This window comes from Vibrio sp. St2 (assembly GCF_947311885.1).
GTDB classification, from domain to species: domain Bacteria; phylum Pseudomonadota; class Gammaproteobacteria; order Enterobacterales; family Vibrionaceae; genus Vibrio; species Vibrio coralliilyticus.
Genome location: NZ_CAMZNA010000002.1, coordinates 1 through 56,678 on the forward strand (window position 1 = coordinate 1; position 56,678 = coordinate 56,678).

Consider the following 56,678-nt stretch of genomic DNA (forward strand, 5'->3'; position numbering starts at 1 on the left):
AACTTAATGCCCGTTGGATTGATTCGGTGTAATTGCCAACCATAAAAGTACACGGGGTTGTTATAAACCGTTAACTCAGTCCCGACAAGGTTTAAGCCCACCACGTTCCCATCCGTGCTTATTTCAGGATAAATCGGCAGTTTAAGATTCCCTGAATGAGATAGCTCCACCCAATCAGACCAAACATTGTTTGAATTGCTTTTGTGAAAGATTCCAGGCTCATTTGTGCTACCGTAATTGACCGCAATCAACCCATAGCGATTATTGATAGCCCCCGTCACGATCACATCAAACCACTGACCTTCCAGACCAAACGGCACGTTTTTCGTCGATGAATCAGTGTGAACCCTGAACTGTCCCGCTTGCGTCAGCAAATGAAAATCATCACCAGAGAAAATCACCCCTTTACCTAGCCCGAACTGGTTAAAGGCTTGATGTGTCGTTAATGGTGTCATCCACTCATCGTCTTTTAAACCTGCCTTAGCTGATTCTACTGACGACTTTTTGTTCTTAGCTAAGTATTGTGGATGTGGATCTAATCCAGCTTGCTTATCCTGATCAACATGCTCTACCTGCCACTTTTTAAGTGCTTTCGTCCGATTACCTAACTGACGGTGAGGCGTATTGTCTACACCATGGGGACCACCTTTCACTGGGTCAGTCTCTTCCAACTGGTAGATTTCATCTTCCCAGATGTCTTGTTCTTCTAATGCAGCCATCTACGCCACCCCTCGCGTGTAAGAGCCATCTCGTGGCATCTTACCGTTATATAAAAACCGTGCCTGCTCAAAGTGCAGACCTTTTAATTCACACTCCAATGGAGCAACAATATTCAGCATTCTGGTGACCTGCTTTGATTGCTCAATAGTGATTGGCCGCTGCAAATAAACACGGTACCAACTTTCAGCATCTTCATAGCCATAATAGAAATGGCCATTTCGCGTTCGGCTGCCATCTCGCTTGTTGATATTGAGCCCTTCCTTCAAGATCACTTCTTGATAACCTGCGTTTTTCAGCACCAGACGAACGGAGGCTGGCGTACCTTTCAAGCTATGAACAAGGTAGGCGTCAACTAAAGTCTGCCGCTTAAACTCTTCGGGCCAACTTTCATCCCATTCATCCACATCAAAGGTAATCGCCAGAACATAAAGCAGCTCTACAGGACACTCTTTCGGGTTCCATAAGTACCGAATCGGTGAACTCATGTCCGACTTAGTCACTTGCTCTAGTGCTTTCTCGTAATCGGTAGAACCTGGAGGAAGTAGACTCATTGGGTCACCTCCTCTTTAACCTTGTTCACTGTTAAAACCGTACAATAAGGCGCGGAAAACTGGTCACAGACGATTGGCTCAAAGCCGTTTAGGTCCACATCATCCACGCCCTCCACTTTCAGTGCTTTGTACAGAGCTGCATGAGTCACCTTGCCACCAATCTTGTGTGCTGCATCCAACTCAACTTTGGTGTTCTTCAACGCTGTTTTCAGCACCGTGTCTTCGACATGGCCAGAAATAATGTACAGCTTTGGGTGAAGCTCAAACTCTTGAATGTTGGCTGCTACGCCATGAGGCGTGACACAAAGCGGTCTCACATCCTCTCTTTCAAAATGAGTCTGTACCGTACTTCTCGTTGCCTCTGACGGTGTGCCATTGCCTTCATGAGAAAGCAGCACAATCTTGACGTTACGCCCATCCATTCGGTGAGGCTTGGCATCCTTGATAAAAGGAGAGGCTGCGCGAGCATGATAGATATAGGACTTAGGAGCGCCTGCCGTAGATAAACCATGCCAGGACAACACACAGCGCCCTGCCAGTGAATCATCACTTTCCATGACAGGTTCAATCGGTGGATTAACCGTGTCATCCCCTTCTTGGATGGTCTCTCGCTTTAACCCAAAGAACGCCGCGGTACCTTCTAAATCCTGCTTTTTTGACCAGGGGATCATGACGGATAAAGCGGCATCATTAACACGTTGACGCTGAATAACCTCGTCATATGCAGACAGCTCTAAGTGCTTCATGGATGGGTCGGATTCAACTTCCGCATTCCAATCAGGGTAAAACTCTTTAAACTTGGCCTTCTTTTGTTGAAAGATAACCTCTACATCAAGCGTCTCTTTGACTTCTGGCGGTGGAAGGTTACGAAAATCATAAGTAGTCATAGGATCTGAATTCCTTCCAGTTTGATAGGTTCACCCGTGGGCAAATAATTCCCTTCCACATCCACCATGACCTGAGCCTTACCGTTTTCAAAAGTGTGGTAAGTCGCTACTCTGGTCACTTCAATGCGAGATTCCCAACGGTCAAGCGCTTCACCTGTTGCGGCAATCACATCGAGTCTTAAGTCTGGACTCCAGGGCGCATCAATCAGCCTTGGCAGTTTGCTGCCATAGGTTCTTCGAATAACCCGGGAGCCTATTGGTGTATTGAGAATGTCTGCAACGCTTTGCTTTAGATGGTCAAGCCCTGAGAGTGGCCTGCCTGTCATTCGATTTGTGCCACTTAGCATGGTTTACCCCATCTGTTTATCAGGTGCTGGGTCATTAGGGCTGTGTTTATGGCCGTTGTAGGTGGTTCGGATTGCCTGCATCGTGCCTGTTGCATCTGTCACGGTCGCGCCTGTGACTGTAGCCATGGAGGTGATGTTTGAGCTTACGGTCAATGCACCAGTTCGGTCTGTATCACCAAACTGAACCATGTCACCGTTATGGAGGTAATCACCGTTATGGACGATATCAATATTCAGCGTCAGCGTATCACCGTTAATCTCTGCAGTGCCGACTAAAAGATTAATGGCCAAGTGATGAAGGAGACGGTCATAACTAAAATTTGCACCATCATTAAACACAGATTTATGAATATTGGAGTTAACGTCTGCAGCTGGATTGGCCACGTTGTTTAAGCCCAGAACGGCAACGCCAAGACGGAGGTCACCACCAGGTGAGAACAACATACAGCTCTCTCCCACTTTCGGTGGGTTCCATTTGATCACATGCCCTGCGCGCTCTTCAAAATAACGAAGCCAGCACGTATGTACTGGCTTGCCATTGTCGTCTTTGTCATATTCGACCTTCACCCGTGGAGGGTTATATTTGACCGCGTGAATTCGCCCTTCCCGGATACAGTTCGCCAGCCGCCGCTGAATTTGGGAGACTTCGTAGAGAAGATCAACTGCCATCACTTAACCTCTGGCTCTGGATATACCTGCTCATAATCATCTGTGTGAGCACAGCCCACTTTGGGCTTGTAACCAACCATGCGCTTAGCGGTTGGGTCGAATATTTCAGCAAGAAGCGCGCCTTCAATAGCGCCTATTTCAACTTCATGCGTATAACGCACTGACCAAACGACATAATCATCAAGCTCAGGATTAAAAGCATCCTCTTCTGAGGAAGTCACTTGAGAGCCTTTCGTTTTCAAGCCAAATCTTTGATCATCTAGCTCATAGTTAAGCAGCATGGCAGCATTACGAATCTCTTTCTGAACAGCCGATCGACTCATGTCCATAACCAAAAGCACCTGACAATCTAACTCATAGGTTTTCTGGCCATTGGTTTTCTGGTTCTCTGCCTTAGACCAGTTCGGAATGCCAAAGAAAATGGCTGGAGTTTGAAAACCTGCCTCTAGCTCTGGGTAAGCCGCTACGGTTTTTATCCAGGTCAACTTTTCATTCGACTTAAACCAGCTCACCACGGCATCATGGTATTCATCTAAAGTGATACTTTGGCTCATGATTTCCAACCGTTCTTATTAAGACCCATACGAACACGACCTTTAATGTCGGCTTCGTAGTGGTGTAAAAAAATCTCAGGGACTTGGCTGAAGATATCGTCTTCAATCACCTCTGAAAGTTCATCCGAAATAGACACCCTAGCCTCTTTCACTGGGTAACTTTTCTTGGTCGTTCGAGTAAAGATAGAGCGGCGTCCATAACGCTTGGCCACAAAACCTTCTTTGTAGCGCTGAGCTTTCGCTGCACCTCTTGGGGTGAAGGTAGCGCCTTGTGGGCTTTTCTTTGTGCCTACTCTTTGCACTCGACCTTTAAGGTGACCAACGGGCATATCATTCAAACCAAACCACAGTTTTAGCTCATCAAGCTTTCTCTGCTTGCTGGGTGATTTGATTCGAAACTGTTGGAGTCTCTTTCGGATGAGCTTTGCATTTTTCACCTGCAGAGCATCTTTGTATTTTTTCGCGGTCAACTTTTTCAAGGTGACACTCGTGCGGCTTATGGCTCGGTTATAAGCCGCACGCATTTGAGCTTCCGTTGCTCCATGAATCATGCGGATGGCATCAAGCTCTTCAACATCAATATCGAAGATTAAGTTTTGACTTGGATTGCTCATCGTTGCGTTGTCCCAGGATTAACTTTGCCATCCCTGTGCCATCTTTCTCTGGTGGTTTCACCAACTTCCATTGCTGGCCATCTACAGAGATGATGCTTTTCGCCTTCAAATGAACCGTATCACTGGCTTTGCAGGTCACGGTTGGTGTGGTCGCATCGATATAACCACCACCAGAAACCTCGGCTAAGGCTGCTGGATTAGCGAAAATACCGTTAAATGTATGCGTCTCACCTTCGTGTTCATACGTAACTTGGTGGCTAAAATCTTGGGTATTAAAGAAGACATCAAAGTCATCGTTACCGATCACTCGTCTTCCTCTTCTTCTTCATCTTCTGGACCAAAGATTGCGTCTAAGTCATCACTTTCAGACTCGGGTTTCTTCAATTCAACCGTTGCCTTAGTAGACGAATCAACAAGAACACCTTGCTTGTTAGACAAGATGATCTTCGCATCTTTGCTATCAACTTCGACAATCGTTGGCTCGTGGTCAGTACCAGGGAAGACTGAGTTGCCTTGAATCATCACACCTGCAATGATTCTTACTTTTTTATTCGCCATGAATATTCTCCTAAGTAAAAAGGCCGCCTGAGCGACCTTTATTTGATTATGAACGTTGATTAAGCCGCTGGTACTTTACCGTAACCAAACGCCGCGCCGTGACGAACTGCCACATCTGCATCCTGGAATGCACGTAGAACGGTACCACCACTGGCCGCTTTGGTTGACTTGTCAATCATGAGGTCTAGAGCACCCCACATGCCTACTAATGCTTGGCTAAAGTCACCATGTAGAATTGCTTTCTGCTCAAGTTGAGTCGATACAACGCCCGGGTAACCATTCACTTGATTGCCTTCCCATAGATACTTAGCAGTGCCTGCAGACTTTTCAGTCACTTTTAAGGCACCACGCATCGAAGGGCGCATTGCGTAAGCCATGTTTGCAGAAAGCGCATTTGATTCAGCAACCGCTGTTTCAAAGTCCACAATAGTCTTCCAATCAAAACCACCTGCTGGCACTTGGATAGCATGAACCCCTGTTTGGTTCTTAATGCCCAGCGGCTCTGCGCCAGTACCCGTACCCAAGAAAACCGCACGGTCGATACCTAAGCCGATACCCTGAAGCAGCTCATCACGAATGATCATGTCAATATCTGGCGTAGACTGTTGAAGAATACGGCGGGTCATTGGAACCGCGCCAGCAATGGTTTTTGGTGACATCTTCACCATACCAAGGCCAATAGCAGAATCCGTTACGTCTTCGTCTTCATCAATCCAGTAGAAGGATGCGCCTGACATCATCTTAGGAATGTCTACATTACCCACAAGGCCCGTAGCAAAGCGAACACCTAACTGAGAAGCAATAGAGTGAGGGCGAAGCATATCAATGAATTGATTGCTCCAAAGCTCCGTTGCGACTAGCTCACCGCCCACACCATCGGCGGTAGACTGTTTATTACGTTGGCCAAGTTGAGAAAGCACTTCGTAGTTCACATAGAAACCACGAGCGTCCTTACCCATCTTATCAGCCAGGGCCATTGACACTTCACGCTCAAAGCCTGCATTTTTCCACTTACCAGACGCACTTGCTCGCACTGCACGTACTAGGCTGTAACTGCGAACGTCGCTTTCAGTTAAACCAAGGTCCATGTCAGTGCCGGTTGGTGTCACCTGTTTGGTGCGAACCGCGCTTAACACTTGCTCGCGAAAAGCGTCTGTTTGAGTTCCTTCACGGATGGCTATTTGTGCTTCTTTCTCTAGACCAAATTGCTGGCCCATCTCATGGATGTCTGCACAACGCTGCTGTTCATTCTTACGAATGCCTGCAGCATCTAGTGGTTTTGGTGATGGGGTATCGTGGCCACGTTCACCATTGTTTGCTGGCGGCGTAGCTGTATTCGTTTCGCCGGCTTTTTTAGGGGCTGCTGTATCACCCATATCAATTCCTCTTAACTGTACATTAAAGATTTTTGGTTCAATGGTGTCGTCCTTATTTCGGCCCATACCTACCGTTTGGTCTGCAGGAACAGACACGGAAGAGACCTCATAAGGTTGCCACTTGGTGACGCGGAACCAGTCACGTTCATTTTCATCACGCTTGATGTGAATAATCTCTTGAATGTCGTAACCGACACTCACATGAGTTCGGATGCCATCAATCATGTCTTGAAGAAGCTCTTCGCCTCGTTCGTTCTTAGATAAACGAACAACCGCGCGGCCCTTCTTCTTATCAATAAAGGCTTCCTTAATCGCCCCACGTTGATCTCGTGGGTTATGATCCATTAGGTATGCCCCGTTGTTATTCAGAAGTGATAAATCACACTCCCCTGGTTCATGGCCTAAAATTTCGTAACCAAACCAACGTTCAACGGGGTGTTCACTGGAAAAACTCAGCTCAATGGTGCGCTCTTCTTCATTAATGGCCTCACGCTTCAGCGTTAGGGTTCGCTCCATTGGCTTCAGCTCCAGCTGCAGTTTCTGGGCTGGATTGATCATTGGTTACCTCTTTCGGTTGGTTGGTTTTCTTTGGGCCATGAGCTTTCTCTTTGGCTTGTGCAAGCAGGGTTTCAAACTCAACGATGTCTGCTACAACGTCTTCAGGGTCATCTCCTCGGTCTCGGATGATCTGCATTGGTGAACGGGTTTTGTTCTTCAGACCTTCCGTATTCGCTTTTTCGTCTTTGAGTGGGTCTACCCAATCCCAACGACGACCTTGGAATTTATGCTTATTGAGACGGTCGTATTCACTGAAGGCTAATTTGGCAAGCTTGCCCATGAGCATGGACATTTTGAGTAAGCGCGGAGCAACCTGATCACAAAGAGATTGACGCATCCAACGCTGTTTCTTCTTCCAGCTGTCTCGGTCTTCAAGAACCGCATGACGAAGACTGGAGAAGTTAACGCCCTCCAAGTCATTGGCTAAAGTGTTGTAGTTCACATCAAGGCCACTGGCTGCGCCTCGTTTGCCTTCTTTCATGAACGCGCCAAAGTTTGAGCCTGGATGAGTAAAGTTAAGCTCTTTTAAGGTGTAACCATACGGAACAACCGTGGCTTCACCTGGCTCAACCTCTTCTTCAAAGTACGCCTCTTCAGAATCATCTGGGTCTAAGTTCTCAGCATCGGCTTCATAGGCGTATTTCTTAGATGCACCCAAGCGAGCACCAATCATCTCGGCTTCTCGGTAGCCGTAAAGATGATTCATTTCTAACAGGGCTGCATGTGCCCAAGGAACGCCACGAAGTTGGCCAACTCGGAAAGGCAAATAACCCAGCATGATTTCTTCTGCAGGGATACGCTCATACCGCGTTTTACCGTTGTAATACGTTCTTTCGCCTGGATGGTTAGTAAGAACGTGATAAGCAATCGGCCTTTTCCAATTATCAATCTCCACACCCATCACGATCTCATGACCGTTTTTAAGCTGGCGGTTGTAATTCAAATCTAGGTGAGCACTATCAAGCAGCTGAACAGCAAAGCCCCAATCATTGGGGAAGCCTTCAACCATCCGAACTAATAGCTCACCATCTTCTGCCACAGAGCGGATATAAAGGCTTTGGATGTCTTGCCAGCTGTATTGGCCTGTCACATCACAGTTGCCTCGCTTGGCCCACTCTTCAAAGTTCTTTTCAATTAACTTTTGGGCTCGTTTATCCGGCTTGCCTGAGCGAAGTTCTGCCTTACTCTGGTACTTAAAACCTTCAGGACCAACGATGTGGGTGTCACACATACCAAGGAAACGCACCACATAACCATCATCATTACCGGCTTTACGTGAGGCTCGCTTGATTGAAAGCAGATCACGGCGAATTTCTTCATTGGTGCTCAGTGGACTGAATCCCAAACCGTAGTGGGCTGATTGATGTTTCGCTACTGAGTAACGCTTTGCCATCGTTATCTCCTAGGGCTTCGGAAGCGATGAACGATTTTACCGATCGACAATTTGCCGCCGTTCTTCTCTCGCTTTACCTTTTGGGCGTAAACCTTACGCAGTGAATGCAGCTCTTTGATTGGGATACGCTTAATAGAGCGCCCTTCAATGCTGTACTCTTCATGATCGGAAAGAGGACGGCCCTCTAACACTTTGTCGATAGACTCAAGCATTCGCTCAGCATGCGAACGTGGGTCATGCCCTGCTGTTAACTTTGAAAAGTCCGGGTCTATCACAACCCTGGTTATCTCAATTAATTGGTTATCATCACCCTTGGAAGCAAAAAGCCGACACTCATAAGTACCGGCTTTCCAATTCTCTGTTTCTTTCGCGGTTTTCGTGACACTAACGCTGCCACCTGCTGAGGCTGCTTCAATGTCTATGGGCTCGGGCATACCACGCAAACAGTAAGTAAACTGCCATGTACCATCTGCCAGTTCGTGCTCAAAGCTCCAACTTACGCTGGTACCGGCACTGATTTGGGTTGGTATTGTCATAATCGATACCGTTTAGCAAATCCAGCCTTACCACTTTTTCGGCGGCGGCTTTTCTTACGGGGTTTCTCTGTCTCATTAACTACTTTGACAGACTCAGTTTGTTCCTCTGGATTAGTCGTCGGGGCTTGCTCTGGCTCAGGTACGGGCTCTTTACTGCCTTTTTTTCTGTCCAGTCGAAGCATTCGAGCAGCCATATAGTTCATGCCTTCACAATCTAGAAAGTGGTTATCTTTGCTGATTCGATTCCATTTTCCTGTTTCATCATCAAACTCTTCGGCAACGATCTGCTTACAGTAGTCTTCTGAAACGTCAGCGGGGATTAACCAATCACCAACTGCACCGCGATTCCAACGAACACGATTATGAACCCAAGATTTTGCAATAGATGCATCAAAGTCCCATCGTTTATCACCTTGCTTTCGCACCTTACCTTTGGTGTCGACTTCAAGTTTGATCATGCGGTACGGCTTAGGGAGATGTTGAAAGCCCATCAATGCCCTTGCTCGTGAACGATGTCGGCGAATGAACGTTAAAACTTCATCTTGTCTATAACCGCAGTCAACGCCACACAAACGAATCTCAAGACCACCCCATTTTTGGTCCATCAGGTCATCAAGTTCACCCCATACTTCGGGTTTGTCTGTGTCACCCCACAATTCACCAAACTCTATAAGGCGAGAACTCATCCCGTCCATCCAGCCACGAATGATATAAACCAATCGGTTTTTCTGGACATCGACCGTACAGATCAAGGTATCTACACCTTCGGGAACTTCACCGACCGAATAGGTAGATCGCAGTGAATAAACCTCTTCCCACTCTGGTGCTTCACCTGCTGCAGCATAGATCTCACCAAACCCGGTGTTGTACACAGATAACAACTTGTTCGGGTCGCCACTGTTTAGTGCGATGAGTAGCTTTCTTGCTAGGTAGCCATAGCTTTTCTTACCTGAGAATGAACACAACCCACTAACCCAGATACTGAAATGGTTATTTCCATCAAGTGTTGGAATCATTGAGTGATAAGGGACAATCGTACTTTTCCCGTCTTGTTCAATAGCGACTTGACCGCACTCCGTTGGTGTCGCAGATTGACCAGGAGCCAACGCCACACCTTGCGAGTTCATGTGTTTGCGATGATGGTCAGAAATTTGAGAGCCACAATGCGGGCAAATTAATCTCGCTTCTCGAACAGCTTTGGCTGGCGTACATTCGTCTTCAGTTCCTTTACCTGGCCACCAAAGTAATTCACTCCTTGGTATGAAGTATTCATTACAATCAGGACAAGGCACTGACCACTCATGTCGCGTACCCTCTTGCCACTGTAACCAGATAGGGCTTGAAACTTTACCCTTTGGAGCAACCGCCCAGTGCGTTAGCCCCGTATTTGAATCAACAAATGTTGATACTTTCCCGTGCGTTGGCGTGCTCGTTAACCCGAGTTTAGAGTCAATGTAAGCATCACCACGCGCTTCAGCGATTTCTTCTAGCGAACCTTCTCCGGTTGAGTTCTCACCAGGTCTGTCTAACTCGTCCACTAATGTGATAACTGCAGAGTCAGAAGCAAGTTCTGTTGCCGAGCCTGCCCACGCAAAACGTAAAGACACACCCGCAATCATTTTCTTGTGCTTAGAACTTTTAGGATCAAGCTTGAGTCTTAACGAGTTGGCCTCACGGAACATATCCATGAATTTGGGCTCAACAACGTTGTTGATGTTCGACTCTGTTGGTCCTACGTAAATGATTGGCGCTGGTTCATCATCAAGGCGCCAACCAATAATATTCTGCATCGTCGCTGACTTGCCCATCTGCGTTCCCATAACGAAGGTAACGCGAGAGTAATCAGGCAATGCAAAAGCGATGCATACAGGAATCATGTAAGGGGTTGAGGTTGTATCGAACGGCCCAGGTATCGGTGAGCCTGGCGGCATTATTCGATTTTCATTAGCCCAATTCGCTGCATTCCTCATAGGCTTCGCTCGCACCATCGCCATCGTTTGCCGCAATATAGTCAGCAACGAACTCACTGATCCGGTCAGCGGTGGCAGTACGGATACGTCGGCCTTCTTTGTCGATGAAGTATTTGCACTTAGCTGGGTCATTGATTGTCGCCACCTCCGAAGCAATTCGAGCGCCTAACCCATTCAACTCATTTGCGAACAAGGTCCCTGTCGCATAAAGAAACTGAGCTAAGTCGTCTAGATCCATCACACGTTCTTCGGCTTTCTTCGCTTCGACATCAGCCTTGCGTCGTTTCGCTTGAGTCAGCAATAGGTCTTCACCGTCCTTAGTGCCGGCTTTCGGCCCGTCATGCTCTTCCATGATTTGACCAACTTGTTTTTTCACATCCCGGTCAATCATCCACTTGATAGCAATTTCAGTATCAATGGTGACGGCCTTTCCTCGGCCATTACTTTGAGCTGGCATTCCCTCTTTCATCATCTGACCAACCCATTTTGCAGAGCAGCCAAGAATGTTGGCGAACTCTGTTTTGTTCACCGTGGTCATCTTCACCCCCAAAGTTGATTTTCAAGCTAAGCGAATTTAGTCCTTACTTCTTGCCTTCGGAGAAAGGACCAACTTAGTCCTTTCTAAATGAGGCAGAAACGGCGAGTCTGGGGCCCATTAAAAAACGATTTCTCAGGAAGGACCCAAAAAGCTGGCAGCCTTTGTTATCACTCAGTTCATCGAAGTTTGAGAACCAAGACCGTACAGCAGACTTTAAAAGCCAATTTTTCGAGGTGATTTTTGGCCAAAAGAAAGGACCACTTTTTGGCGAAAACCCCGAAAATCGCTGATTTAGTCCTTTCTTTGTTTAGCCATCTAAAAGGCTAAAATGAGCAATCACCCCATGATTTAGCGATTGTTCTATAGGATAAATCGCAAATGAGTTAACAAAGCTTTATGTGATAAGGGCTGAGAGCATATGATCACATTTTAGGATCTTCCCTCTGTCTTCCCATGGAAAAATAAAAAGCCCTGCAGATCTAACCATGTGTGGTAGCTCTGCAAGGCCTTGAGTTTTAAGGATTCTGTTGTTGTATGAATGTATGCTTGGTCAAGTTCTGACATCTTATGGTTTAAGATCCTTTCGCCAACAAATTTATCTACGCCTAAGTCAGCTAAACGGCTGCGAGCTAACTTGCGACAATGATGACTCGTCCAATGATTATTACTCAGCTCTGAATAGATTCTATGAGCCGTATCCTTACAGATAGGTCTGCTCCCTTTTGGGCTGGGAAATAGATACTTCTGGTTGTTACGTAGCGTTACCCTGTAGCGTTTTAGCAATGTTTTTAGCTGCCAGGTAAGCGGTAAAACTAACGACTCTTTAGTTTTAGTATGCTTAGCTGGAATGCGCCAAACTCCTTCGTCCCAATCGATATGACTCCAGCGTGCTAAGCGCGTCTCTGTGATACGGGTACCATGTCCTAATTGCATTAAAACGAACACTTGTTTTTGAAGCGGTAAACGTTTCAATTGTTTAAACAACGAACTGACCATATCAGGCTGCAGCTTGCCCTCGTTTGGTTGTGGCTTCTTAGCAATAAAATCACTGAAGTACATAGAATGAATTGGGTTCACTTCGATGTGCTCTTCGCGAACGGCTTGATTAAACGCCGCCTTTAACACTGCAAAGTAGTTCTTAACTGTTCTTAGCTCATACTGAGATTGAAGCGGCCATAGAAGATCTTGTTTAATTTGATGCTTTCGCACCCCAATTAATGGCAACTCACCAACAGCTGGAAGCAAGTGTTTCCGAATAACCGACTTAACTGTCGATTTACGCTCAGTACTGATATGGCAACTTGAACTTACATGCTCTTCATACCAAATAAGGCAGTCTGCGAATGTCTTCCAGTCTGAAACCACCTCATCACACTGCGTCGCCATACGCGCGATCTTCTGCGGTAAAAACTCAAACAAAGCTTTAGCAGATAATCTAGGCCATACACCTAATCTTTCCCATTTGGCTTTTCCGTTGTGACCATTCTGTTTGCGTTTATCTATCAGCCACCAAGTCGCACTCTCACGACTTTTATGAAACCTAAGCTCTAGTGCGTATCTTTCATCTCGCAATCTGGTGACAACGTCACTATTTAGATGCTTTTTTATATTGGCATCTGATATTCGAATTCTTACTGTAGTCATAACATCAGCTTAATCTTGTCCCGTCTCTCCGAGTGTCACGCCCCTTTTTCGCATCAGGCTGACGTTACCTTTAATGTCACTGTACTGAGTGTTGCTTGCTTCTTTTCGATTCTTAACTTGCGCTAACATGGTAAGGATGCAGCGAGTACTGCCATGATCACGGCTAACAAGAAAGACAGCGAGAAACCAAACGCTAAAAGGTCGCCACTGTTAGCACTATGCGAATAGGTCTGCATTTATAGTATTTGCTTTTAGTGGCGGCAATAAAAAAGCACCCTTCTTGGGTGCCTTAGAAAAAGGTTTAAATTATTAATTGTCGTATCCGTAGAACTCACGGAGAGAATCAATCTTTTCTGCGCAGTTTTTCCACGCTTCATACCATATTGGGTCTCTTGCGACCGCTTCACCATAAGTTTCTGGAGCGGTTGAGTATGGCTGCTCACATTTGGTCAGATAGGCCGAAGGAGGTAAAACTTTACGCTCTTTGTATTCAGTAACAAACTCAGTTGTAGTACACCCGCTCACTACTACCAGGGATAAGAACATTAGCGCACTCTTCATGAACCAACTCCTTTTCTATCTTTATTACTTCTTTAACAATAATTTCTCGCCGGTCGGACTCAGAAGAGTCGATCTCATCAGCTGCAGTTTGTGCTTGGGTGATTTCTTGTTTCTGCTGCTCGATTGTTTTTCCTAACGATTCGTTTATCAACACCGCAGTATCAAGCTCAGACTGTAGTTCAGCCTTATCAGCTCGTAGCTTACGAATCGTGTCTTGAAGGCTGCCGATGTAAAGGCCACCAATCCCAAGTACAGCTATTAGAAAGCCAATTCCTAGCTTATTCATAACTTACCCTACCAACCGTTTAGACACGTATCCATTTCCATCAAACGGCGTTTTGCTACCCCTGAACATTGACTATCAGGGTCACGACAATCTTTTCCGTTAACATAGACCCAACGTTGCAGTTCTAAGCACGCTTTTTCATGTTTTCCTTGGTTAAACAGCTTAAGCATGGTTGAACGTTTGAAGTTACCAGCGCCAAGGTTAAACACGAAGCTGACAAGCACATCGAACTGAGCTTGTGTAATTTCAGCATTTAGATGTTTGTTGACGGTAGATTCTGCCAACTGAACGTCAGCAATGAAGTTTCGCGCAATCTGCTCGTTGTTCACGGTATCACCACGTTTAACGTTTGATGTGTGCCCTAGCCCAAGCGTCCAAACATTAGCACTGCATTGGTAAGCCTCAGTCCTGCACCCTTCAAGGTTTGCAATATGTTCTAGGCCACGTTGGCTTGTAGCTAGATCGGATGAAGTATTAAACACAATAGCTAGGATAGCGCCGACTGAACAAATAACTTTAGTCGATAAGTTTTTCATAAGCAGCTGCCTTGTGAGGGTTAGCTTTGAATTGCTCGTACGTCTTTTTCTTGTAATGACGGTTAGTGAAATACGTCAATATGACGAAAAACAAGCCGATAGCACTCATCCAGTCTTGGAATGTGAGTGCCCCAAGCCCTGCAAAGGTACCGGCACTGAAGTATGAGACGAAAGAACTGATTTTCTCTTGCATATAGCACCCACAAAAAAGCGCCTCACTTTAAAAATGTAAGGCGCTAAGTCTTGTTTGATTCCCTAAAACGAGAAAACCCCGCCAAGTGGGCGAGGTATTCTAATTTAAAAATATTGCCACATACTATATGTAATGTCAAACGACACTCAGATGTGTATAATTGCATAAATTCTAAGTACATTTCTTGGTTATCGGCTATGCTAAAAAATATATCTGGCTCAAATTACAAAGCGTTTGAAAGCTTCGACATTTCCATTTCACCAATTACAGTTTTACTCGGCTCTAATAGTTCAGGTAAAAGTTCAATTATTAACTTGTTACTCATGCTCTCTCAAACATTTGACTCCGATAAGGAATTAGATAGTCCTTTGCGTCTTAATGGTAAAAAGGTTGATTTAGGTGAGGCTATTAACATTCAACACAATAGAAATGCTAAATTGCCACTTGAACTTTGTTTGAATTTTGACAAAACAAGACAAATTGGTTATCTAGATCAGCTTATATCTAGAACTGTCTTCTCAATGATCGAGATTTTAGTCTATCATAGACCTGCTAGTTTTCTTACAGAGCAGTGTAATATCAGTTATGACAGCGAATTATTTACAGTATTAACTACTCTTCGGCCCTCGCATAGAATAAATAGAAAGTCATTAAAAATTATAAGAGATAACATCGAAACCATAAACAAAGCTCTGATTAAATTTACAGAAACCCTTGATTTATACGGCGACGCAGACAACGAAAGATATAGTAAAAAATCCATAGAAAACTACATTAGCTTCAACGAAAACATACTATTTCTTGAAAGCTCAGACATATCAATTCGTGAAGTTAAATATGAAATATTAAACGAAACAATAAATGAATCTTCAAATAAAGATGAAATAAAACATTTTATATCCAAAGCCACGCTTAAAAACAGAAATTCAAAAAATGTATTAGAAATAGATTTTAAATCAATGGAAATAAAATCCGATTTAATATCAAGCGATTATTTGGATAAAGATTTAAAAAATATATTTAAAGTTTTATCATCAACAACTTTAAACTTGTTAGACATAGAAGAAGATTATCTAAGATATATGCCTGCGAGAATGGAAACAACCAAGGCAAACTCTATTGTATCACTTATACTCAGGTTGTTTAATCAAACGGTCAATGAGAGTTTTAATGATAACGAAATTCTACACGTAACTCCACTAAGAGCTCAGCCCAAAAGATATTATTTACTCGAGAACTCTATAGACCACAAACATTTAAATACCTCAGATGGTACTAGTCTCGCGGAAATATTAAAGAAAAACCCTAAAATAGTAATAAAGCTAAACGCCTTATTAGAAGACTTCGATATGAAAATAAAAGTCGATAAAACTAATGAGATAATACACCAAATTCGGGTTATTCAGAATGGGTTGGAACTTGACATTACAGACGTTGGGTTTGGCATATCTCAGGTTTTACCGATACTTGTTCAAGCATTAAAAGATGATGACAAATCAATAATTATCATCGAGCAACCAGAGATACACCTACATCCTAAAATGCAGACTTGGCTGACAGACTGCTTACTGAAAATAGCTTTAGATGATGGAAAAAAATTCATTATTGAGACACATAGTGAGTTAATCATAAAACGAATTCAATTGCGAATGCTTGATGATAATTTCAATGTGACAAGAAATCACGTCAATATATTAAATTTTGAACGACAAACTAATAGTCTACATACAAGTACTGTAATAAAAAGTGTACCTGTGAATGAACTTTGTGAAATTGAATGGCCAAAAGGTTTTTTCGAAGATAAACTTAGCGATGCAATAAAAATTAGAAAGTTAAGACTAGCACTATTAGAAGGTGGTGAGAATGAATTAGAGTCATCACCAGAAAACAGTTCTGAGGTCTAAATAAATGTTACATTCAATTTTAATAACACCAGAATTTGTTAATGAAGTTTCGGATTATAAGCCCCGTACACAACGTAGTAAGGCATGGTCAAAGGTTTTAAATGAACTGACAGAAAACCCTACAAGGGAAATTATCCTAGACAAAAATGGAAAGTTAGAAATAGAGCTTTTAAGCATTGCAGAGAAATATTCTGAAAATGCTAAAGAAAAAACACTTGAGCTTTTAGAACATATAGAAGTTGGTGACATTATAGCCAATAAAACAGACTACTCAGTAGATCCTAAATCAGATCTAGATCTCATTGAATTATGTAAAAAATGTTTGAGCACAAATCAAAAGTCAATATTAGGTTCTAAGAGCAGTAATTTCAAAAAACACTCCCAAGAACTCTCTAATCATAGTATATATATTTTAAACAGTGACACTATAAAAGTGGCATTTAACTCTCCTAATAAAATTCTATCATATAATTACTCATGTTTCTGCGATGATTTAATCGAAGCTTGTAAATACTTGTGCAATACGAAATATAGTAAACGTACAGAAGACGAATATAATGACTACATTCGTGATTTGCTAGAATTTCGAGGTTATACGGTCACTGATCAGAACAGAGCTGGAAACTCTCCAGGCTCACGATATAAGACAAAAATAAATGTGGGTGAGAGAGACTTAGTGGTCAAACAAGGTGTTAATGATAAAACACTAATAGAGGCATTGAGGTTAAATTCACTGACTAAAGGGACTATAAGTAGTCACTATAGTAAATTAATCAATGACTATAACCCGTTAGGCCTCAAAGACACATTCTTAGTCTCTTACTATCTGGGTCGCAGTTCTTTTTCTACTTTTAGTAAAAACTACGAAGATTATATAACCCAACTCGATAAGTCTGATATCCAGACAACTCGGACGATAAAGATTGGTGACACTGTAAAAGTAACTACAAGTATCGATGACATTTCAAGGCTGCATATATTTAAACAGAAACTAGAAGTAGATTCTATCGTTCACGGTTGTGTACATATTCTTCTCGACTTATCAGTTTAACATAAGCCCCCTTTCGGGGGCTTTTGGTTTTCACAAGCGAAAGTGTAGAAATTTACCAGGTAATAACTTCAGTCCATGTATAACACCAGAAACAACCTGACTGCGCTACTCTTCCAAGCTAAACCTTCGTGTTACGCCTCAACCTCTAATACTTTTGCCATACTTTCTTCCTTGTCTACCCTGCCCTGTAAAGCTAACGCAGCGGCGTTACGCTTACCAGTTAACCAAGTGACTAACTTACGTAAAACCTGCTCATAGCGCTTGAAGCGTGAGAACGTGACAGGCAACTTTTGGCAGAAGAACGCAAAACGGGTTTCTTGTGTCCAACCTATACGGCCGTCATTGCAACATGGGCAGGTTCTTCTTGCTCGGTTCTTTGCTATGTACTTACCGCTGCCATTACACTCTGGGCAGACTTGGCCAAACTGCTGCGTTGCTTCTGCAATTGCGGTGATCACTAAGGCCTCTAAAGCCTTGTCTGGATATGGGCCGCGCCACACTTCCATCAAGTTATTCGCTTCAACCAATGTGGCTTGGCACAAAGACTTGTAAGCTGGTTTATCTGCTAAACACTCAACGAACAAGATCATGAAGCCAACTGGCGATTCCTTCCAGGTAATCCCGACTGCCGCTAGTTGCTCATCTAACGACAGTAACGCCTTACCACCCATTGATGGCTCGTAGTTAATCCCTCTAACGTTGAACTTTGCGAGTAACTTTTCTATTCGCATTATGCTCTTCTCCCTAATTCGGCGATTCGTGAAAAGATTGAACCTTGTTTGAATTGAGATGGTGTTGGGCGTTTCAAATCTTTCAGCTGTTGTTCCTGCGACTTATCTGCAATTCTCACCAAATTGCGAGGTGGTAACTTGCCTTGTTTGTCTTTCTCGCGATATTTGAGTAATGCTTTTCGGTGCTTGGCTCTGGCATCTCGATCATTAAGCTGACGACGACAAGAAAAGCCCACCTCTTGATTCGCCCAATATTCAATATCCCCTTTGGTTTTCTGGCGAATCATTCGGTCAAATGCTTCATCAAAATCGATCTCATACTCATCACCAAGAGCGACAAATTCAGGAAGGCTTGGTGGCCAAGCATCGCCACGCAACAGCGCTTTGCTAACCGCAATCCGAATCTCACTTATCGACATAGTGGAAATCCCTTGAGTCCAAGTCGATGGTAGGCTCTGGTACGGCCACTTGCTGCCGAACGCTTCCATGAACTTTGCCTGGATCCACTCTGGAATTGGCAGTTGAATCACTGTGCCCTGCAATTGGTGTGGCAGTGTGTCCGTAGCGTTGAAGCAGCTCTTGGTTGTGCTGCTCAATTCGGTTTGGCGAAGTGCTTGTGTGAGTACTTCTTGGCTGAGTTGCTTCATGGTCGTCATTCCATCGTTCTTGATTCAAATAGGTCGTTAGGTGAAGTTTGTCGAATCCAAATTGCCGTCTACGAATTCGTTCGTTGATATCAGCAACGAGCGAATTGACAAATTCTTCTGGCGATTCCGTTAGCCCCTTCAAAATAGCTTTGAATTTGCTCAGAGCTTGCTTCTTACCCTTCTTGGTTGGGTAAGCTTTCCAAAGCTGTTCAAACAGAATTTCAGAGTCGCAAGGCACAATGTTCTTTTGGATCTTGGTACTCTGATCATTGGTATACTTATATGCGGGAGAAAAATCCCTACCTAGGGGGGATTTTTCTCCCGACCTAGTAGGGATAATTTTCCCTACCTCAGGTGAACCATTCCCCTCGTCTAACTCTTTCTCGTTCCACTTTTTCCCCTTTTCAGTTATTCGTACCATAGGGTGATTTTGATATGTGATACGCTCGATAAGGCCCAACTTTTCAAGTGCAGCCAAGTGACGTTTAACCGTATCTGGTTTGTCAGTCAAAATAGGCAGTTCACTGATGATTTTGTCTTTGCCAGACCACCAGTAAGGTTTGCCCTCAATCACTTCACATTTGGCCCAACTGGGTAACTCATACAGGTAGCTAAATAGAATGGATTGCTGAACATTCAGCCCCCATTCCAACGCTTTGACCTGATTGATATAAAGTGAAAACCTCATAACAAAGATACCGCCTTATCATTGGCTTCCAACGCCTTTTCTTTCATCACTGTTAATAGCTCGGCAGCTTTAGTTCGAGACACGATAAAACGACATGATCCGTTATTGGCTACCCACACGAGGCAGCCGTGGTAGTTTTGTAAGCTAAGACTCATTGCACAAAGTTCTCTTAGATAGGTTAAAAATTGCATCTGGGTGGTCAGCCCTTTTGCGCCATTAATGTTTCGATGTAATGCAGCAGTGGTTCGTGCGAACCTGCACTTTCTTGTAGCTCTCGGTAAGCATCGCGAAGTTGGTCATGCGTCGCGTGTTCACTGAGTAGAAGTACAGAACGGAAGGCCTCGGACGACTCTTTGCTAAAGTCAGCCAGCAGCTGATCGCGGTTAGCGTTTTTATTGCAAGCGCCAATGGCAGCCACAGAAAAGCCAAGCGGGTTCAAAAACTGGTTAAGCGCCGCAGTTGCCCTCGCCTTTGGCATTGCTGCAATTACCGCAGGAAGCAAGTCCATAATGTTGGCTTTTGCTTCAATACTCGTACGGCTTACATAACGAAATAGGTTTTGCGTGTTGTTTGGGTTGTTGTGCGCAGACGGCACTTTCAAAATAGGCTCTGGCTGGCAGTCTTCCTCTTCGAAGATCTTCATTTTGTGGTAATTGCGAGCAATGAACTCTGCAATTTGCTCTTTGGTTGCATCACTACGCCACGCCACAACAGCGTTATGCATGACACTTTTTAAGCTTGGTTGCATCTTTTTCCCTTACTGGTTATTTATACAGATCGCCAACAATCAGTTAGTTTTAGTCTGTTGAGTTAATATTTTCGTGGTCAGACAATAGTTCGAATACACTTACCGTTCCTCCGGTAGCTTCTGAGATTGCTTGAATGTGTTTCGCGGGAGCTCTGTATTCTCTATTTATCCAATTCCATACATGAGATTGGGATGTGCCAAGAATACGGGCTAAAGCCGTTTGCCCTCCCGCAGCTTCTGCGGCTTTTTTAATTGCGGTCATACCTACACCATTTAACACCAAGAGTTGTTATTGGATAACACTTTTTGGTATTTGTCAAATAACACGTTTTGTTGTGATAATGCTGTAATCAGACTAAAGAACAACTACATGAAGAGTTGGATATGAGCTTAGCGGAAAGAGTAAAGGAACGTAGACATCAATTAGGGCTTTCTCAGGCAGTGCTAGCCGAAATGATTGGTGTTGCACAGCAGTCAGTTCATAAAATAGAAACGGGTGTTACAACCAAGCCTCGATCAATTCTTTCACTTGCTAAAGCTCTACAGTGCGATCCGACTTGGCTACTGTCCGGAACTGGTGCCGCGAATCCTAATCAAGAGAAAACAGGGGTCGACTACATAGCACCACTTTTAAAAAGAGTTCCAATTATAAGTAGTGTTCAAGCAGGCCATTGGGGCATCGTCGATATTACGCCTTTAGATGAGTTTACAGAGTGGCAATACACACCTGTTAATGTCAGAGACGATGCCTTCGCAATGAGAGTTACTGGTAACTCAATGACTAACCCTCACGGCTCCCCTTCAATTCCCGCCGGCTCAATTGTTATAGTCGAACCTTGTAGTAGTCCAGACAATGGAAAGATTGTTGTGGCAACACTTAATGATGCACCAGAAGCAACTATCAAAAAGCTTGAAATTGATGGTCCACATAAATTTTTAGTACCACTAAACCCTAGCTATCAACCAATCCCTATCAACGGAAACTGTCGTATTGTCGGCTATGTAAAACAAGTAATTATGGATTTGTAGCTAGTAACTGAGCCCCCAATTGATACCGAACCGCCTAATGAAGGCGGTTTTTTGTTTTTAACAACTAAAGGTATTGACGAGAAACACCTTAAGATATAACTTAATAACAACTTTAGGTATTAAGGTGATTTTATGAAGCAATTAAATGTAGAAGTTATTGGCAAGGCAATAGAGGGTTCGAAAGCGATACGTTTGCATCATTCTAGCTTTAAGCATTTGTTAGCAAAAATGCCAAAAGAAGACCCGTGCTACGACGAACTTACTCAATTAATGAAATTGAGTCAGCAATGTGAAAACTTGGAGATACAAGTAAAACCTGAAGATGCAGAACTCATTAACCGTTTTAACGCTCTGTCTGACCAACTGAGCTACAAGTTAGCGGCTATGAATGCAATCTGAGAACTTTGTGTAATGAAACTTTCTAAGAAACAGAAAAGAGAAAACCCCTATCGGTGACCAAACCAATAAGGGCTTCTTTGTGCAATGAGAACTTAGATAACCAAGCCTCGAACTCAGTATATACAGGGCTGACCACCCAATCAAGTAGTAAGGCTGAGTGCGAGGTTTCACCCCACTGAAACCAAAGGAATTTTGTGCAATGAGTACACTACTATGCCGTAACTCCCAAGAGGAGTTTATCTACAAAAACATTTCTCAAATCTTATCTGGCGAAGGCTATGAACAGTCTGAAGTTCGCCGCGCCTCTGACTTTGCTATCGAAACTTATCGAACCACTGCTTCATTTGGTGGCCGCGGGGGCAAATGCTTTGATTACTGCTTGTCTCGTGCAAGGCAGTTGCTGTCTCCCGTAAAGAAGAAAGCATCTACTCGTAAACGTAAATCTGCTTAATCTAAACGATCTTCAATGCCTAGGGTGATTACGAGCAATCACCCTCTACTAACGAGGTATTAGTAACATGCGCACCCAAAACCCTAAATTGGCAAAAATATCCATCGTAACGTTGAAGCAAGCTGCAGATCTTATTGGGTTAAGTACCAAAACACTGCGCGAAAAAGCCAATGAAGGCATTTACCCGTCTACGGTTATGAGCAAGATCAACGGAACATGGATGGTAGATACAGAGGAATGGAACCGATGGCATCGAGCCAAAATGTAAAGCTCCCGACTGGTGTAGAGATTCATGGTAAATCATTACGGCTCAACTTTACTTATCAAGGTAAACGCCGCCGTGAGTCTCTTGGCCTTGCGCCAACTAAGCAAAATATGAAGTTTGCCGCACAAAAGCGTGAAGCGATTCAGTACGAAATTAAGATTGGTATCTTTCGTTATGCTGCTCATTTCCCTGACTCGCCTCATGCAACGGGTAAACCTCAAGCTGGCACCTTTGGTGAAATGATCGATAAGTATCTTCAGCTCAAGCAAGCCGATCTAAGATCATCGACCTTTAAAAAGTACGTCTCGCTGTTCGAGATTACCAAGAAGACCTATGGGGCTAATCGAAGCTGCAACACGCTAAGCCCAGAGACGGTTTCAGAGTTAAGAGCGGAGTTATCAAAAGGCCGAGGCGCAAGAACGCTTAACACTTACTTTCGCGCTATTAATTCGTTTTTCGCTTGGCTGCATAAGATGGAGTTTGTAGAGCGAAACTTCGCTGAGTTTTTGCCAGGAGTAAAAGCGCCAGAAAGAAACATCAATCCATTTACTATGGATGAGATAACCAAAGCACTTGAAGCGTGTATGCAAGAGCAGCACAAAAACATAATCACCCTACTCGCTTACACGGGGTTAAGAACGGGCGAGCTGTGCGGCTTAGCCTGGGAAGATGTGGATTTTGAGAATAAGGCGCTGACGATTCGTAGAGCAACATTTGAGGCTCGGGGCCTAAAGACACCAAAGACTGATCGTGAGCGCACAGTCGATTTAATGCCACCAGCATTAGAGGCCCTACAATCGCAAAAGAAGTTGAGTTGGTTCTACCCAAGAAATGAACATGAAGTGGAATTGGCCGACAAGACGATTCGCATAGACAACATTCGTTTCGTGTTTAACCCAAAAGCTACTGAGAACTTAAATGCAAAAACGCCGTATGACTATTTCAGCAAAACGGCGCCCAATAAGATGTGGAAGAACATTTGCGCCCGAGCAGGCATTCCTTACCGCAATGTTTACCAGCTGCGCCATACATACGCGTCATGGATGTTGAGCTATGCGAACGTAAACATCGCTTACCTAGCCCAACAAATGGGCCATAGTAACTTTTTGATGATCGCTAATGTCTACGGCAAGTGGATGAAGAACACGAATATGTCTGAGAGTGAAAAAGCCTGGGAGGCGTTGAAAGGTGTGAGTTCTGGTGGGTAAAGAAAAGCCTCGCGAGTACGAGGCAGTCCTAATTACTCTTAGTAACCAGCGAAGCGAGCAAAATGGTTGCAGTGATTTACCAGTCTATCAAGAAAAGCATTTACACTAGTTGGAGCACTTAGGTTGCTATAGCTTCCCTCTGTAGCGTTATCTTTTGAAACAGCTATAACTGACGCAGCATCATAAACTTGTTTATACATTAGCTTACGGCACAAAATTTCATATCGTTCGAGATAAGATACGCCAGTAGCTCGTGGGTATTTTCCATTGATAGGTTGGTAGTTCGTACCTCTATGATTTTCGTCAGCTAAGAAACCAGGCATCACTGGGAAGTTATCCATACTAATTCGTGTAGAGCTCCTCGTAGTTTCTGAATCTTCAACTAGGATAAGATACCCCATAAATGGACGTACGCCGGGTAAAAATGCATTTTCGTTTATAGCGATACTCAGGTCTAAGCCACTACCTAGGACTTCTTCTGTCCTATTATTAAAGTTATTACCGATAGAGCCTACTTGAGACTTTAATTCTATAGCAGCAACTAAATGTCCACGCCAAGTAACAACAATGTCCCAAGACTTATGGGGCCGAAAATATCCAGGCAATTGAGATGAGTTTACTCCTGTATGTATCTGATATTCTCTCAAGTCTGAAGCTTCTATCTCTTTGACAACCAAAGCTAAAAAACCATCTAAGGTTTTTCCACCTCTTACACCACTGCCCCCCTTTCTTTGATACCAAAAGGACTGCACCGCATATCTTACTAACTCTAGTTCTTCCATTTCTTAACCTAACAACTGACTTTCTTGCTTATTTAATTTGTATAGTTTGGATGTTGCTAAGATTGCTTTACCAACATCCCCATTTATCGCAGCCTCCGAAAGAGCACTTGCAATATCAGACCCAACATCTTCCCACCTTGGTAAACGAATTCGTCTTAGATGCTGTGCCTGAAACCTTAAGTTACCTCCAGCTACTTTTGTTGAATAATTTTCAACGAAAATCTGCCCAATACCCGACATAAGAACACCTTGTAAAGCTCTTATATCCCAATCAGATGAACAGATATAGTAAATGGAATTATTCGGATGATACTGGCCTGAATCATATACTGTTGTTAATTTGGATTTGATATCAGGTATCAGTAGCTTTTCTTGTTCGGCACGTTCTGGGTATACCCTATCAATAGTCTTAAACCACTGATGAGGTGACTTTTTAGCAACGTGCCTCTTTTGCAAATCAGCTTGGTACTGAGTTAAGTAACCTTCGAGCATAGGGAAGTCTGTCAGCTCAATTAGACCATTTTCATCATAGGTATTAACGAGAAACTTTCCTGAGGGCACCAACGTCCCAGTACGAATATCAGTTGCTGTAACTAAAGGAATTTTACGACTAGGCTCTAACGCAACATCAGCACCAACGATATAAACCTTATTGTTTCCCGTTGCAGCTCCTATATAAACTTTGCAACCTACATCTTCCATTGTGGGAAAGTCATTCTCTAACCTTTTGATTAGGTTCAACTCATCTGCACAGCCAAATAGCCAAGGCTTGTCATTATCAATGATGTCTTTTCTTACAGTTAAAGTTTGTGAGCAACCTTCCTGCCCAATAAGCATTGAATAGACTGAATCTGCAAGCTTGGAGTCTATCTTAGGGTTATGCAGTATTTTCGTTGAGCTATGCTTTTGTCTCGATATTTGGGTAATTGCTGGATAGGTCAAAACATCTGATTGAAATGCAGATTGGCCATAAAGGTCGACATAGAGATCGAGCTGATACCCACCAGAGATAAACGCTCTTAATGACGAACCATAACTATTCTTCGTCCATCGGTCAGTACAAATAAAAGACAACACCCCTTTTGCCTTCAGAAGCTGTAAACACTTCTGATAAAAAGCAATATAGATATCTGCACGTTCTTTCATTGTGTCGTAGCGAGAGCGATACGCAGAAAGTAAAGTAGTTGGAATATTCTCAATCCTGACGTATGGCGGGTTACCAATTGCATGAGTGAAATACGTAGAAAAATCGGTTAACAAGAAGTCAGCGTGATGAAACCAGGTTTCAACAATGGACTCTACCTCCTCATTGTTCAGGACTTGCAGTAAAACTTCACTCGTTTTCTGCTTGGCAATTTCAATATTTTCGGATGATATATCGAAAGCCTGAACAAGGCCTTTGATGAAATCTAAAGGTACCTGTTTATGTTGGTCTGTTATGTTCGTTGCTAAAAGTTTAGCGATGGCAATAACAAATTCACCTTGTCCACATGATGGTTCAAGAATTCTCGCACTTTTCGATTCAATCGCATCGGCAACACCGGAGGTTTTAAGTATGAAGCTTACAATCTCAGGATTGGTAAAAACTTCACCTTTTTCTTGCTCGGAGTTTCCCCATTCTAACGCGTCTAAATGATCATCAATCTCTGGAAAAGCTAATTGCATTTTTTGGGCTTTACTATAAAAATTGAATCAAGTTTACCAGATCTTAAGATTCTTATCCCTCCCTAAATGACATTCATCAAAGAAATCAATATAACTTTAAGCCTTTGTTTTAATTGATTTACTAACAATCAGACTAACGCTAGAATAGAATATTGTTCGAAATGAGTACAAAAAAATGTCAGACCTTATAAAGCAATTTCGTGAAGCACAGTCAGGGTTAGTAACTCAGCAATCAGACTTTTCCTTATCCGCTGTCGTGGACATGATCGAACACAACTCTATTGATATTGACCCACACTACCAGCGTAGAGATCGTTGGAAAACTGAAAAGCAATCTGCATTGATTGAATCATTTCTAATGAATGTCCCAGTCCCTCCTATCTATTTTTCTGAAGATGACTACGGGTCATATAGCGTTATCGATGGCAAGCAAAGACTAACAGCGATCAAAGAGTTTCTAGTGGGAAACTTTGCGTTAAAAAATCTAGAACGATTTCCGGAGCTAAACGGGTATTACTTTAATGATCTACCGGCTCCAATACAAAATGCACTGAGTGTACGTCCCTACATTCGAGTCATTACACTCCTGCAGCAGTCAGACCCCGGTCTTAAATACGAAGTATTCCTAAGGTTAAACACTGGCGGAGAGAAGTTGCGTCAGCAAGAGATTCGAAATGTAGCTTATGATGGCTCACTTAATGCTTTGCTATACCGACTTTCAAATTCGGACTTCTTAAAGCAACAGCTCAAAATAAAATCTGAATCGTCCACAGCATACAGAAACATGGATGATCTAGAGATGGTACTGAGATTTTTCGCAATTTCAGACAATTGGGAACATTTTGGACACAAACTTGCTAAAGGCTTGGATATATATATGTCTAATAATCGCTTAGCTGAGACTGGACCTCTAGAGGATAAGTTCAACATGGCGCTAGCAGCTTGTGAGGACATTTGGGGGGAAAGAGCTTTTCAAAAGCCACTAGAAAACGGTTGGCGGGAACAGTTTATAGCTCCACTATATGACGCTCAAATGACTGCGATTTCGGAGCTGACTACCGAAGAGATTGAGAATCTAAAATCAAATAAGGAAGAATTGATAAGTTCGTTTCGACAATTGTTTCTGGATGATAAAGAATTCGCTAAGTCAGTAAACCAAGCGACGAGTGACTCATCAGCAATCAATACTCGCGTATCAAAGCTACTTACTTTGCTCAGAGAGGTTGCAAATGGCTAGTGCTCGAGCAAGCTTTTTGGAACGTATAAACAGCGTAAGAAGTTCTTTAGAAAGCGAGTCTGTACAAACCAAAGCCGCAACTAATGCTAATAGAGAGCATAACTCTATAGCTCGAATCTTACGTAACGGACTTACCGTCGTTGGATTTGTTACACTCGAAGACTTCATAAAACAAAGAACTTCTGAAGTACTAGCCCAGGTCGGTACAAAAGGCATTCCTTTCACTCAGTTACCAGAAAAACTACAAAGTGCTTCGACTCACGGAGCACTGAAAGCTTTATCTTTTCAGCTAAAAATTAGAAGTGATCAACAAGAAAAGCTTTCCTATATCCAAGATCATGCCTCCAAAATTGCTTCTACAACTTCAAGTGCATACGAACTAAGTGAACATACGTTTGGTTACGATCAGTCAAATGTAACGCATGAGACAATCCTACAAACTCTTTTAGCGTTCAACGTTGATAAACCTTGGGATCAGATAACGTCTATTTCCTCTCGTTTAGGTCTACTTGGTTTACCAGCGAAGTCGACATATATTGGTGCAGCTACCCGTCGTCATAGAGCCGCCCATGTTGCGAGCGCAGACATTCCTAAAGCTGATCTGGAGCAGTTTATTAAAGAAGCATTCGCTATCGCTATATCTTATGACCTTCTAATCTCTAAAGCTCTATACAACATTGCTGCTTTCGATGTCCTCTACCTTAGAGGCGATAGTAAGATTTCTAGCGCTGGAATTGATTGGAGAGTTATTAAGAAAGTAAACAACGACTGGAAAGAGTACAGAACTTATAAAATGGAAGGCAGAGCATTCAGGTCTAACCGTGACAAAGAAATTTTAGTACAAGATGCGAAACAAAGGGCTATCAGAGAAAATCACCCAATCATCATTTTAAATGAAGATAATACGATTCAAGAGTGGAGTGTTAACTAATACGCCCCATAGCTGCCCCATACTTTTGCTACCATTCTATAACTGTTTGTTTTAATGGATAGTTTATTGCATTATCAACATCCGCTGGACATGATGTACATGGAAGAAGAACAAATGAACTGGGCCATGATTGGTATGTCTGCAGATGACAAACCACTTGATTGCAACGGCGTTGAACTGAAAAAAGGTGACAACGTAACGGTAATCAAAGACCTGCCAGTACGCGGGACCAACCAAGTCATCAAGCAAGGTACCGTTATCCGCGGTATCAGCATTGGCGATGATCCAAAGCTTGTTTCTGGTAAGGCGAATGGCGGTCAATCGATGTACGTTATCGCTGAGTACTGCCGTAAGAAGTAGTTTTAAGTTGATGATTTTGCTAAGGGCGCTATTCAGCGCCCTTTTTAATGCGCTTCAATTTCACACCAAAGTTTCTAATTAAAGTCTAATTCATAATGATTAACTGTTAATCAACCAATATGAAGCCATACACTTATGCCTCAGCTGTTTAAGATTCAGCATTTCTCACGTCTAGAGATAACATAAAGTTGGCTATGAAAAGTATAAAACTCTTGCTCATATTGGTGAGTCTCTTCTCTTCGCACGTTGCTTTCAGTAACGAGTTCTATTCAGAAAAACATCATGGCAATGTTCAGTTCTACTCTTTGGGAGATTTTGAGCTAGAAAGTGACCAGGTTTTGCGTGATGCACAACTTGCGTACACAACGCACGGTCGTCTCAATAGAGATAAAGACAACGCGATACTTGTCACGACCTGGTACGGCGCAACGAATAAGGTAATGGATGATGTTTACATCGGGCCGAACAAGGCGTTAAACCCAGATAAATACTTTATCGTTGTGGTCAATCAATTGGGTAACGGCTTATCGACATCACCTAACAACTCCAAAACACAGCCTGACGATACATTTCCCAAATTAAGCATTAGCGATGACGTGTCGGCACAGCATCAGCTATTGTCTGACAAATTTGGCATCAAACAACTCGCTTTAGTCGTGGGTGGCTCAATGGGAGCACAACAAGTTTGGGAATGGGCGGTTCGTTACCCAGACATGGTTCAGAGAGCGGCTCCAATAGCGGGCACAGCAACCAACTCTGCAATGGCTTCACTCATTTCTGAAATACTAGAAGATGCGATCATCTCTGATCCTGCGTTCAGCGAGGGTGAATATGATGACTATAGAAATGTGAATGATGGTTTGAGTAGACATGCTGATTTATGGTCAGTGTTTGGATTTAGCGAAGCCTTCTATGACCAGCAGCTATACAAAAAGTTAGGCTTTCAGAGCGTAGACAGCTTTCTCGATGGCGCTACAAGACGCTCATTCACATCGATGGAGCCTAACGTTCTCCTTTCTATGATTGATAAATGGCAGAGTCATGACGTAACACTCCCGGGAAAATCTCTCGAACAGACACTCCATGGTATCCGCGCCCTCACTTACGTTATTTCAATCGACACTGACGGCGTTTTCCCACCAGAAGAGCTGAAGAAACTTCAGACAATAACACCGAACAGTACCTATAAAGAACTTAAAACACCTTATGGGCATTTTGCGCTTGCCGGTTTGGACATTCACTTTGTTGAGCAAGTTGATGAGAACCTAAGTGAGCTTTTGAATTTGCCAGCCCCAAAATAACGCTGAAACATGGGTGAAGCAAATCTCGCAGGGTGATGCATTAGTCTGCGAACGTCGCATAGCATAGGTGCGACATCTATCCGCCTTACGGATAAACCAACATTTAATCTCTACTCTCTCGTAGATCGGTTAGCCCCAACTTCGGTTGGGGCCTTTTTTTATCGGCATTCAAATACTTATAGCTTGTTAACTCGGCCCTTTTGGAGAATTAGATACTGTATTTATGCATCTGTGCTTATATACTATTTTGCAACTCAACACTTAACATCAGGAACTTATTTCAATGCGACTTTTACCCCTCCTTCTCACCAGCGCAGTCATGTCTTTTCAAGTCTTCGCCGCCCCTACAAAAACAGATATTTTCTCAACCATAGATCATCGCCTCAGTTACATGGAGGACGTCGCACTGCACAAAGCAAACAATGGTATAGCGGTAGAAGATAAGAAAAGAGACGCCGTTGTCATTGAGTCTGCTAGCGTAGCGGCAGAAAAAGAAGGCTTAGACAAACAAAATGTTGAAGCATTTTTTGCCGCTCAGATTTCCGCAGCAAAGGCGATTCAGTTCCGATACCGAGCTGATTTATTGACCGCACAAGAAACGCGTACTCCAAGAGATCTTAAGACAGTTATTCGCCCTGAACTAATCAAGCTTGGCCAAGAGATAACGGCGGGAATTGCGGAGTACCTAGATGAAGGCGGCGAATTTAAACAAAGTGACTGGCCAACATTTCAAGCAGCGATTAACGAAAGATATTTGACAGACGCCGATAAGAAAGCGCTCTTTGATGCATTGGTGCTCATTAAAACTCAATAACTTATTACTAGGAGGCTATGCGCCTCCTTTACGCTCGCTCTCGCTGAGCGTATTTATCGCATAGCTGATTGAAGGTCAGGGGTTTATCGAAATAGTAGCCTTGAAGCACCTGGCAGCCCATTTGATTTAGCAACTCCGCCTGACGTTTGGTCTCCACCCCTTCTGCCACTACATTAAGCTGATTAGAGTGCCCCATCGCTATGATGGTATTAGCTAAGCTGTCCAAATAGTTGTCATCGTTGATATCGCGGATGAACTGTCGATCAATTTTGATCTCCGATATTGGAAGTTCATTAACGTAACGGAGAGAACAATAACCCGTCCCAAAATCATCAAGAGAAACACCAAACCCTTCCGCACTCAGGTTCGTTAATATGTTTTTGACTCTGTCCGTATCTTCAATGACAACATTCTCTGTAATTTCAAAAATAACCAGATGATTGTTCAACTCGTTTGAATTGAGAATGTCTTTGGCTTTTGATTCAAAATCTTTATGAAGAAGCTGCAGTGGAGAGATATTAATCGCAACGCCAACTTGGCTTTGATTCAATCGATTGAACAAGACGATATCTTTACAGGCCTGCTTCATCACAAAGTCGCCAATCTCGATAATCAATCCCGTTTTTTCAGCGACATCTATAAACTGGTCCGGAGAAACATAACCAAATTCCGGTGAATGCCAACGACACAATGCCTCAACTCCAATGATCTCGCCGTTAGCAGCATTAATTTTAGGTTGGTAATGAACGCTGATTTCTTCTCTCGCCAAAGCAAAACTTAACTGCTCTTCTAGCGCAAACTGATATTCCAATATGTCGCTGATTCCTTTAGTGAAAAGCTGAATTTGACCTTTTGTTTTTTCTTTGGAAGTGTAAAGAGCAACATCCGAGTGAGATAACAATTCGGAAGAATTGGCGCCATGCTCAGGAAAAACTGCGATACCAATACTGCAGCTGGTGGATAACTGAATACCATGAAATAGAATAGGAACGGCTATGGCCTCTTGAATCCTTTCAGCTCTGAGATTTGCTTCTTCCACTTCAACAATAGGAAAACCAAAAACAAACTCGTCTCCACCAAAGCGAACCAATATTTCATCATCACGTTTGAGTTTCGAGAATGTCGCACTCACAGCTTTAAGCAACTCATCTCCAGCGTGGTGACCATATTTATCATTGATCCTTTTAAAGTCATCCAAATCAACGAATAAGACCGCGTATTTCGACTTATCTGTTTTGCATTTTTCGATGCAGCTGTCCAATTGCGCATCCAGTCGGCTACGGTTAGGAATACCTGTCAACGAATCGATGTGGGCCAACCTTTCCAATTGCATGCTGCTTATCTCAAGCTGCTTAATATCCTCTTCGATTCTTTGCTGATAGTCATCAAAGCGCCTTTTGACCAATTTGCTGGCCCAAAACGACAAAGTGACAAGAAGCGACATTAATCCAACTAGAATAAGAATCACGCGAAGGAGGTCTTCTGAATGGGCTTGTTTTAGCTTAACCACTTGCGGACTCAAAACGCGTTCAACATGCTCAGTAAAAAAACCCGTTCCAATAATCCATCCCCATTCCGGTAATACCTGAACATAACTAACTTTATTTGAGTTGAAGATGCCTTCTGGGGTGTAGGGACTCTGGTATTCCACAAATCCTGACAAGTTGCCATTTAATGTTGTTCTAATTGTTTCAAGGAGCTCAGGCTCAGGATCTCCAATTCGGTCAGGGTCTTTATGCGCTAGTGTCACGCCTTTCATATCCATTACAAATACGTAGTTATCTTCTCCAAATCTTAATGCTGTCAGCCATTCTAGAAGCCTAAGCTTTATCTCATCCTCGACGTCAGAAACGTACTCACCAGTCCCGATAAACCAGTCAAAAGGTTCAAATTCCTTACCAAATCCGATCTTTTCAAACTCAACATCACCTTGTCCTGGTTTCTTATACCACCATTGGTAAAAGGCTTCGCCATTAACCGATTGTCGGATGAGATCGATATGTTCTTTTAATATCAATGTTCCCTTGCTGTCTTTAGCGTCAATTTTGGACGTTCCTTCAATATGAGGAAGCAATCCATGCATAACGCTCGTACCTTCCATAGAAAATATAAAGAAGTAGCCACGACCTTCATTAAACCTCACATCTCTCAATGCTTCAGATATTAAGGATTGAAGTTCTTCTTCTGCGTAATTGGGAAAAGAGCGATACAAACCGCTGGCGATGCCATGCGCTTCATAAATTCGCTCTCGAATATCGGCTTTTAATACATCGACTGCTTGAGAGGCTTCGAAAAGCAAATGTTGATGGATATTTTGCAATTGGCGTTTTGATTGATCGCGCTGGCTCTCTATAAAGTCTTGTCGAAAGCCGTCCAACAACGCATCAATTTTTCTTTGCTCCTCTCCGACAAAAATCAAAGTTATGGCTAACATTACCGTCATAGTGAGTGTAACCGGCAATATTTTTATACTTCGCAACAGCCATAATTCTGAATCATTTGTCATAGACGAGCCCTGTAACCATAACCACAATCCTCTAATTATAGCTTTTGATTGTTAAGAGCTTTTCGTAATACAAGGTCACTTGTCGCCTGGTATCGCATATTTGAGCTTTCCTTCACTCTTAAGCATTTCAAAATACTTCCCAGACTCTCTCATTTTTTCAAAACCTCGCTCACATTGATTAAGAATCTCCTGTGCATTGGGAAAAGAGCGGGAAACCATGAGATGAAGCGAAGTTCCGGGAAATGGGTCGGGTAGGATACCGAAGAGATGCTGTGAATCTGGAAAAAGTTTAGCAATCCATTTCCAACCAGATTCTGGATCAGCTGGGAGATAATCAATTCGGCCTTTTTGTAACATTTGAAATGCTTTTTCTTCTGTTTGAGCTAGCACATACTCGTGCCCCTGCTCATCAAATTTTTCTTTAATGTAATAACCGAGATAAGTACCGATACGGTAGGACATTAGTTCTCCAAGACTGACAGAGTCAACCTTAGGAACAAGTGGTCGATAATAAAAAATTCTAGGCGGGTTTGCCGATTGAGTTATTGAAACAGAGAAGTCAGCAAATTCCTTTCTCGTTTTTGTGACAGCATAAGGGAAGGCGGCGAAAGCAGAGCCATGTTTCACCATAGTTTCAGCCCTTAACCAAGGGACATACGCTACTTCAATGTTCGTCTCCTCGCTTTGGCACATTTCAATAACGAGATCGACAAAAAAACCTTTACCTTCTTCTTTTGATGCATCTAAAACATATGGAGGCCAAACATCAGTAACAAAAGTTACCGTCTTCGCATATGTTTGAGTGGTAAAAAATGCGAGCAGTACAAATAGACTTGGCAATTTAATTGCGTCTCTTAAAGTGCCCATATTAATGCCCTGCTAACAAAACCATTAATATGCTTCTAGTACAAAAGTGGTAACACTTCAAGCGTGACGGCGTCACATTAAGTCGGATAATCTCTATTCAATTTTTCCCGCTACAGTCTGAATTCTCTCAAAACTGCCTGGTTTTGTTACCCAAGCAACCACAGCATCAATGTCATTCAGTTCATTCGTCAATTCAAAATGCCAAGTTCCAGTCGTGGAGCGACTTTGCTGACGTTCCTTAGCGATAAAATCGTGTTCAAGTGACTTCCCTCTGTTTTCTCCGGCCTTCACTATGGTGGTTCGATTGTTAGCAAGAAACACAATCGTCGCGTCGAGATGTCCAGATTTGTCGAAGTTAAGAATGAATTTATTTCCTTTGCGACTAAGTGTCAGTCTCTCTGCGTTTCTAGGCTCTAAAGCTGGTAGCTCGCGGTTAACCCAATTGAAGAAGCCGCGCCATTCTTTACCATCAACAATAAATCCTGGCGTATAGACGCTACCCACGACATCATATGCACGATAAAGACGCTGAAGTTGGGAGTATTCAGGTTTAGCAAAGTCGTCTTGCCAGCCAAGGTAATCCCAATAATCGACGTGATAAGCCACTGGGATAATTTCCTTCCATAGTCGATCACTTTCTTCAAACGTCGATAAATACTTGTCCGCAGGTGGGCAACTGGAACACCCTTCTGACGTAAATAACTCTATAACTTGAGCAGGTTGACCTTCGTGTGACCAGATTTGTCCACTAGAGAGGGTTGAGGCGACGGATATCGCTAATAATGTGTTCATAGACAGATCCTCTGATGTACTACTGACTATGACCGACCTAATGCTGACTCTATTTCATTAAAATAAAACAAAAAAAAGCGCCAGCATTTCTGCTGGCGCTTAACAGTCTGTAAATGTACGTCTATTAACGATATAGACCGATATCCTTTTGGATGTGACCAGACATGTCACTTGCGTAGTAAGCGCGAGGTGTATTGTCTGTGAAAAGAATATCTAGTAGGTGTGCAATCAATCCTTTGAAAGTAACCGAGTAGGTTTTTTTGTCCATAGAGATTGGAGCGTTGATAGTTCCGATGTGCATTGCCTGTGCCATGATTGCCTCTCTATAAATCGTGTAATTCGTTTCGTTGAGGGGATATTAAGCAATAAATTACTGTTCAAAAAATGACAAATTTTGCCTTTTGGCATTAGTTTTTCTAATAAAACAAACCATTAACATGACAGTTTAAAAAAAATGCAACCAAAGCTAGATATAGTGCTTATTTATCCACTTTGATTGCATTTACTATTTATTGACCACTCAGAAATACGCCTCAAGTCACAAATATTTTACAACCTTACACATATTCAAGCTGGTAATTTGTCTCGATTAAATTAGTTTATTTATCGATACTTACTTCAACTTCTGATACCAATCTCTTTTGTTTGACCACCGATGCCACAACTGCAATAGACATAGTAATCAGTAATACAGCTAATGACAGCGGAGTGGGTATCTCCCAAGGTGACCCAACTAGCATCATCTTAATGCCAATGAAAATCATGATGAAGGACAATGCTGGTTTAAGGTAGATAAACTTATCCATCATGCCTTGGAGAACAAAGTACAAAGAGCGAAGGCCCAGCAAGGCAAATACGTTCGCCGCAAGTACAAGAAACGGCTCTTGCGTAACAGCAAAGATGGCAGGAATGGAATCAAGTGCAAACATGACATCCATAAATGCAATCACACCAATTACAATCGCCATCGGTGTTAACACTCGTTTGCCCTGCTCCACAACCATCAGTGCGTTACCACGAAAATCATCCGTTACGTTCGCCCACTTCCTTATTAGCTTTTCAGGCAAGGAATTCACCTCATCTTCTCCTTTATCCCTTGCCAACTGTACGCCCGTCCAAATGAGGAACAGAGCAAAGACATAAAGAATCCAATGGTACTGAGCGAGCAATTGAGCACCCACTGCAATCATGATGGCACGCAAGACAAGCGCACCAATCACACCCCAGAGTAATGCTCGTGGACGTAAGTGTTCTGGTACTAAGTACTGATAGAAGATGATGGCAAACACAAACAGGTTGTCGACACTCAGTGACTTTTCTAGCAGATAGCCGGTTATGAATGATACGGTCGCTTTCTCAGCGCTGTAACTGCTTGCTGGTGCATAAACATCCCAAAAGAAATAGATGCTAGCAGCGAATATGAACGCGATCAGAAACCAGAATAAGCTCCACGCTGTCGCTTTCTTGATACTGATGTTGCCGCCACGAGTTTGCCATATATCTAAAGCCACCATAGATAGCGTTAGCAAACCAAAACCGAGGTAAGTAGATAGGGTCATTGTTCCTCCTGAGCGGAGGGATCTGAACATTTTTTGACGATCCCACCGCAAACAAACCAATCCAATGTGTAATTACATTGGTAACTTGATTGCGTTGGTCTCGTCGAAATGTATGCCGCGTAAAGACGACAACATTTATACTTACCGGATAGAACTGAGTCTAACGAGATGACGATAAGTAAACTAGAGGCGACTACTCCCCAAACAGATCGGATTGTATTCTTGCGTATGGAAAACGTCTATAGCTAAAATCAAAAAAGGAGCCGACTTGGCTCCTTTTTTACATTAAGCGGAAAATTTACCGCCAGGTTATACTCCCCCGACAGGGATAAAGTATACCAGTGCAGACCAAACGCCTACCCAGCTAATCACGACAGCAACGTCGATCCAGTCTCTACTCCACATAGATTCCCCCAGAGTAATATTCATTTACTCAATTAACTCGGGGAATAAATTAGCAACCTTTATGCCACCACGTTTGCACGCACTGCTGTGGTCTATTCAAAGTATCGGGCAAGTCTGTCAGCAACTCGATAAAACAGTCGGCCATGGATGTCGTTGTAACAACGCCTTCATCTAGCATGTTCAGCATCGCCTCATACCCTTCTTTCCCTTTCATGGTATAGGCTGACGACGTCCCAAAATAGTACTTTTCATCATCGACTTTTTTCCAACCGGCATCAGAATTAAAGATTTCCAGACCAAGGATCCGGCTACCGATTGGCGCTTCAGGCGCGTATTCAAAGTTCAAATTAAATGTATATGGATAGGAACCATCGCCTGTCCCTACTACGCCATTATTAGTGGCATTGTTGATTGCCCCTTCGAGTGCAGCGGCAATGTCCTTCCCTTTGAGTTGATAAACACCAATCGGCACGGCAAACGGCAATAGTTTTCCTGCAATATCAGCAACGGAAACATTTCCGACATTGAGTGAGTTTCGAACACCACCAGCGTTATGAATAGCAAACTCAGCATTGTGACCAAGCTTTTTCATAGAGTGAACAAAAGATTCCGCTACTAATGGCGCTAACTCACTGGCACCTACCTCATCAGGGATTCGGACATGTCTCAGCGGCTTGTTAGCGTGTGCGATTACGTCACGTTGTAGCGTTCTAACACGAGAAACATACTTTTCATTGAGTAAAGTCTGAACTTCTTCGTCTTTCTTACACACTAGAACGTTCGGGTGGTTATCAATAAACTCACGAGCGGTGTGATAAGGCAGCTCATTAGTTGTTTCACTCATACTAGCATCTAGGAACACCCTTCGGCCTAGCAAGAGCTCATTCTTTCCGTTGAACTTAACGATCTCACCTTGCTCGTTAAAGTCGATGTCACAATGGCCCATACTTAACGCGTGGTATCCCGCCTGTACGACATGAGTCCCATTGATTTTGATGCCGTAATCGTCATCCTTTTTAAGTCCGAGATCACTGAAATCACCTTGTAAACGGTGGCTATGACCACCAACAATAACACTGATTCCATCCACTTTTGCCGCCATGTCTAGGTCAGCATCGTAGCCCATGTGGCTCAATAGAATGATTTTATTGATACCTTGGCTTCGAATCTGCTCTACCGTGCGAGTTGCTGTATCTATCGCATTTACGAACGGCGTATCTGCGTCTGGGTTAGAAATGTCTGCCATTTTATCCAGTGCCAAGGAAAAGATAGCGATGGGTTCACCGTCTACCTCTTTTACTATCCACTGAGCGGACTGAGTGTCAGGGACATAAGAATGGACACGCGGCTTACCTCTTAAAGTCAGTTCTTTATCCTGACTTTCATTCGATAAATCCCAGTTGCCGGCAAGCAAAGGGAATTCAATTTGCTCTACAAATTTCGCAACAGGCAGGTTACCCATATCCAATTCATGGTTACCTAAGGCCATCGCATCTATATTGAGCGCGTTGAGCATGGTCGCGTTCGCTTCCCCCTTAAACAGGGAGAAATACAAAGTGCCCTGAAAACAATCTCCTGCGTGGAGGAATACCATTTGGCGATTGTCAGATAGTGATTCTTCGAGCTGTTTTTTACGTGTCGCTATACGCGCAAAGCCCCCGGCACTCACATACGGAGTAAGGGTTTCGCCTTCTACATTAATCGTAAGCTGTAGCGACGTTGGTTCAAAATAAGAATGGGTATCGTTAATGTGCGCAAGCCTAATCTTAACCGCTTTATTGTTTTTATATTTCATATTTTCTTCTCTCATATTCGGCTACATCGTATCCCATCCTTTATGACAAATTCATTAACTTTCACACTTTTATTGTATACGCCGTTCTATATACATTGACTAAGTTGAGCAAGATCTCTTGTTGTTGATAATAGATTAAACCGAGCAAGCACAAACTTTGTGAGGTAAGCTTCTGCTTATTAGAGGTTTTTCTATTATGCTTTAGGTAACAATAGCTCAAACGGAGTCACTTCATGCTGCTAGAGCGGATTGAAATTTCCGGCTTTCGTGGGATCAAACGGCTATCCATCGCTTTTGACGAGCTCACGACCCTAATTGGTGAAAACACCTGGGGTAAGTCTTCGCTGTTAGATGCCCTATCGGTCGCCTTGCCTCCTGAAGGCGTACCTTATCAATTTGAGATGACTGACTTTCATGTCGACTACTCAATTGCACACCCTCAAACTCAGCACCTACAAATTGTGATTAGCCTGATTTCTAACGATAAGAACGAAATAAACTCCGGGCGCTATCGCAAAATCAAACCGGTCTGGATTCAAGATGACCAAGGCACTAATAAGATCATTTATCGCTTAAGCGCCAGCCGTGACGGCTATGATGTCACCACACGATACGCTTTTCTCGATCGTGAAGGTAACCCACTTCCCTTACATCATTCAGAAAAGTTAGCGCAGGAGCTCATGACACTTCATCCTGTCATTCGCCTTAAAGACTCACGTCGCTTTGAGCGCCCAATCGGTAGTTTGGGTGATACCAATGACCGCATCGAGAAACGAATCAACAATACCTGCCGACGCTTGATGGCGATTCCTGGGCATGTAAACAAAGGCGAAATGAAAAGTAGCCTGAGCTCTATGAATGTATTGGTTGATCACTACTTTTCATTTAAGTCCAATGCACGCAAGAACCTTCGTAAGCAAAGAGATGGTATCTTTTTCAGTGGCTCCCCAAACAACAAAAGCATCTCTCAAGTTGTAGAGGAAACGAAAAGCAAACAGACTCGACTTCTGTTTATGGGCTTACTCAATGCCTACCTTCAAGCTAAGGGGCCTAACAAGCTTCGCCGCTGTGCCAGACCATTGCTTATTCTCGAAGATCCTGAAGGTCGATTGCATCCAACTCATCTCGCTCGTGCGTGGAGCTTACTTCAGCTTCTTCCCATGCAAAAGATACTCACCACTAATAGTGGAGATCTGCTTGGTCAGGTGCCACTTAACAGTATTCGTCGTTTAGTCCGACAATCAGATCGAACCATCACGACATATCTTCCTGCTCAGGGATTTAGTAAAGACGAACTGAGACGAATCGGATTTCATATCCGCTTCCACCGCTCTGGAGCATTGTTTGCCCGATGCTGGCTATTGGTTGAAGGTGAAACGGAAGTCTGGCTTTTTAATGAGCTCGCTAACCAATGCGGATACAACTTAGCCGCTGAAGGCGTGCAAATTATCGAGTTTGCACAATCAGGATTGAAGTCACTGGTTAAGATCGCCAAAGCATTTGGCATCGATTGGCATGTAGTAACTGATGGTGATGCCGCAGGTAAAAAGTACGCGGCAGCCGTTCGTGCTCAGCTAGGGAATGATCAGGAGCGTCATCGTCTTACCGAGTTACCAGATCGAGATATTGAACATTACCTCTATAACAACGGTTTCGAACCCTTCTTTAAAGACATGGTTCGTATACCACTCGACCACCCGATTCCGGCAAAGAAAGTGGTGACCAGAGTACTCAAGAAATTCGCTAAACCTGACTTGGCATTGGCGATTGTTTCTCATTGTGAAGACAGAGGAATGGATTGCATACCAATACTGCTTAGATGGACGTTAAAGCGCGTAGTAACAATGGCTAACGGCAACACATAAAAAAGCGGCCTTGGTTATCTTATATAACCAAGGCCACGTATCAAACATCAAATGATACTAATCAATCGGGGGTTCACAATCACGAACGAGTTGGTAACTCGCTGGTAGATTGTGTTTGAGATGACTTCTGATGCAGCCATAAGCCGCTTGCTTTCATCAAGTAACCAAACACGCCACCTAAGATCAACGAAGGTACAACAAGCTGCCAGTTACCATCTGCTGCGAAAGTCGCGCAAGAACCAATAAAAGTACCCGGTATATACCCAAGCCAGTTTTGCTTAGCCTGAATACACATCATAAAGGCCACGATAGCAGTGATCACATAACCCAGAATTTCTAATGAAGCGTATTGAGAAGCGTGGATGATCACCATCGCCCAAAATACTCCTGTCATGTTGGTAACTAAGCTTTCAGCCAGACCTTTAAGGCCGCTGGTTGGAGACGCAAAATAGCTGGTGCAACCTAAGAAGCCAGCCCACGACAATAAGCCTAATGAGATGGCAATCCACCCCCATAGACCTGAAAGAATTCCCGTAGTTAATGAAATCGCGACAAGTGTGCTCATACCGCCTCGCTAAGTGTGCTTATACACACATCAAAAGTACAAGACGGCATGTTAAGGGTTAAGTAAAAGAAACAAAACGATCTTGATCACAATGAATAAGCAACAAAATGAAATATTAATAATATTTTGTGACGCAAACGTTATTTCAACAGATATTGAAAATATTAAAGTACCGAAGGCTTACCTTTCATCATTCTCAATCCCTCTCGTTTAATACACTCAACGAGGGGGTTTTCCACCATGTCAGCCCGCCATATAAACGATAATGTCCGCTCCATACTCAGTTCAGGGACGTTGAGCGCGACCAACTGCCCGTTCTCAATAAAACGTTCAACGTCAAGATACGGTAAACATGTCAGGTACTGGCCATGTTCCACCATACTACGCAATACGGGGACGTGCTCGTATTCACGCCAAACGTCTAAATCCTCAATTAAATGGTGAATGGAGCTATCAAAAATCTTGCGAGTACCACTACCGTGCTCTCTCAAAACCCACCTTGCCTGCTCTAGCTGTGCAAGGCTCACTGTTTCATGCCTTGCGAAAGGATGATGCGCGGCGGCAACAACGGTTAAATGGTCACGGCACCAGACTTCCTGATGAAGTCGGTTATCATCGCAACGCCCTTCAATGATACCCAGATCATATTTGTAGTCTAAGACGCCTTGCATCACGCTATCGGTACTTTTGACTTTAAGAGAGATCCGCATCTCAGGAAATGAGTTATCAATAATACTGATGAGGTCTGGAACCAAATGTTCCGCAGGTGTTTGACTTGCACCGAGTTTGATGTGGCCACTCAATAGATGCTGTTCGTAAAAGCCCATCTCTATTTGTTGTGCATCCTGTAACAACCGCTTGGCTTTTGGCCTTAACCACATCCCCCAATGCGTTAACGCCATCTGCTTACCTTGGCGTTCGAACAGTGGTCGCCCTAGCATTTTTTCAAGCTGAGCCAGTGACATACTGGTTGCCGACTGCGTTAATGCCAGCTTATCTGCGGCCATACTAACACTCCCCATATCTGCGACTGCATCAAATACGGCAAGTTGTTTAAGAGAATATCTCATTAAGCTTCAATCCTTTGCTCAGAGAATAACAACGACTAAAAACGCTTATAAATAAGCAAGTTGTTTCATTTTACGTTGCTCTCAGTCCATATCAACAATTTTGATAAGGTTTTTAAATATTATCAATTTTACGTGTATTCCTGGACACCATAACCTGAATGGGCAGTGAGACATTTTCACTGTAATAACAGGAGGTAATCATGACTAATAAATTCGGGGGCGACGATGACACAACAAGCTCAGACGAATAATCTCTACTTCTCACCCAGTGAGATGATGGCAGAAGCGGAAAAATTCGCACTCAGTAAAGCCAATAAAACCAGCGGTATGACTTTGGGATTAGCAGTAATGGCTGGAGCCTTTATTGGGCTGGCTTTTCTGTTCTACATTACTGTCACCACAGGCAACGCAGAATCAGGCTGGGGGCTAAGCAGACTAGCAGGCGGATTAGCGTTCAGCATGGGGCTGATTCTCATCGTTATCTGTGGTGGCGAGCTCTTTACTAGCTCAGTTCTGTCCAGCATTTCATGGGCGAACAAGCAAATCAGTTTCAGTAAAATGCTATCAATTTGGGGCAAGGTGTACATCGGCAACTTTGTCGGGACAATGTTACTTCTATTGATCGTATCCGCTGCGGGCTTATACCAAATGGACCATGGTCAATGGGGGCTAAACGCTCTCAACATTGCTCAACATAAATTGCACCACTCAACAGTCGAAGCTTTCTCACTCGGCGTGCTGTGTAACTTATTAGTGTGTCTCGCTATCTGGCTAACATTCAGTAGTGCCAATGCAATGACTAAGGCGGTAATGACCATCATGCCCGTAGCGATGTTTGTGTCCAGTGGGTTCGAACACTGCGTCGCAAACATGTTTATGGTACCGCTTGGTATCGTTATTCAAAACTTCGCACCTGAGGCCTTTTGGAGTCAAGTAGGCGCGACATCGACTCAATACAGTGATCTCAACATTTATCAATTTATTACTGCAAACCTCATCCCAGTAACCTTGGGCAATATTGTCGGCGGTGCAGTATTAGTCGGCCTTGCCAATTGGAGTATCTACCGCAGACCACAACTCAAAGCCGCATCCATTTCCAGTATTACTACAAGCACTAACATTACGTCAGCTAAGGAAACCACCATGAACAACCTATTATTCGTTAAAGACATTATGAACAATGATCCGATAACTTTAACGCCTGAAATGAGCACTCCCGCGGCCATTGACACTTTGCTAGATAATCATGTGGTGAGTGCACCAGTTGTTGATGCAGAAGAACGCTTGATCGGTTTCTTTTCCGTTCACGATGTCATGGTCGATTTATGGTGTCAGGACTATATCCCGGTTGAAGGTCAAAAAGTCGTGGACTTGATGTCGAGAGATGTTATCGCTATTAGCGTGAACGACAAATTAATTGATGTCGCGGAGTTTCTTTGTATCGACAAAGAGCAACTATACCCAACAACCAGCATTGGAATAGCCACAACGTTTACATCACTCTCACTTGAGGAACGAGCGAAAAGCATTAAGGTTCACAAACCTCATGTGTTACCTATTCTAGACAATGGAAAGTTTGTAGGAGCAGTAACAAGAAAAGATGTACTGAGGGCATTGCGCACCGTCTACGGTGACAGGGTCACCATTGTAGACAACAGCACACAGCTTGAATCAGCCTAGCGCATTTTGGTCAGGAAATAAGTCGCTTGATCAAAAAACCCCCGACGCAAGTCGGGGGCTCTTTTATTGTCAAGCAGTAAATGGATTACTTCTTAATACCTTCTACATGAAGTTCCATATCAACGTAGCTAGATGCACCCATAACTGGAATATTGAAGTCTGCAAGCTCCAGGCGAGTTGAACCTAAGAAACCAGCGCGCTCACCACCCCAAGGGTCTTTACCAGCTCCAATGAATTCAGCATCAATCGTGATCGGCTTAGTAACACCGTGTAGGTTTAAGTCACCGTTGACTTCAAGTTTGCCGTTTCCTTTATCGACAACACTTGTGCTTGTGAATGTTGCAGTAGAGAACTTCGACGCGTTAATAAAGTCTCCGCTGCGGATATGTTTATCACGCTCAGCGTGGTTTGAGTCCAAGCTCGTAGTATCAATTGTTACTTCTACTTTAGATGCACTAATGTTTGCAGGGTCGTAAGAAAAGTCACCTTCAAATGTGTTAAAACGACCTTTGATAAAACTGTAGCCTAAGTGACTTACTTTGAAGTTAACAGATGCGTGAGCACCTTTGTTGTCAATTACGTAGTCCGCTGCGCTTGCACCAAATGGCAATGCCATTGCCATAGCTAGTCCGGTAGCAAATAACGTTTTTTTCATTTCGAAGCTCCTATCATCTTGCGTAGCGTGTTGTCTTTGTTAATCACGTGATGTTTGATCGCAGCCAAAGCATGAACGGCTGCCATTAAAATAAGTGCCCAGGCGGCGTAAAAGTGAATCTCACCAGAAAGATCAGCTTGATTCTCAAATAAAGCGCCAAGCCCAGGAACAGTAAACCAGTTGAAGACGTCAATACCTCTGCCATCTTCGGTAGAAATAAGGTAACCGGAAGCAAAAAGTACAATCAAAACAAGGTACATAGCTAAGTGAACTAACTTTGCGCCTAGAATTTCATACGCTTTACCTTCAACTTTTGGAGAAAGTGTTGTGTGCTTCCAAACAAAGCGAAATAGCGTCAGAGCAGCAAGTAAGATACCCACTGATTTGTGCCAATGCGGAGCGGTTTTATACCATTCACTGTAATAAGTCAGGTCAACCATCCATAGCCCCACAGCAAACATGCCGATAATGACAATTGCTGATATCCAATGGATTCCCCGCGCTACAGGGTTGTAATTCTTTACTTCTGATCTCATTGCGCCAATTCCAAATGTTGAATACTTCTCTTTTTCAACGAGACTATCGTCTCCCCTATTTCTATAACAGATTATTTACCATTCTTTACATTCGGGAAACGGAGCGAATTTGATTAAGTCATTCAAAATTTTTGAAGGAACTTTTTCATCACCTTTAATAACTTAATACTCACTGACTTGTTCAATCTCATAAATCTCGTCAGCAATATCCATCATCTTTCGCTGCATAACCGTCTGTGCATCGGCTAGCCCCTTGTTATAAAATGAAGGTCCAAATGCTTCTATTATGAAGTCCATCATAAATTCCGCATCAAACTGACCAATTTCTATATTTAGCTCATCTTCCAAATATCGCAATAAAGCAGATGACATCGCTTGTTTTTGTTGTGATGTAAATTCAATCTTGGACATAAACCCTTAACCATACTCAATATTTTTCGGACTAAGTGTAACTAAATAATACTTTCACATGCTAATCTTCATTGTGTAAATATCGACTTGTGGAGAGAAGTCTTGCTATTAGATGTGCTAATTCAGAGTGTGAATGAATTTCAGGCAGACTGTATGAAGCTGTGTGAAAAACATTATCCGACGATTCACAACAAAGGAATGAGTGAGCACCATCTGAGCTTGGCATTTTCTCGACGTCTATCCCGAACGTTGACCGAATTCGGCCACCACTGCGAATACGTAGCGCTAGAATCTCACTCAAATACAGAACAACCTCATCACTATAGAGTGACATCTGATGCAGGCACGGTTTGGATACTTTCTTCACATTTATTGAGTGCAGGAAGCAATTGTCGGCAAAAATTATTTAAAGCCGTAACAAACTGGCAAGAAGAATACGCTTTCGCTATTCAGCCCAATGATCTTTTGTTATTAATCAGCGATCATTGGATTTCTCGAAATAAGCAGAGCCGAGAGTTACTCCACTGGTGGACGGGGCAATTACCTGATGAAATAGACCAATATAAGTTACAAGGGATCAGCTTATATGAAAGTGAGTCGCAACTCGCTTGTTCATTAGAGCACCACTTTGGCTTAAGCCCCTATTTTGTTAAGTTCACCCACCCTCTTAGACGCTCAACGGATCAGCAGTTGGTTCGCAAGTATATTCAGCTCTACTCTGTCGTGCAGTTGAGCTAACCAACCTCACTCACTGGCACTGATTGTAGTGTCATCGCAATTTCACGTTCTTCGACCATACTCAAACAATGATTCGGTGCGTGAGCTAAGTGTGAAGAAACTAAAACGTTATCAATATGAACGTTACGCCGTTTTATGCAATCTGGCGTACTCTAGAGTCCTCAAACAGACACGATATGGTTTTGCACCTAACGGACAACGCGTTATTGCCAATCGATTTGGAAAACCCATGATGCGCGTGCTCTGGTCCAACGACAGTGAAGAAGTCATTGTGGTTATCAAAGGTTCCCACAATCCTTGGGACTGGATACTCAACCTTGCGTTGTGGAAACGAAGGTGCAAGCAACTTAATCTCAACTACGCCATTCATGCGGGCTACCACTACCTGATATTTCAAGAGAGTCTCCCACTGCATAAGAATGACAAGCTTGGTGCTAGCGTCTATGAGCAACTTTCTTCTGTCCTAGTCCCGCTCATTGAGCAGGGAAAACGTCTAACCTTTACCGGTCATTCTTCGGGAGGAGCGATAGGATGTGTGCTTGCGGATGCGTTTGAAAAACAATTTCCAAAATCCATCAAGCGCGTCGTCACCTTTGGTCAACCATCTATTGGTGGATACGGATTTAAAAGTCACTATAAGCTCAGTCATAAAACCTATCGTATTTGCTGCGATCTCGATATCGTGACTTTTCTCCCTCCTTTACCTTTGTTTTACTGGCATGTCGGCAAGGTGCTTTGGCTCTATAATGGTCGTATTTATGAGAACACACCGACTTTGATGCGACTGGGCCGATCAATCGGATCCTGGCTAATTCGCCCGTTTTCATACCACTTAATGACCAAATATATTCGTAACAAAGATTTCTTTGACGAAAGATAGGACGGATAGCTCCTTACTTTGCAAGACATTAAAGTCTGGGAGATTGCATTAGGTGTTTGCGTTGTTAGAAGCAATTTATCTCACATAAGTAGAGTGACATAGTTTGTGCCTCCTCTCTGGTGCCAAGTACAACTCAGTGCTTTTATTGGCATTGCTACGCGCTTATTTAAGCCCATTATTTGATATTTTTATCATTTTTAAACATCCTCATATGTATATCAAAATAATAGTAACATCTAAAACACCAATCCATTACAACATTATTCGCCAATATTAATGAGTCAATCCATTTATTGCTCTAGATCATCAGAAGTTTAACTAGCACTCGTGCTACAGCATAGTTTTATGTACATTCCTTGTCATAGTTTGAAACAGTTTTTATATAATTTTCATATCTTAAGGTGATATCTATGCTGGAGCTCTTCATTGGGTTAGTCGTCACTGTGGCGGTCGGCTATTTCATTGTTAAAGGTTACAAACCTGCGGGTGTACTTTTAACAGCAGGTGTTTTACTACTTATTCTTACAGGCCTCATTGGCCACACGGTTCTACCATCAAAAATAACCTCGACTGGCAATATGTTTACAGACGCCCTGGAGTACGTGAAATACATGCTCCAATATCGTGGGGGCGGTTTGGGTATGCAAATCATGTTGCTTTGTGGTTTTGCGTCTTACATGACACATATCGGTGCTAATAACGTCGTTGTTAAACAATTTTCTAAGCCTCTTTCTGTCATCAAATCACCTTACGTTCTGCTGGTTGCAGCTTATATCGTTGCGTGTCTCATGTCACTAGCAGTAAGTTCTGCCACTGGTTTGGGCGTTCTGTTGATGGCAACTCTATTCCCTATGATGACGGCAATGGGTATCTCACGCCCAGCAGCGGTAGCGGTGTGTGCGTCACCAGCCGCGATCATTCTTTCCCCAACTTCGGGCGATGTAGTTATTGCTGCAGAAAAGTCAGGATTGGATTTGGATGTGTTTGCTGTTCAAACCGTTCTACCAGTGTCTATTTGTGCCATTATAGTCATGGCCGCGGCGGCATTCTTTTGGAACAAATATCTGGATAAGAAAGACAACTCACCAATGGAACGCGTTGACGTTTCTGAAATCGAAGTTAATTCCCCAGCGTATTACGCAGTGTTGCCGTTTCTACCTATCATCGGCGTTTTTCTGTTCAATGGACGCACAATTTCGGGCCTAAAACTGGACATCTATACCATTGTTGTTTTGTCGATTTTCATTGGCGCACTTGTCGACTTTGTCACTAAACGATTCAAAGGCAAAGAGACGCTAGAGGACTTAGAGTCTTGCTATCAAGGTATGGCAGATGCATTTAAGGGCGTGGTAATGCTGTTAGTTGCGGCAGGTGTATTCGCCCAAGGTCTGATGTCTATTGGAGCAATTGATAACCTACTTCATCTTGCTGAAACAGCGGGGGCAGGTGGTATTGCGCTCATGCTTATACTGACTGGTTTAACCGTTGCGGCAGCGATCGCGACCGGTTCGGGTAACGCGCCTTTCTATGCGTTTGTAGAGCTGGCACCTGCTCTAGCCGCAAAAATGGGGTTAAACCCGGCCTTTTTGATCATTCCTATGCTTCAGGCTTCAAACTTGGGGCGTACTGTTTCACCAGTGTCTGGTGTGGTAGTTGCGACATCAGGTATGGGTAAAATCAGCCCATTTGAAGTGGTAAAACGTACATCAGTGCCCGTTCTATGTGGCTTAATCACGGTAATCTTAGGAACGTTAGTCTTAGTTCCAATGTCAGCATAACCTAGACAAAAATAGTAAGGGCGCTCGTTGAGCGCCCTTTTTGATACTCTCTAAAATCAATTATTTTATTTCGCCGTAACGCTCAAGATACAAAACAGTTGCCGCGGTACGCGATGGAACCTTAAGTTTTTTTAGCAAGCTCTTCATGTGAACCTTCACTGTAGACTCAGAAATGAACAAGCTATCCGCGATTTGTTTGTTGCGATAGCCCTTTGCGACCTCTCTCAAAATCTGCATTTCGCGATCGGTAAGGTCGTCAAACACATCACTTATGTTTTCTCTTTCAACCAGGTATTTAGCGACTTCTTTGCTATACGCTTTGTTACCTTGTAACGATGATTTCAACAGCTCGACCAACTCATCAGGCTCAGTGTCCTTGAGTAGGTAACCATCCGCGCCAGCCTTGACGATAGCTTCAATATCACCAGGGCTATCAGAGACTGTCAGGATAACAATGGTAGCGTCACATTCGTCAGCGCGCAGAGCATTGAGAGTATCTAGCCCGGACATGCCTTTCATATTGAGATCCAGTAAGATTAAGTCAGGCTTATGTTCGTGGTTTTGTGCGACTGCATCCGTACCATTGCTGGATTCAGCGACTACAGTGAACTCATCTTCAAAGCTTAATAGCTGATTAATACCTCTTCTCATTAGTGGATGGTCATCCACCAGCAATACTCTACACTCTGTCAATGTTATGTTCCTTAATCTTTGGATATTCTAATAAAATTTCACAGCCAGAATGTAAAGCAGTTATCACTTGTAACTGGCCATTCAGACGCGAAGCTCGCTCCTGCATAATGTTCAAACCGTAGTGGTTTACTTTTTCAACACCCTTGTCAAAACCCACACCATTATCTTTCACTGACACGGTAACGGCGGTGTCGCTCTCGCAGCATCTAATTTCTATCGTTGAAGCTTGCGCATGCTTAATTGCATTGATGGTTGCTTCACGGATTAATTGCAACAAGTGCACTTGTTGGTTTGCATCTAATTCAATTGATGAAAGTTCGTTAATCAGGACGATATTTGATTCCGTTTGTTCTCCCAGTTGCTCTGTCATCTCTTGCAAAGCGTTACCGAAGCTACCCTCTCTGATTGTCAGTCTGAACGTCGTCAACAGCTCTCTGAGCTGAGTGTACGCGGAAGAAAGACCAGTATCGAGCTCCAACAAGATCGGCTGAGTTTTTTCCAGTTGTTCAGACGCTGGCAATTTGCTCATACCACGCTTTAACAGAGAAACCTGAATTTTTAAATACGATAGTGCTTGAGCCAGTGAATCATGCAGTTCACGCGCTATCGTTGCCCTTTCTTCCATCAGCAATAATTGTTCAGCTTGTCTCTGGGCTTGATTATAGTAAATAGCGCGAGAAATTATCTGGACAAAGTTATCAATCAACGCAGGATCAGGACACGGTAGAACGACCTTCCAATACAAGGTGCCAAGCTCTTGGCCATCAAGGGATAATGTTTTCCGCTGGCAGTCTGAATCACAGCCTGAACATTCCTCACCTTCAGTGAGAGTCAGGGTTTTCTCACCTTTTTCTCTTATCTCTAATCTGACTGCCCTTATACCTTCAAGACTAGCAAGGTGCTGAAGTATCGCTTCAAAATTTTCTTGGGTGATCCTTGATGCGGTTAACTCCTGAGAAGAGTTATAAAGAACCTGAAGGGAATCATTCGCATGTTGAAGTTTCTGGGTTTTCTCATTGACTGCGTGCTCAAGACCACGGTAAAGCTTACCGAGATCCGCAGCCATATTATTAAAAGTACGGGTCAGAATACCCATTTCGTTATCGCTGGAGACATTGAGAGATACATCAAATGAGCGAGACTGTATCTGCTCGCTTGCCGTCACCAGGGCATTAAGAGGCTTAACGATTTGCTTGCGGATGTAATGAACGACAAAAATGCTGACAATCAGTATCCCACCTAAGCCCATACCGCCAGCCCAAGCCAGCTTGATCAACTTTTGTTCAGAGAAGCTTTGCAGTTTAAACACAAAGGCGTCAATTTGATTAACAAAACCTGCTACAAGAATGAGATAGCGTTCTCTGTCATGACTACCGAGTACTTCCTTGAGTTCATGCCATCGGATAATCAAACGGTAATAGTCGTGCGTTATGTCTTCAGGAACTGTCCAGCTTTGAAGCGCTTTCATGGAAGGTGAGTAGATCGAGCGCTCAAACATCTCTATATGCGCCGCATAGTCGACTGACATGATCTGAATGTCATGCGCTAGCCGATAGCTTTGCATACGCATCGAACCTGCAACGTTCACCGCTTCCGCGTCATTTAAACTCGACGCTAAGGTAATGATCGCAAAGCTAGTTGTTGCTATCGATAACGACAAAATGAGCACCATCGCTTTCGCAATCGTACTCGTCACCGATTTCTTCACACTTTTAAACACTCACTCTCCTGCACACGCCTTTTGGCGCAATATCACTATTTATAGTTTTATATATTGACGAAGACAATATCTGATCAAATGTTCCGGAATTTATTGATCTAAAACAAGAAGCACCTCTATTTAACCCCTAAGGGGTATTTATACAAATATGTCAAAAACTACAATTTGTGTGAGGTTAAATGACAAATTATTAATAAGAAATGTGAGCTATGGTTAGTTTAGGTTTCATCAACTTTAGGTAGCGTAGTGGTCGACCTTTCAAAAAGACGTTTTTTCTCAAGAAAGAAGCTGGAAGATAATGAACTGTATCTGCCTTGGCTATCGCAGCCTACTTTTTTCACTGACCAATGCACTAGATGTGGCAAGTGCGTAGACGCTTGCGAAACTCAAATCATAGTCAAAGGGGATGGCGGTTTTCCTCAAGTCGATTTTTCTGTCGATGAATGCACCTTTTGTTATCAATGTGCAGACGCTTGTCCTGAACCCTTGTTTAACCCAAAAACTGAGCAACCTTGGGGAGCGAAAGCTACTATTAACGAGGGCTGTTTAGCAAAACAAAACGTTGATTGCCGTACTTGTGGCGATATGTGCGAGCCCATGGCAATCACATTCAAATTAGAAGTTGGCAAAGTAGCACAACCCATTTTAAACCTTGATGAGTGTAACGGCTGTGGCGCATGTGTTTCTGTGTGCCCTACTTCATCCATCAATGTGAGCAATTTTTAATAAGAACGGAAGATATCTATGTCACTTAACGAAGTGCATATTTCTAGCTTAGTGGTACACGTGTCACCTGAGCACCTGACTGAGATTAAGTCTCAGATTGAAGCATTCAGTAATGCCGAGATCTACGGTGATAGTCCGGAAGGAAAAATTGTCGTGGTTCTGGAAACCGAAAACCAGGGATTCATTACTGACACCATCGAAGCTATTAACAACTTACCGAACGTTTTGAGCACAGTACTGGTTTATCACCAAATCGAGACTGAGCTGGAAGAAGACGAATCAAAAAATAAAAACACTGGAACTCAATATTCCCAAACCGAGGGTGAAGTATGAAGATGACAAGACGTGCGTTTGTGAAAGCAAACGCAGCAGCATCAGCAGCAGCGGTCGCAGGTATCACTCTACCAGCTTCTGCTACCAACCTGATTGCTAGCTCAGACCAAACAAAAATCACATGGGACAAAGCACCTTGTCGTTTCTGTGGTACTGGCTGTTCCGTTCTTGTAGGTACACAAAACGGCAAAGTGGTAGCCACTCAAGGTGACCCAGAAGCGCCTGTTAACAAAGGCCTTAACTGTATCAAGGGTTACTTCTTATCGAAGATCATGTACGGACAAGACCGTCTGACTCAGCCGTTACTTCGTATGAAAGATGGTAAGTTCCATAAGGATGGTGACTTCGCTCCAGTTTCGTGGGATGTAGCATTCGATGTCATGGCCGAAAAATGGAAAGAAGCACTGAAAAAACAAGGCCCTTCTGGTGTTGGCATGTTCGGTTCCGGTCAGTGGACTGTAATGGAAGGCTACGCTGCCGCTAAGATGATGAAAGCCGGTTTCCGTTCAAACAATATCGATCCAAACGCACGTCACTGTATGGCTTCTGCTGTTGGTGCGTTTATGCGTACATTTGGTATTGATGAGCCTATGGGCTGTTACGATGACTTCGAGAACGCAGACTCTTTCGTTCTTTGGGGTTCAAACATGGCAGAAATGCACCCTGTTTTATGGACTCGTATCACTGACCGTCGTCTAAGCCACCCACATGTTAAAGTGAATGTACTGTCTACGTACTATCACCGTTCTTTTGAGCTAGCAGACAAAGGTTACATTTTCGAGCCACAATCTGATCTGGCTATTGCTAACTTTATCGCAAACTACATCATTGAAACTGATGCGGTTAACTGGGATTTTGTTAACAAGCACACCAATTTCAAACAGGCTGCGACCGACATTGGCTACGGTCTGCGTGATGATGATCCATTGCAGATGGCAGCTGCTAATCCGAACTCAGGCAAAATGTCTTCAATTTCATTTGAAGAGTACAAAAAGTCTGTAGCGCCGTATACGGTAGAAAAAGCTTCTGAAATGTCAGGTGTTTCTGAAGAGAAACTGATTGAGTTAGCGAAACAATATGCGGATCCAGACACTAAAGTAATGTCTTTATGGACTATGGGTATGAACCAACATACTCGTGGTGTCTGGATGAACAGTCTGATTTACAATATTCACCTTCTAACCGGTAAAATCGCAACACCAGGTAATAGCCCATTCTCTCTAACAGGCCAACCTTCAGCGTGTGGTACAGCTCGTGAAGTGGGTACTTTTGCACACCGTCTACCTGCAGACATGGTGGTTGCAAATCCTAAGCACCGTAAGATTGCAGAAGGTATCTGGAACATTCCAGATGGCGTCATTCCTCCTAAACCGGGTTACCACGCAGTCGTTCAAGACCGCATGCTTCGCGACGGCAAACTTAATGCTTACTGGGTAATGTGTAACAACAACATGCAAGCAGGCCCGAACATTAACGGCGAGCGTTTACCGGGCTACCGTAACCCAGAAAACTTCATCGTTTGCTCTGACCCATACCCAACAGCAACAGCACAAGCAGCTGACCTTGTTCTTCCAACAGCAATGTGGATTGAAAAAGAAGGTGCTTATGGTAACGCAGAGCGTCGTACACAAGCTTGGTACCAGCAAGTGGATACCGTCGGCGAAGCGAAGTCTGACCTTTGGCAGGTGATGGAATTCTCAAAACGCTTCAAGATGGAAGAAGTGTGGACGGAAGAGCAGCTAGCTAAAGCACCGCAGTACCGTGGAAAAACCATGTACGACATGCTGTTTGCTAACGGCGTAATCAATAAATTCCCTATTGAAGAAGCTCGTGAGTTGAACGATGATGCTCACCACTTCGGCTATTACGTACAAAAAGGCCTATTCGAAGAGTACGCGGCCTTTGGTCGAGGTCATGGACACGATTTAGCACCGTATGATGTTTATCACCAGGTTCGCGGTTTACGCTGGCCTGTTGTTGATGGTAAAGAGACACTTTGGCGCTACAAAGAAGGTTCAGATCCGTATGCGAAAGCAGGAAGTGGTTGGGACTTCTACGGTAAACCTGATGGTAAAGCACTGATTATTTCTGCTCCATACGAAGCGCCACCAGAAGTGCCAGATTCAGAGTTCGACCTCTGGCTATGTACGGGCCGTGTACTAGAGCACTGGCACACAGGAACGATGACACGCCGCGTTCCAGAGCTTTACAAAGCTGTTCCTGATGCCGTGTGCTACATGCACCCTGAAGATGCAAAAGCTCGCGGTGTACGTCGAGGCGAAGAAGTACTTATCGCCAACAAACGCGGAGAAGTACGTGTTCGTGTTGAAACACGTGGTCGTAACCGCCCACCTAAAGGCTTGGTATTCGTACCATTCTTTGATGCACGCATCCTGATCAACAAATTGATCCTTGACGCAACGGACCCTCTGTCTAAACAGACCGACTTCAAGAAGTGTCCTGTCAAGATCACCAAAGTTGCATAAACCAGAAAGCGTCGGTCGCTCTTACGGGCGACCGCAGATAAGAATTTAGCCAAAAGGCGGAGAATGTAAGATGAAAAAATTACTTATTGCACTGTTATCTGTTGGTGCTTTAGTCAGCGGTTTTGCAGTAGCTGAACTTGAAAACCCAGGTGGTATTGGTGGTCTTGAATCACTACGCGGTGTTAGTGAACTAGAAGCGACTCGCCCTGCTGATGATTTCAAGAAATATCCTCGCGAACAGGCGCTTGATAGCAGCTATGTTTATCAACCACCTTTGATTCCTCATAACATTCGTGGTTACGAAGTCTCATTGAACGCAAATAAATGTCTTTCATGCCATAGCTGGAAGAATGCCAAAGAGATGGGTGCAACGAAGATTAGTGTAACTCACTACGTAAACCGTGAAGATGCAGTTCTGGCGGATATGTCTCCTCGTCGTTACTTCTGTCTTCAATGTCATGTTCCTCAAGCAAATGCTCAGCCTTTAATTGAGAACGACTTCAAGAGTGTTGATTCACTTAAGTAAGTACTACGTGAGTAAGTAAGAGGCTATCTATGAAATTATTGAAAGCGTTTTGGAAGAGACTAGCATCCCCAAGTAAAACAGCCGTTGGTGTCGTTTTATTTATGGGCTTTGCTGGTGGCCTTCTGTTTTGGGGCGCATTTAACACGGGTATGGAAGCAACCAACACAGAGGAATTTTGTTCTGGTTGTCATGCCCCTATTGTCGCAGAAATTCAAGAAACGATTCACTACTCTAACCGCTCAGGAGTGCGTGCTATTTGTTCAGACTGTCACGTTCCACATGAGTGGACAGACAAGATCGTTCGTAAAGTACAGGCATCTAAAGAGCTGTTTGCACATTACGTGCTGAGAACTATTGATACTCCGGAAAAATTCAAAGAACGCCGAGCTCACTTGGCCGAACGGGAATGGGCTCGATTCAAAAAGAATGACTCTTTAGAGTGTCGAAACTGCCACGAGTTCGAATATATGGATTTTTCAGAACAAGGCGCACGTAGTGCTAAACAACACTCCACAGCTCTGGCTTCAGGTGAAAAAACTTGTGTAGACTGTCATAAAGGCATTGCTCACAAACTTCCTGACATGCATGGCGTTGAAGGCTGGCAATAGGAGCCACTAATACATGAGTACTTTAGAATCAGTTATCTGGCATATCTTGGGCTACGGCGCGATGCCTTTTATTATCTTGTCTGGCTTTGCCGTTGTCGCCGCAATCTCTGTCTGGCTACTCTCGCTGGGCAAAGATAAAGAGGTGGATTAACCTCATCCGCATTGTCAATTTTGCCTATTTTGTATAATGCATAAAAAAGCCACCGCTTGCGGTGGCTTTCTTCTTTGTAACGATAAGTTATGCGTCTGGATACCCTTGAGGATTATTGGACTGCCAACGCCACGTATCAGTGGTCATTTCTTCCAATGTACGATCCGCTTTCCACTCCAAATCACGCATTGCTTTGGAAGGGTCTGCCCAACATTCAGCGATATCACCAGGACGACGTTCGACGATTTGATAAGGCACCTGCTTACCAGATGCCAACTCAAAGGCTTTAACCATATCTAGGACACTGTAACCGTTACCAGTACCTAAGTTGTAGACATGCAAACCTTCTTTCTGACCGACTTTCTTTAGCGCCGCTACGTGGCCATCTGCGAGGTCCATCACGTGAATGTAATCACGAACTCCCGTCCCGTCTTTAGTTGGGTAATCATCACCAAATACAGACAAACATTCACGTCGACCAACCGCTACCTGAGAAACAAAAGGCATTAGGTTATTTGGGATACCCTGAGGATCTTCACCTAAATGACCTGATGGATGTGAGCCTACTGGGTTGAAATATCGAAGTAGCGTAACGCTCCAGTCTGGATTCGCTTTCTGAAAATCCGTCAGA

General features: G+C 43.4%; 62 protein-coding genes and 1 pseudogene (1 of these 63 running past the window's edge). 23 read left to right on the forward strand and 40 right to left on the reverse strand.

Features of this window, described 5'->3' with window-relative positions:
- The 19 genes from QMA41_RS06565 to QMA41_RS06655 all read right to left on the reverse strand — a co-directional run.
- Positions 1-719: pyocin knob domain-containing protein (locus QMA41_RS06565; RefSeq protein ID WP_281629176.1), on the reverse strand; the 719-nt coding region annotated here is incomplete at its 3' end.
- Complete coding sequence (locus QMA41_RS06570) at positions 720-1,271, reverse strand: phage tail protein I (protein WP_281629177.1); 552 nt, start codon at positions 1,269-1,271, stop codon at positions 720-722. It abuts the gene before it with no gap.
- Positions 1,268-2,158 (reverse strand): baseplate J/gp47 family protein, encoded by an 891-nt coding sequence (locus tag QMA41_RS06575; protein WP_281629178.1) that lies wholly within the window; start codon positions 2,156-2,158, stop codon positions 1,268-1,270. The genes QMA41_RS06570 and QMA41_RS06575 overlap by 4 nt, the downstream gene beginning before the upstream one ends.
- Positions 2,155-2,505: a GPW/gp25 family protein gene (locus QMA41_RS06580; RefSeq protein WP_281629179.1), complete on the reverse strand. Its 351-nt coding sequence runs from the start codon at positions 2,503-2,505 to the stop codon at positions 2,155-2,157. Before QMA41_RS06580 ends, QMA41_RS06575 begins: the two co-directional genes overlap by 4 nt.
- A 3-nt stretch (positions 2,506-2,508) precedes the next feature.
- Positions 2,509-3,174, reverse strand: a complete 666-nt coding sequence (locus tag QMA41_RS06585; RefSeq protein ID WP_281629180.1) for a phage baseplate assembly protein V — start codon at positions 3,172-3,174, stop codon at positions 2,509-2,511.
- Entirely contained in the window at positions 3,174-3,728 is a 555-nt protein-coding gene (locus QMA41_RS06590) for a hypothetical protein (RefSeq protein ID WP_281629181.1), read from the reverse strand. The genes QMA41_RS06585 and QMA41_RS06590 overlap by 1 nt, the downstream gene beginning before the upstream one ends.
- Positions 3,725-4,342, reverse strand: coding sequence for a hypothetical protein (locus tag QMA41_RS06595; protein ID WP_281629182.1), 618 nt, complete (start codon positions 4,340-4,342; stop codon positions 3,725-3,727). The genes QMA41_RS06590 and QMA41_RS06595 overlap by 4 nt, the downstream gene beginning before the upstream one ends.
- Complete coding sequence (locus tag QMA41_RS06600; RefSeq protein ID WP_281629183.1) at positions 4,305-4,649, reverse strand: head-tail joining protein; 345 nt, start codon at positions 4,647-4,649, stop codon at positions 4,305-4,307. The genes QMA41_RS06595 and QMA41_RS06600 overlap by 38 nt, the downstream gene beginning before the upstream one ends.
- Complete coding sequence (locus QMA41_RS06605) at positions 4,646-4,900, reverse strand: hypothetical protein (protein WP_281629184.1); 255 nt, start codon at positions 4,898-4,900, stop codon at positions 4,646-4,648. The genes QMA41_RS06600 and QMA41_RS06605 overlap by 4 nt, the downstream gene beginning before the upstream one ends.
- A gap of 59 nt (positions 4,901-4,959) precedes the next feature.
- Positions 4,960-6,834, reverse strand: coding sequence for a phage major capsid protein (locus QMA41_RS06610; RefSeq protein ID WP_281629185.1), 1,875 nt, complete (start codon positions 6,832-6,834; stop codon positions 4,960-4,962).
- Entirely contained in the window at positions 6,764-8,227 is a 1,464-nt protein-coding gene (locus tag QMA41_RS06615) for a phage portal protein (protein WP_281629186.1), read from the reverse strand. The genes QMA41_RS06610 and QMA41_RS06615 overlap by 71 nt, the downstream gene beginning before the upstream one ends.
- 2 nt (positions 8,228-8,229) lie before the next feature.
- Positions 8,230-8,763: a hypothetical protein gene (locus tag QMA41_RS06620; protein ID WP_281629187.1), complete on the reverse strand. Its 534-nt coding sequence runs from the start codon at positions 8,761-8,763 to the stop codon at positions 8,230-8,232.
- Positions 8,760-10,694, reverse strand: a complete 1,935-nt coding sequence (locus tag QMA41_RS06625; protein WP_281629188.1) for a terminase gpA endonuclease subunit — start codon at positions 10,692-10,694, stop codon at positions 8,760-8,762. Before QMA41_RS06625 ends, QMA41_RS06620 begins: the two co-directional genes overlap by 4 nt.
- A 13-nt stretch (positions 10,695-10,707) precedes the next feature.
- Positions 10,708-11,271 carry a terminase small subunit gene (locus QMA41_RS06630; protein WP_281629189.1) on the reverse strand — a complete coding sequence of 188 codons (564 nt, stop codon included), beginning with the start codon at positions 11,269-11,271 and terminating at the stop codon, positions 10,708-10,710.
- 429 nt (positions 11,272-11,700) lie between these two features.
- On the reverse strand, positions 11,701-12,915 hold the full coding sequence (locus tag QMA41_RS06635; RefSeq protein WP_281629190.1) for a tyrosine-type recombinase/integrase: 1,215 nt from the start codon (positions 12,913-12,915) through the stop codon (positions 11,701-11,703).
- Positions 12,916-13,224: 309 nt separating this feature from the next.
- Complete coding sequence (locus tag QMA41_RS06640) at positions 13,225-13,476, reverse strand: hypothetical protein (RefSeq protein WP_281629191.1); 252 nt, start codon at positions 13,474-13,476, stop codon at positions 13,225-13,227.
- A complete protein-coding gene (locus QMA41_RS06645; protein ID WP_281629192.1) occupies positions 13,418-13,762 on the reverse strand; it encodes a hypothetical protein in 345 nt (114 codons plus the stop codon). The genes QMA41_RS06640 and QMA41_RS06645 overlap by 59 nt, the downstream gene beginning before the upstream one ends.
- Before the next feature lie 8 nt (positions 13,763-13,770).
- Entirely contained in the window at positions 13,771-14,298 is a 528-nt protein-coding gene (locus QMA41_RS06650) for a lysozyme (RefSeq protein WP_281629193.1), read from the reverse strand.
- On the reverse strand, positions 14,279-14,491 hold the full coding sequence (locus QMA41_RS06655) for an HP1 family phage holin (RefSeq protein ID WP_281629194.1): 213 nt from the start codon (positions 14,489-14,491) through the stop codon (positions 14,279-14,281). Before QMA41_RS06655 ends, QMA41_RS06650 begins: the two co-directional genes overlap by 20 nt.
- Before the next feature lie 50 nt (positions 14,492-14,541).
- On the opposite strand from QMA41_RS06655, the gene QMA41_RS06660 reads away from it, so the two are divergent.
- Positions 14,542-16,395 (forward strand): AAA family ATPase, encoded by a 1,854-nt coding sequence (locus QMA41_RS06660; RefSeq protein WP_281629195.1) that lies wholly within the window; start codon positions 14,542-14,544, stop codon positions 16,393-16,395.
- 4 nt (positions 16,396-16,399) lie between these two features.
- The gene (locus tag QMA41_RS06665) at positions 16,400-17,446 is read left to right on the forward strand and encodes a hypothetical protein (RefSeq protein WP_281629196.1); all 1,047 of its coding nucleotides are present in this window, start codon (positions 16,400-16,402) and stop codon (positions 17,444-17,446) included.
- 131 nt (positions 17,447-17,577) lie between these two features.
- Here QMA41_RS06665 and QMA41_RS06670 read toward each other — a convergent pair whose 3' ends face one another.
- The 5 genes from QMA41_RS06670 to QMA41_RS06690 all read right to left on the reverse strand — a co-directional run bounded on the left by QMA41_RS06670 (position 17,578) and on the right by QMA41_RS06690 (position 20,522).
- Positions 17,578-18,177 (reverse strand): hypothetical protein, encoded by a 600-nt coding sequence (locus QMA41_RS06670; protein WP_281629197.1) that lies wholly within the window; start codon positions 18,175-18,177, stop codon positions 17,578-17,580.
- Positions 18,177-18,596: a hypothetical protein gene (locus QMA41_RS06675; RefSeq protein ID WP_171354813.1), complete on the reverse strand. Its 420-nt coding sequence runs from the start codon at positions 18,594-18,596 to the stop codon at positions 18,177-18,179. The genes QMA41_RS06670 and QMA41_RS06675 overlap by 1 nt, the downstream gene beginning before the upstream one ends.
- Complete coding sequence (locus QMA41_RS06680) at positions 18,583-19,512, reverse strand: helix-turn-helix domain-containing protein (RefSeq protein ID WP_281629198.1); 930 nt, start codon at positions 19,510-19,512, stop codon at positions 18,583-18,585. The genes QMA41_RS06675 and QMA41_RS06680 overlap by 14 nt, the downstream gene beginning before the upstream one ends.
- Positions 19,513-19,711: 199 nt before the next feature.
- Positions 19,712-20,260 (reverse strand): toxin YdaT family protein, encoded by a 549-nt coding sequence (locus QMA41_RS06685; RefSeq protein ID WP_043010290.1) that lies wholly within the window; start codon positions 20,258-20,260, stop codon positions 19,712-19,714.
- Between the two features lie 49 nt (positions 20,261-20,309).
- Positions 20,310-20,522: a YdaS family helix-turn-helix protein gene (locus tag QMA41_RS06690; protein WP_281629199.1), complete on the reverse strand. Its 213-nt coding sequence runs from the start codon at positions 20,520-20,522 to the stop codon at positions 20,310-20,312.
- A gap of 122 nt (positions 20,523-20,644) precedes the next feature.
- Here QMA41_RS06690 and QMA41_RS06695 point away from each other — a divergent pair, with 122 nt between their 5' ends.
- The 5 genes from QMA41_RS06695 to QMA41_RS06715 all read left to right on the forward strand — a co-directional run bounded on the left by QMA41_RS06695 (position 20,645) and on the right by QMA41_RS06715 (position 23,612).
- On the forward strand, positions 20,645-21,289 hold the full coding sequence (locus QMA41_RS06695; protein ID WP_281629200.1) for a LexA family transcriptional regulator: 645 nt from the start codon (positions 20,645-20,647) through the stop codon (positions 21,287-21,289).
- Positions 21,290-21,421: 132 nt separating this feature from the next.
- On the forward strand, positions 21,422-21,688 hold the full coding sequence (locus tag QMA41_RS06700; protein ID WP_281629201.1) for a hypothetical protein: 267 nt from the start codon (positions 21,422-21,424) through the stop codon (positions 21,686-21,688).
- 199 nt (positions 21,689-21,887) lie between these two features.
- Positions 21,888-22,139, forward strand: coding sequence for a hypothetical protein (locus QMA41_RS06705; protein WP_171354818.1), 252 nt, complete (start codon positions 21,888-21,890; stop codon positions 22,137-22,139).
- Positions 22,140-22,206: 67 nt separating this feature from the next.
- Positions 22,207-22,407 (forward strand): hypothetical protein, encoded by a 201-nt coding sequence (locus tag QMA41_RS06710; protein WP_043010286.1) that lies wholly within the window; start codon positions 22,207-22,209, stop codon positions 22,405-22,407.
- Positions 22,386-23,612, forward strand: coding sequence for a site-specific integrase (locus QMA41_RS06715; protein ID WP_281629202.1), 1,227 nt, complete (start codon positions 22,386-22,388; stop codon positions 23,610-23,612). The genes QMA41_RS06710 and QMA41_RS06715 overlap by 22 nt, the downstream gene beginning before the upstream one ends.
- Positions 23,613-23,650: 38 nt before the next feature.
- Here QMA41_RS06715 and QMA41_RS06720 read toward each other — a convergent pair whose 3' ends face one another.
- Both QMA41_RS06720 and QMA41_RS06725 read right to left on the reverse strand, forming a co-directional pair.
- On the reverse strand, positions 23,651-24,394 hold the full coding sequence (locus tag QMA41_RS06720; protein WP_281629203.1) for a PaeR7I family type II restriction endonuclease: 744 nt from the start codon (positions 24,392-24,394) through the stop codon (positions 23,651-23,653).
- Positions 24,395-24,397: 3 nt separating this feature from the next.
- On the reverse strand, positions 24,398-26,059 hold the full coding sequence (locus QMA41_RS06725; RefSeq protein WP_281629204.1) for a TaqI-like C-terminal specificity domain-containing protein: 1,662 nt from the start codon (positions 26,057-26,059) through the stop codon (positions 24,398-24,400).
- A 175-nt stretch (positions 26,060-26,234) separates the two neighbouring features.
- On the opposite strand from QMA41_RS06725, the gene QMA41_RS06730 reads away from it, so the two are divergent.
- From QMA41_RS06730 to aroQ, 5 genes and pseudogenes are all read left to right on the forward strand, one after another.
- A complete protein-coding gene (locus QMA41_RS06730; RefSeq protein WP_281629205.1) occupies positions 26,235-27,296 on the forward strand; it encodes a DUF262 domain-containing protein in 1,062 nt (353 codons plus the stop codon).
- Positions 27,289-28,227 (forward strand): HEPN domain-containing protein, encoded by a 939-nt coding sequence (locus QMA41_RS06735; RefSeq protein WP_281629206.1) that lies wholly within the window; start codon positions 27,289-27,291, stop codon positions 28,225-28,227. The genes QMA41_RS06730 and QMA41_RS06735 overlap by 8 nt, the downstream gene beginning before the upstream one ends.
- Before the next feature lie 84 nt (positions 28,228-28,311).
- Positions 28,312-28,587, forward strand: a pseudogene (locus tag QMA41_RS06740) (alkylphosphonate utilization protein); the annotation flags it as partial.
- Positions 28,588-28,781: 194 nt separating this feature from the next.
- Positions 28,782-29,888 carry an alpha/beta fold hydrolase gene (locus QMA41_RS06745; RefSeq protein WP_281629207.1) on the forward strand — a complete coding sequence of 369 codons (1,107 nt, stop codon included), beginning with the start codon at positions 28,782-28,784 and terminating at the stop codon, positions 29,886-29,888.
- A 283-nt stretch (positions 29,889-30,171) separates the two neighbouring features.
- Entirely contained in the window at positions 30,172-30,702 is a 531-nt protein-coding gene (gene aroQ, locus QMA41_RS06750) for a gamma subclass chorismate mutase AroQ (protein ID WP_281629208.1), read from the forward strand.
- Between the two features lie 28 nt (positions 30,703-30,730).
- On the opposite strand, the gene QMA41_RS06755 is transcribed toward aroQ, so the two are convergent.
- From QMA41_RS06755 to QMA41_RS06780, 6 genes are all read right to left on the reverse strand, one after another.
- On the reverse strand, positions 30,731-33,208 hold the full coding sequence (locus QMA41_RS06755; protein ID WP_281629209.1) for a cache domain-containing protein: 2,478 nt from the start codon (positions 33,206-33,208) through the stop codon (positions 30,731-30,733).
- A 75-nt stretch (positions 33,209-33,283) separates the two neighbouring features.
- Entirely contained in the window at positions 33,284-34,075 is a 792-nt protein-coding gene (locus tag QMA41_RS06760; protein ID WP_281629210.1) for a transporter substrate-binding domain-containing protein, read from the reverse strand.
- A 93-nt stretch (positions 34,076-34,168) separates the two neighbouring features.
- The gene (locus QMA41_RS06765) at positions 34,169-34,867 is read right to left on the reverse strand and encodes a DUF1223 domain-containing protein (RefSeq protein WP_006961026.1); all 699 of its coding nucleotides are present in this window, start codon (positions 34,865-34,867) and stop codon (positions 34,169-34,171) included.
- Between the two features lie 124 nt (positions 34,868-34,991).
- Positions 34,992-35,180 carry a hypothetical protein gene (locus QMA41_RS06770; RefSeq protein WP_006961027.1) on the reverse strand — a complete coding sequence of 63 codons (189 nt, stop codon included), beginning with the start codon at positions 35,178-35,180 and terminating at the stop codon, positions 34,992-34,994.
- A gap of 286 nt (positions 35,181-35,466) precedes the next feature.
- On the reverse strand, positions 35,467-36,426 hold the full coding sequence (locus tag QMA41_RS06775) for a TerC/Alx family metal homeostasis membrane protein (protein ID WP_281629211.1): 960 nt from the start codon (positions 36,424-36,426) through the stop codon (positions 35,467-35,469).
- A gap of 454 nt (positions 36,427-36,880) precedes the next feature.
- A complete protein-coding gene (locus tag QMA41_RS06780; protein ID WP_281629212.1) occupies positions 36,881-38,626 on the reverse strand; it encodes a bifunctional UDP-sugar hydrolase/5'-nucleotidase in 1,746 nt (581 codons plus the stop codon).
- 233 nt (positions 38,627-38,859) lie between these two features.
- On the opposite strand from QMA41_RS06780, the gene QMA41_RS06785 reads away from it, so the two are divergent.
- Entirely contained in the window at positions 38,860-40,491 is a 1,632-nt protein-coding gene (locus QMA41_RS06785; protein ID WP_021457128.1) for an ATP-dependent endonuclease, read from the forward strand.
- A 79-nt stretch (positions 40,492-40,570) separates the two neighbouring features.
- On the opposite strand, the gene QMA41_RS06790 is transcribed toward QMA41_RS06785, so the two are convergent.
- Positions 40,571-41,056 carry a DUF1097 domain-containing protein gene (locus QMA41_RS06790; RefSeq protein WP_019277010.1) on the reverse strand — a complete coding sequence of 162 codons (486 nt, stop codon included), beginning with the start codon at positions 41,054-41,056 and terminating at the stop codon, positions 40,571-40,573.
- 164 nt (positions 41,057-41,220) lie between these two features.
- On the reverse strand, positions 41,221-42,126 hold the full coding sequence (locus tag QMA41_RS06795; RefSeq protein WP_006961032.1) for a LysR substrate-binding domain-containing protein: 906 nt from the start codon (positions 42,124-42,126) through the stop codon (positions 41,221-41,223).
- A 225-nt stretch (positions 42,127-42,351) separates the two neighbouring features.
- On the opposite strand from QMA41_RS06795, the gene focA reads away from it, so the two are divergent.
- Complete coding sequence (focA, locus tag QMA41_RS06800; protein WP_281629213.1) at positions 42,352-43,806, forward strand: formate transporter FocA; 1,455 nt, start codon at positions 42,352-42,354, stop codon at positions 43,804-43,806.
- An 85-nt stretch (positions 43,807-43,891) separates the two neighbouring features.
- Here the strand turns inward: focA and QMA41_RS06805 are convergent, their stop codons facing one another.
- From QMA41_RS06805 to QMA41_RS06815, 3 genes are all read right to left on the reverse strand, one after another.
- Positions 43,892-44,461, reverse strand: coding sequence for a YceI family protein (locus QMA41_RS06805; protein WP_095559534.1), 570 nt, complete (start codon positions 44,459-44,461; stop codon positions 43,892-43,894).
- Complete coding sequence (locus QMA41_RS06810) at positions 44,458-44,997, reverse strand: cytochrome b (RefSeq protein WP_038161367.1); 540 nt, start codon at positions 44,995-44,997, stop codon at positions 44,458-44,460. The genes QMA41_RS06805 and QMA41_RS06810 overlap by 4 nt, the downstream gene beginning before the upstream one ends.
- A 162-nt stretch (positions 44,998-45,159) precedes the next feature.
- Positions 45,160-45,408, reverse strand: a complete 249-nt coding sequence (locus QMA41_RS06815) for a DUF2164 domain-containing protein (RefSeq protein WP_172849648.1) — start codon at positions 45,406-45,408, stop codon at positions 45,160-45,162.
- Between the two features lie 102 nt (positions 45,409-45,510).
- Here QMA41_RS06815 and QMA41_RS06820 point away from each other — a divergent pair, with 102 nt between their 5' ends.
- From QMA41_RS06820 to dcuC, 3 genes are all read left to right on the forward strand, one after another.
- The gene (locus QMA41_RS06820) at positions 45,511-46,146 is read left to right on the forward strand and encodes a hypothetical protein (RefSeq protein WP_021457134.1); all 636 of its coding nucleotides are present in this window, start codon (positions 45,511-45,513) and stop codon (positions 46,144-46,146) included.
- 91 nt (positions 46,147-46,237) lie between these two features.
- The gene (locus QMA41_RS06825; protein WP_031342936.1) at positions 46,238-47,026 is read left to right on the forward strand and encodes a lipase; all 789 of its coding nucleotides are present in this window, start codon (positions 46,238-46,240) and stop codon (positions 47,024-47,026) included.
- A 410-nt stretch (positions 47,027-47,436) separates the two neighbouring features.
- Positions 47,437-48,804 (forward strand): anaerobic C4-dicarboxylate transporter DcuC, encoded by a 1,368-nt coding sequence (gene dcuC, locus QMA41_RS06830; protein WP_281629214.1) that lies wholly within the window; start codon positions 47,437-47,439, stop codon positions 48,802-48,804.
- A gap of 60 nt (positions 48,805-48,864) precedes the next feature.
- Here dcuC and QMA41_RS06835 read toward each other — a convergent pair whose 3' ends face one another.
- Together QMA41_RS06835 and narQ are read right to left on the reverse strand one after the other, a co-directional pair.
- The gene (locus QMA41_RS06835; RefSeq protein ID WP_281629215.1) at positions 48,865-49,497 is read right to left on the reverse strand and encodes a response regulator; all 633 of its coding nucleotides are present in this window, start codon (positions 49,495-49,497) and stop codon (positions 48,865-48,867) included.
- Positions 49,484-51,217, reverse strand: coding sequence for a nitrate/nitrite two-component system sensor histidine kinase NarQ (gene narQ / locus QMA41_RS06840; RefSeq protein WP_040121646.1), 1,734 nt, complete (start codon positions 51,215-51,217; stop codon positions 49,484-49,486). Before narQ ends, QMA41_RS06835 begins: the two co-directional genes overlap by 14 nt.
- Before the next feature lie 246 nt (positions 51,218-51,463).
- On the opposite strand from narQ, the gene napF reads away from it, so the two are divergent.
- The 6 genes from napF to QMA41_RS06870 all read left to right on the forward strand — a co-directional run bounded on the left by napF (position 51,464) and on the right by QMA41_RS06870 (position 56,047).
- The gene (napF, locus tag QMA41_RS06845; protein WP_021457138.1) at positions 51,464-51,943 is read left to right on the forward strand and encodes a ferredoxin-type protein NapF; all 480 of its coding nucleotides are present in this window, start codon (positions 51,464-51,466) and stop codon (positions 51,941-51,943) included.
- A gap of 18 nt (positions 51,944-51,961) precedes the next feature.
- The gene (locus QMA41_RS06850) at positions 51,962-52,276 is read left to right on the forward strand and encodes a chaperone NapD (protein ID WP_006961044.1); all 315 of its coding nucleotides are present in this window, start codon (positions 51,962-51,964) and stop codon (positions 52,274-52,276) included.
- Entirely contained in the window at positions 52,273-54,762 is a 2,490-nt protein-coding gene (gene napA, locus QMA41_RS06855; RefSeq protein WP_006961045.1) for a periplasmic nitrate reductase subunit alpha, read from the forward strand. The genes QMA41_RS06850 and napA overlap by 4 nt, the downstream gene beginning before the upstream one ends.
- A 70-nt stretch (positions 54,763-54,832) precedes the next feature.
- On the forward strand, positions 54,833-55,288 hold the full coding sequence (locus QMA41_RS06860; protein ID WP_019276633.1) for a nitrate reductase cytochrome c-type subunit: 456 nt from the start codon (positions 54,833-54,835) through the stop codon (positions 55,286-55,288).
- Between the two features lie 29 nt (positions 55,289-55,317).
- Positions 55,318-55,896: a NapC/NirT family cytochrome c gene (locus QMA41_RS06865; protein ID WP_006961047.1), complete on the forward strand. Its 579-nt coding sequence runs from the start codon at positions 55,318-55,320 to the stop codon at positions 55,894-55,896.
- Between the two features lie 13 nt (positions 55,897-55,909).
- Positions 55,910-56,047 (forward strand): TIGR02808 family protein, encoded by a 138-nt coding sequence (locus QMA41_RS06870; RefSeq protein ID WP_006961048.1) that lies wholly within the window; start codon positions 55,910-55,912, stop codon positions 56,045-56,047.
- 87 nt (positions 56,048-56,134) lie between these two features.
- Here the strand turns inward: QMA41_RS06870 and galE are convergent, their stop codons facing one another.
- Positions 56,135-56,678, reverse strand: partial view of a UDP-glucose 4-epimerase GalE gene (gene galE, locus QMA41_RS06875; protein WP_281629216.1) — the 3' portion only. Its footprint extends 473 nt past the window's final position; only the last 544 of its 1,017 coding nucleotides appear in the window; its start codon lies off the right edge, out of view; its stop codon occupies positions 56,135-56,137.

What these genes read in the sequence shown, in the direction of transcription:
- QMA41_RS06570 (WP_281629177.1), bottom strand. Translation starts at nt 1,271, where the DNA reads ATGAGTCTACTTCCTCCAGGTTCTACCGATTACGAGAAAGCACTAGAG.
- QMA41_RS06575 (WP_281629178.1), bottom strand. Translation starts at nt 2,158, where the DNA reads ATGACTACTTATGATTTTCGTAACCTTCCACCGCCAGAAGTCAAAGAG.
- QMA41_RS06580 (WP_281629179.1), bottom strand. Translation starts at nt 2,505, where the DNA reads ATGCTAAGTGGCACAAATCGAATGACAGGCAGGCCACTCTCAGGGCTT.
- QMA41_RS06585 (WP_281629180.1), bottom strand. Translation starts at nt 3,174, where the DNA reads ATGGCAGTTGATCTTCTCTACGAAGTCTCCCAAATTCAGCGGCGGCTG.
- QMA41_RS06590 (WP_281629181.1), bottom strand. Translation starts at nt 3,728, where the DNA reads ATGAGCCAAAGTATCACTTTAGATGAATACCATGATGCCGTGGTGAGC.
- QMA41_RS06595 (WP_281629182.1), bottom strand. Translation starts at nt 4,342, where the DNA reads ATGAGCAATCCAAGTCAAAACTTAATCTTCGATATTGATGTTGAAGAG.
- QMA41_RS06605 (WP_281629184.1), bottom strand. Translation starts at nt 4,900, where the DNA reads ATGGCGAATAAAAAAGTAAGAATCATTGCAGGTGTGATGATTCAAGGC.
- QMA41_RS06610 (WP_281629185.1), bottom strand. Translation starts at nt 6,834, where the DNA reads ATGATCAATCCAGCCCAGAAACTGCAGCTGGAGCTGAAGCCAATGGAG.
- QMA41_RS06615 (WP_281629186.1), bottom strand. Translation starts at nt 8,227, where the DNA reads ATGGCAAAGCGTTACTCAGTAGCGAAACATCAATCAGCCCACTACGGT.
- QMA41_RS06620 (WP_281629187.1), bottom strand. Translation starts at nt 8,763, where the DNA reads ATGACAATACCAACCCAAATCAGTGCCGGTACCAGCGTAAGTTGGAGC.
- QMA41_RS06625 (WP_281629188.1), bottom strand. Translation starts at nt 10,694, where the DNA reads ATGCCGCCAGGCTCACCGATACCTGGGCCGTTCGATACAACCTCAACC.
- QMA41_RS06630 (WP_281629189.1), bottom strand. Translation starts at nt 11,271, where the DNA reads ATGACCACGGTGAACAAAACAGAGTTCGCCAACATTCTTGGCTGCTCT.
- QMA41_RS06635 (WP_281629190.1), bottom strand. Translation starts at nt 12,915, where the DNA reads ATGACTACAGTAAGAATTCGAATATCAGATGCCAATATAAAAAAGCAT.
- QMA41_RS06640 (WP_281629191.1), bottom strand. Translation starts at nt 13,476, where the DNA reads ATGAAGAGTGCGCTAATGTTCTTATCCCTGGTAGTAGTGAGCGGGTGT.
- QMA41_RS06645 (WP_281629192.1), bottom strand. Translation starts at nt 13,762, where the DNA reads ATGAATAAGCTAGGAATTGGCTTTCTAATAGCTGTACTTGGGATTGGT.
- QMA41_RS06650 (WP_281629193.1), bottom strand. Translation starts at nt 14,298, where the DNA reads ATGAAAAACTTATCGACTAAAGTTATTTGTTCAGTCGGCGCTATCCTA.
- QMA41_RS06655 (WP_281629194.1), bottom strand. Translation starts at nt 14,491, where the DNA reads ATGCAAGAGAAAATCAGTTCTTTCGTCTCATACTTCAGTGCCGGTACC.
- QMA41_RS06665 (WP_281629196.1), top strand. Translation starts at nt 16,400, where the DNA reads ATGTTACATTCAATTTTAATAACACCAGAATTTGTTAATGAAGTTTCG.
- QMA41_RS06670 (WP_281629197.1), bottom strand. Translation starts at nt 18,177, where the DNA reads ATGCGAATAGAAAAGTTACTCGCAAAGTTCAACGTTAGAGGGATTAAC.
- QMA41_RS06675 (WP_171354813.1), bottom strand. Translation starts at nt 18,596, where the DNA reads ATGTCGATAAGTGAGATTCGGATTGCGGTTAGCAAAGCGCTGTTGCGT.
- QMA41_RS06680 (WP_281629198.1), bottom strand. Translation starts at nt 19,512, where the DNA reads ATGAGGTTTTCACTTTATATCAATCAGGTCAAAGCGTTGGAATGGGGG.
- QMA41_RS06685 (WP_043010290.1), bottom strand. Translation starts at nt 20,260, where the DNA reads ATGCAACCAAGCTTAAAAAGTGTCATGCATAACGCTGTTGTGGCGTGG.
- QMA41_RS06690 (WP_281629199.1), bottom strand. Translation starts at nt 20,522, where the DNA reads ATGACCGCAATTAAAAAAGCCGCAGAAGCTGCGGGAGGGCAAACGGCT.
- QMA41_RS06695 (WP_281629200.1), top strand. Translation starts at nt 20,645, where the DNA reads ATGAGCTTAGCGGAAAGAGTAAAGGAACGTAGACATCAATTAGGGCTT.
- QMA41_RS06700 (WP_281629201.1), top strand. Translation starts at nt 21,422, where the DNA reads ATGAAGCAATTAAATGTAGAAGTTATTGGCAAGGCAATAGAGGGTTCG.
- QMA41_RS06705 (WP_171354818.1), top strand. Translation starts at nt 21,888, where the DNA reads ATGAGTACACTACTATGCCGTAACTCCCAAGAGGAGTTTATCTACAAA.
- QMA41_RS06710 (WP_043010286.1), top strand. Translation starts at nt 22,207, where the DNA reads ATGCGCACCCAAAACCCTAAATTGGCAAAAATATCCATCGTAACGTTG.
- QMA41_RS06715 (WP_281629202.1), top strand. Translation starts at nt 22,386, where the DNA reads ATGGCATCGAGCCAAAATGTAAAGCTCCCGACTGGTGTAGAGATTCAT.
- QMA41_RS06720 (WP_281629203.1), bottom strand. Translation starts at nt 24,394, where the DNA reads ATGGAAGAACTAGAGTTAGTAAGATATGCGGTGCAGTCCTTTTGGTAT.
- QMA41_RS06725 (WP_281629204.1), bottom strand. Translation starts at nt 26,059, where the DNA reads ATGCAATTAGCTTTTCCAGAGATTGATGATCATTTAGACGCGTTAGAA.
- QMA41_RS06730 (WP_281629205.1), top strand. Translation starts at nt 26,235, where the DNA reads ATGTCAGACCTTATAAAGCAATTTCGTGAAGCACAGTCAGGGTTAGTA.
- QMA41_RS06735 (WP_281629206.1), top strand. Translation starts at nt 27,289, where the DNA reads ATGGCTAGTGCTCGAGCAAGCTTTTTGGAACGTATAAACAGCGTAAGA.
- QMA41_RS06745 (WP_281629207.1), top strand. Translation starts at nt 28,782, where the DNA reads ATGAAAAGTATAAAACTCTTGCTCATATTGGTGAGTCTCTTCTCTTCG.
- aroQ (WP_281629208.1), top strand. Translation starts at nt 30,172, where the DNA reads ATGCGACTTTTACCCCTCCTTCTCACCAGCGCAGTCATGTCTTTTCAA.
- QMA41_RS06755 (WP_281629209.1), bottom strand. Translation starts at nt 33,208, where the DNA reads ATGACAAATGATTCAGAATTATGGCTGTTGCGAAGTATAAAAATATTG.
- QMA41_RS06760 (WP_281629210.1), bottom strand. Translation starts at nt 34,075, where the DNA reads ATGGGCACTTTAAGAGACGCAATTAAATTGCCAAGTCTATTTGTACTG.
- QMA41_RS06765 (WP_006961026.1), bottom strand. Translation starts at nt 34,867, where the DNA reads ATGAACACATTATTAGCGATATCCGTCGCCTCAACCCTCTCTAGTGGA.
- QMA41_RS06770 (WP_006961027.1), bottom strand. Translation starts at nt 35,180, where the DNA reads ATGGCACAGGCAATGCACATCGGAACTATCAACGCTCCAATCTCTATG.
- QMA41_RS06775 (WP_281629211.1), bottom strand. Translation starts at nt 36,426, where the DNA reads ATGACCCTATCTACTTACCTCGGTTTTGGTTTGCTAACGCTATCTATG.
- QMA41_RS06780 (WP_281629212.1), bottom strand. Translation starts at nt 38,626, where the DNA reads ATGAAATATAAAAACAATAAAGCGGTTAAGATTAGGCTTGCGCACATT.
- QMA41_RS06785 (WP_021457128.1), top strand. Translation starts at nt 38,860, where the DNA reads ATGCTGCTAGAGCGGATTGAAATTTCCGGCTTTCGTGGGATCAAACGG.
- QMA41_RS06790 (WP_019277010.1), bottom strand. Translation starts at nt 41,056, where the DNA reads ATGAGCACACTTGTCGCGATTTCATTAACTACGGGAATTCTTTCAGGT.
- QMA41_RS06795 (WP_006961032.1), bottom strand. Translation starts at nt 42,126, where the DNA reads ATGAGATATTCTCTTAAACAACTTGCCGTATTTGATGCAGTCGCAGAT.
- focA (WP_281629213.1), top strand. Translation starts at nt 42,352, where the DNA reads ATGACACAACAAGCTCAGACGAATAATCTCTACTTCTCACCCAGTGAG.
- QMA41_RS06805 (WP_095559534.1), bottom strand. Translation starts at nt 44,461, where the DNA reads ATGAAAAAAACGTTATTTGCTACCGGACTAGCTATGGCAATGGCATTG.
- QMA41_RS06810 (WP_038161367.1), bottom strand. Translation starts at nt 44,997, where the DNA reads ATGAGATCAGAAGTAAAGAATTACAACCCTGTAGCGCGGGGAATCCAT.
- QMA41_RS06815 (WP_172849648.1), bottom strand. Translation starts at nt 45,408, where the DNA reads ATGTCCAAGATTGAATTTACATCACAACAAAAACAAGCGATGTCATCT.
- dcuC (WP_281629214.1), top strand. Translation starts at nt 47,437, where the DNA reads ATGCTGGAGCTCTTCATTGGGTTAGTCGTCACTGTGGCGGTCGGCTAT.
- QMA41_RS06850 (WP_006961044.1), top strand. Translation starts at nt 51,962, where the DNA reads ATGTCACTTAACGAAGTGCATATTTCTAGCTTAGTGGTACACGTGTCA.
- napA (WP_006961045.1), top strand. Translation starts at nt 52,273, where the DNA reads ATGAAGATGACAAGACGTGCGTTTGTGAAAGCAAACGCAGCAGCATCA.
- QMA41_RS06860 (WP_019276633.1), top strand. Translation starts at nt 54,833, where the DNA reads ATGAAAAAATTACTTATTGCACTGTTATCTGTTGGTGCTTTAGTCAGC.
- QMA41_RS06865 (WP_006961047.1), top strand. Translation starts at nt 55,318, where the DNA reads ATGAAATTATTGAAAGCGTTTTGGAAGAGACTAGCATCCCCAAGTAAA.
- QMA41_RS06870 (WP_006961048.1), top strand. Translation starts at nt 55,910, where the DNA reads ATGAGTACTTTAGAATCAGTTATCTGGCATATCTTGGGCTACGGCGCG.